The organism is Salmonella sp. SSDFZ54, from assembly GCF_004010735.1.
Taxonomy (GTDB): Bacteria; Pseudomonadota; Gammaproteobacteria; order Enterobacterales; family Enterobacteriaceae; genus Salmonella; species Salmonella enterica.
This window is the reverse complement of sequence record NZ_CP034819.1, coordinates 173,015-230,685: the sequence shown is the minus strand read 5'-3', so window position 1 is coordinate 230,685 and position 57,671 is coordinate 173,015. Positions and strand designations below refer to the sequence as shown.

General features: G+C 53.3%; 50 protein-coding genes (2 of these 50 running past the window's edge). 33 read left to right on the top strand and 17 right to left on the bottom strand.

The window, feature by feature from the left end; genetic code table 11:
• The 3 genes in view from arnA to arnB are tightly spaced (at most 2 nt apart) and all read right to left on the bottom strand, a layout consistent with a single transcriptional unit that may run on beyond the window.
• A protein-coding gene (arnA, locus tag EOS97_RS01085) for a bifunctional UDP-4-amino-4-deoxy-L-arabinose formyltransferase/UDP-glucuronic acid oxidase ArnA (protein ID WP_127836102.1) crosses the window boundary here: on the bottom strand, positions 1 to 705 show its beginning. 1,278 nt of this gene lie to the left of the window's left edge; 705 of the gene's 1,983 nt are visible here — the first part of the coding sequence; its start codon is at positions 703 to 705; its stop codon lies off the left edge, out of view.
• The gene (gene arnC, locus EOS97_RS01080; protein ID WP_000458893.1) at positions 702 to 1,685 is read right to left on the bottom strand and encodes an undecaprenyl-phosphate 4-deoxy-4-formamido-L-arabinose transferase; all 984 of its coding nucleotides are present in this window, start codon (positions 1,683 to 1,685) and stop codon (positions 702 to 704) included. Before arnC ends, arnA begins: the two co-directional genes overlap by 4 nt.
• Positions 1,686 to 1,687: 2 nt before the next feature.
• Entirely contained in the window at positions 1,688 to 2,827 is a 1,140-nt protein-coding gene (gene arnB, locus EOS97_RS01075) for a UDP-4-amino-4-deoxy-L-arabinose aminotransferase (RefSeq protein WP_001279284.1), read from the bottom strand.
• Between the two features lie 298 nt (positions 2,828 to 3,125).
• Here arnB and pmrG point away from each other — a divergent pair, with 298 nt between their 5' ends.
• Positions 3,126 to 3,731, top strand: a complete 606-nt coding sequence (pmrG, locus tag EOS97_RS01070; protein WP_000879258.1) for a lipopolysaccharide core heptose(II)-phosphate phosphatase PmrG — start codon at positions 3,126 to 3,128, stop codon at positions 3,729 to 3,731.
• Positions 3,732 to 3,775: 44 nt separating this feature from the next.
• Here pmrG and nudI read toward each other — a convergent pair whose 3' ends face one another.
• Entirely contained in the window at positions 3,776 to 4,201 is a 426-nt protein-coding gene (gene nudI / locus EOS97_RS01065) for a nucleoside triphosphatase NudI (RefSeq protein ID WP_001249902.1), read from the bottom strand.
• 278 nt (positions 4,202 to 4,479) lie between these two features.
• On the opposite strand from nudI, the gene EOS97_RS01060 reads away from it, so the two are divergent.
• The 7 genes from EOS97_RS01060 to EOS97_RS01030 all read left to right on the top strand — a co-directional run bounded on the left by EOS97_RS01060 (position 4,480) and on the right by EOS97_RS01030 (position 10,940).
• Positions 4,480 to 5,022: a YfaZ family protein gene (locus EOS97_RS01060; protein WP_001670658.1), complete on the top strand. Its 543-nt coding sequence runs from the start codon at positions 4,480 to 4,482 to the stop codon at positions 5,020 to 5,022.
• 114 nt (positions 5,023 to 5,136) lie between these two features.
• The gene (locus EOS97_RS01055; RefSeq protein ID WP_000935689.1) at positions 5,137 to 6,333 is read left to right on the top strand and encodes a nicotinamide mononucleotide deamidase-related protein YfaY; all 1,197 of its coding nucleotides are present in this window, start codon (positions 5,137 to 5,139) and stop codon (positions 6,331 to 6,333) included.
• Positions 6,334 to 6,582: 249 nt separating this feature from the next.
• The gene (locus EOS97_RS01050; RefSeq protein WP_000894173.1) at positions 6,583 to 7,365 is read left to right on the top strand and encodes an IclR family transcriptional regulator; all 783 of its coding nucleotides are present in this window, start codon (positions 6,583 to 6,585) and stop codon (positions 7,363 to 7,365) included.
• Positions 7,366 to 7,378: 13 nt separating this feature from the next.
• Positions 7,379 to 8,584 (top strand): L-rhamnonate dehydratase, encoded by a 1,206-nt coding sequence (gene rhmD / locus EOS97_RS01045; RefSeq protein WP_001530644.1) that lies wholly within the window; start codon positions 7,379 to 7,381, stop codon positions 8,582 to 8,584.
• Between the two features lie 55 nt (positions 8,585 to 8,639).
• Positions 8,640 to 9,929, top strand: coding sequence for an MFS transporter (locus tag EOS97_RS01040; protein WP_000028931.1), 1,290 nt, complete (start codon positions 8,640 to 8,642; stop codon positions 9,927 to 9,929).
• A gap of 25 nt (positions 9,930 to 9,954) precedes the next feature.
• Positions 9,955 to 10,758, top strand: coding sequence for a 2-keto-3-deoxy-L-rhamnonate aldolase (gene yfaU, locus EOS97_RS01035; RefSeq protein WP_000992941.1), 804 nt, complete (start codon positions 9,955 to 9,957; stop codon positions 10,756 to 10,758).
• Between the two features lie 5 nt (positions 10,759 to 10,763).
• Positions 10,764 to 10,940 (top strand): hypothetical protein, encoded by a 177-nt coding sequence (locus tag EOS97_RS01030; RefSeq protein ID WP_001112766.1) that lies wholly within the window; start codon positions 10,764 to 10,766, stop codon positions 10,938 to 10,940.
• Positions 10,941 to 11,060: 120 nt separating this feature from the next.
• Here the strand turns inward: EOS97_RS01030 and sseL are convergent, their stop codons facing one another.
• The 4 genes from sseL to glpA all read right to left on the bottom strand — a co-directional run bounded on the left by sseL (position 11,061) and on the right by glpA (position 16,573).
• The gene (gene sseL / locus EOS97_RS01025) at positions 11,061 to 12,083 is read right to left on the bottom strand and encodes an SPI-2 type III secretion system effector deubiquitinase SseL (protein WP_001017726.1); all 1,023 of its coding nucleotides are present in this window, start codon (positions 12,081 to 12,083) and stop codon (positions 11,061 to 11,063) included.
• A 425-nt stretch (positions 12,084 to 12,508) separates the two neighbouring features.
• Positions 12,509 to 13,699: an anaerobic glycerol-3-phosphate dehydrogenase subunit GlpC gene (glpC, locus tag EOS97_RS01015; RefSeq protein WP_001285729.1), complete on the bottom strand. Its 1,191-nt coding sequence runs from the start codon at positions 13,697 to 13,699 to the stop codon at positions 12,509 to 12,511.
• Positions 13,696 to 14,955 (bottom strand): glycerol-3-phosphate dehydrogenase subunit GlpB, encoded by a 1,260-nt coding sequence (glpB, locus tag EOS97_RS01010; protein ID WP_000667152.1) that lies wholly within the window; start codon positions 14,953 to 14,955, stop codon positions 13,696 to 13,698. The genes glpC and glpB overlap by 4 nt, the downstream gene beginning before the upstream one ends.
• Positions 14,945 to 16,573 (bottom strand): anaerobic glycerol-3-phosphate dehydrogenase subunit A, encoded by a 1,629-nt coding sequence (gene glpA / locus EOS97_RS01005; RefSeq protein WP_000857207.1) that lies wholly within the window; start codon positions 16,571 to 16,573, stop codon positions 14,945 to 14,947. Before glpA ends, glpB begins: the two co-directional genes overlap by 11 nt.
• Before the next feature lie 271 nt (positions 16,574 to 16,844).
• On the opposite strand from glpA, the gene glpT reads away from it, so the two are divergent.
• Together glpT and glpQ are read left to right on the top strand one after the other, a co-directional pair.
• Positions 16,845 to 18,203 carry a glycerol-3-phosphate transporter gene (gene glpT / locus EOS97_RS01000; RefSeq protein ID WP_000948739.1) on the top strand — a complete coding sequence of 453 codons (1,359 nt, stop codon included), beginning with the start codon at positions 16,845 to 16,847 and terminating at the stop codon, positions 18,201 to 18,203.
• Positions 18,204 to 18,207: 4 nt separating this feature from the next.
• On the top strand, positions 18,208 to 19,278 hold the full coding sequence (gene glpQ, locus EOS97_RS00995; RefSeq protein ID WP_000858952.1) for a glycerophosphodiester phosphodiesterase: 1,071 nt from the start codon (positions 18,208 to 18,210) through the stop codon (positions 19,276 to 19,278).
• A gap of 115 nt (positions 19,279 to 19,393) precedes the next feature.
• Here the strand turns inward: glpQ and EOS97_RS00990 are convergent, their stop codons facing one another.
• Positions 19,394 to 20,272, bottom strand: a complete 879-nt coding sequence (locus EOS97_RS00990; protein ID WP_000176727.1) for a LysR family transcriptional regulator — start codon at positions 20,270 to 20,272, stop codon at positions 19,394 to 19,396.
• A 161-nt stretch (positions 20,273 to 20,433) separates the two neighbouring features.
• Between EOS97_RS00990 and EOS97_RS00985 the strand changes: the two genes are divergently transcribed.
• Complete coding sequence (locus EOS97_RS00985; protein ID WP_000660236.1) at positions 20,434 to 21,624, top strand: MFS transporter; 1,191 nt, start codon at positions 20,434 to 20,436, stop codon at positions 21,622 to 21,624.
• Position 21,625: 1 nt separating this feature from the next.
• On the opposite strand, the gene yfaE is transcribed toward EOS97_RS00985, so the two are convergent.
• The 5 genes from yfaE to EOS97_RS00960 form a co-directional block, all read right to left on the bottom strand.
• On the bottom strand, positions 21,626 to 21,880 hold the full coding sequence (gene yfaE, locus EOS97_RS00980) for a ferredoxin-like diferric-tyrosyl radical cofactor maintenance protein YfaE (RefSeq protein WP_000533921.1): 255 nt from the start codon (positions 21,878 to 21,880) through the stop codon (positions 21,626 to 21,628).
• On the bottom strand, positions 21,880 to 23,010 hold the full coding sequence (gene nrdB, locus EOS97_RS00975; RefSeq protein ID WP_000332026.1) for a class Ia ribonucleoside-diphosphate reductase subunit beta: 1,131 nt from the start codon (positions 23,008 to 23,010) through the stop codon (positions 21,880 to 21,882). Before nrdB ends, yfaE begins: the two co-directional genes overlap by 1 nt.
• Before the next feature lie 112 nt (positions 23,011 to 23,122).
• Positions 23,123 to 25,408, bottom strand: coding sequence for a class 1a ribonucleoside-diphosphate reductase subunit alpha (nrdA, locus tag EOS97_RS00970; protein ID WP_001076494.1), 2,286 nt, complete (start codon positions 25,406 to 25,408; stop codon positions 23,123 to 23,125).
• Between the two features lie 355 nt (positions 25,409 to 25,763).
• Positions 25,764 to 26,492 carry a bifunctional 2-polyprenyl-6-hydroxyphenol methylase/3-demethylubiquinol 3-O-methyltransferase UbiG gene (gene ubiG, locus EOS97_RS00965; protein ID WP_001091009.1) on the bottom strand — a complete coding sequence of 243 codons (729 nt, stop codon included), beginning with the start codon at positions 26,490 to 26,492 and terminating at the stop codon, positions 25,764 to 25,766.
• An 82-nt stretch (positions 26,493 to 26,574) separates the two neighbouring features.
• Complete coding sequence (locus tag EOS97_RS00960; RefSeq protein WP_000944714.1) at positions 26,575 to 27,459, bottom strand: GntR family transcriptional regulator; 885 nt, start codon at positions 27,457 to 27,459, stop codon at positions 26,575 to 26,577.
• A gap of 49 nt (positions 27,460 to 27,508) precedes the next feature.
• On the opposite strand from EOS97_RS00960, the gene EOS97_RS00955 reads away from it, so the two are divergent.
• The 4 genes from EOS97_RS00955 (at position 27,509) to rcsC (ending at position 36,061) form a co-directional block, all read left to right on the top strand.
• Complete coding sequence (locus EOS97_RS00955) at positions 27,509 to 28,834, top strand: MFS transporter (RefSeq protein ID WP_000098078.1); 1,326 nt, start codon at positions 27,509 to 27,511, stop codon at positions 28,832 to 28,834.
• A 14-nt stretch (positions 28,835 to 28,848) separates the two neighbouring features.
• Positions 28,849 to 30,051 carry a mandelate racemase/muconate lactonizing enzyme family protein gene (locus EOS97_RS00950; protein WP_000705581.1) on the top strand — a complete coding sequence of 401 codons (1,203 nt, stop codon included), beginning with the start codon at positions 28,849 to 28,851 and terminating at the stop codon, positions 30,049 to 30,051.
• 409 nt (positions 30,052 to 30,460) lie between these two features.
• Complete coding sequence (gene gyrA, locus EOS97_RS00945; RefSeq protein WP_001281214.1) at positions 30,461 to 33,097, top strand: DNA topoisomerase (ATP-hydrolyzing) subunit A; 2,637 nt, start codon at positions 30,461 to 30,463, stop codon at positions 33,095 to 33,097.
• A gap of 117 nt (positions 33,098 to 33,214) precedes the next feature.
• Complete coding sequence (gene rcsC, locus EOS97_RS00940; RefSeq protein ID WP_127836101.1) at positions 33,215 to 36,061, top strand: two-component system sensor histidine kinase RcsC; 2,847 nt, start codon at positions 33,215 to 33,217, stop codon at positions 36,059 to 36,061.
• A 102-nt stretch (positions 36,062 to 36,163) separates the two neighbouring features.
• Here rcsC and rcsB read toward each other — a convergent pair whose 3' ends face one another.
• The gene (gene rcsB, locus EOS97_RS00935; protein ID WP_001061919.1) at positions 36,164 to 36,814 is read right to left on the bottom strand and encodes a response regulator transcription factor RcsB; all 651 of its coding nucleotides are present in this window, start codon (positions 36,812 to 36,814) and stop codon (positions 36,164 to 36,166) included.
• A gap of 16 nt (positions 36,815 to 36,830) precedes the next feature.
• Positions 36,831 to 39,500, bottom strand: a complete 2,670-nt coding sequence (gene rcsD / locus EOS97_RS00930; protein ID WP_023195162.1) for a phosphotransferase RcsD — start codon at positions 39,498 to 39,500, stop codon at positions 36,831 to 36,833.
• Positions 39,501 to 40,228: 728 nt separating this feature from the next.
• On the opposite strand from rcsD, the gene EOS97_RS00920 reads away from it, so the two are divergent.
• The 5 genes from EOS97_RS00920 (at position 40,229) to EOS97_RS00900 (ending at position 46,046) form a co-directional block, all read left to right on the top strand.
• A complete protein-coding gene (locus tag EOS97_RS00920; protein WP_000865526.1) occupies positions 40,229 to 41,365 on the top strand; it encodes a porin OmpC in 1,137 nt (378 codons plus the stop codon).
• A 114-nt stretch (positions 41,366 to 41,479) separates the two neighbouring features.
• On the top strand, positions 41,480 to 42,532 hold the full coding sequence (apbE, locus tag EOS97_RS00915; protein WP_000784310.1) for an FAD:protein FMN transferase ApbE: 1,053 nt from the start codon (positions 41,480 to 41,482) through the stop codon (positions 42,530 to 42,532).
• Between the two features lie 80 nt (positions 42,533 to 42,612).
• Positions 42,613 to 43,674: a bifunctional DNA-binding transcriptional regulator/O6-methylguanine-DNA methyltransferase Ada gene (gene ada, locus EOS97_RS00910; protein WP_000975959.1), complete on the top strand. Its 1,062-nt coding sequence runs from the start codon at positions 42,613 to 42,615 to the stop codon at positions 43,672 to 43,674.
• Between the two features lie 2 nt (positions 43,675 to 43,676).
• Complete coding sequence (gene alkB / locus EOS97_RS00905; RefSeq protein WP_000884983.1) at positions 43,677 to 44,327, top strand: DNA oxidative demethylase AlkB; 651 nt, start codon at positions 43,677 to 43,679, stop codon at positions 44,325 to 44,327.
• 75 nt (positions 44,328 to 44,402) lie between these two features.
• Positions 44,403 to 46,046 (top strand): multidrug ABC transporter permease/ATP-binding protein, encoded by a 1,644-nt coding sequence (locus EOS97_RS00900; protein ID WP_000421588.1) that lies wholly within the window; start codon positions 44,403 to 44,405, stop codon positions 46,044 to 46,046.
• Positions 46,047 to 46,237: 191 nt separating this feature from the next.
• Here the strand turns inward: EOS97_RS00900 and eco are convergent, their stop codons facing one another.
• Positions 46,238 to 46,732 (bottom strand): serine protease inhibitor ecotin, encoded by a 495-nt coding sequence (gene eco / locus EOS97_RS00895; protein WP_023165762.1) that lies wholly within the window; start codon positions 46,730 to 46,732, stop codon positions 46,238 to 46,240.
• 413 nt (positions 46,733 to 47,145) lie between these two features.
• On the opposite strand from eco, the gene napF reads away from it, so the two are divergent.
• The 13 genes from napF to EOS97_RS00830 all read left to right on the top strand — a co-directional run.
• The gene (gene napF / locus EOS97_RS00890; protein ID WP_000228069.1) at positions 47,146 to 47,637 is read left to right on the top strand and encodes a ferredoxin-type protein NapF; all 492 of its coding nucleotides are present in this window, start codon (positions 47,146 to 47,148) and stop codon (positions 47,635 to 47,637) included.
• A complete protein-coding gene (gene napD, locus EOS97_RS00885; protein ID WP_001260058.1) occupies positions 47,627 to 47,890 on the top strand; it encodes a chaperone NapD in 264 nt (87 codons plus the stop codon). Before napF ends, napD begins: the two co-directional genes overlap by 11 nt.
• On the top strand, positions 47,887 to 50,373 hold the full coding sequence (gene napA, locus EOS97_RS00880; RefSeq protein ID WP_000778097.1) for a nitrate reductase catalytic subunit NapA: 2,487 nt from the start codon (positions 47,887 to 47,889) through the stop codon (positions 50,371 to 50,373). Before napD ends, napA begins: the two co-directional genes overlap by 4 nt.
• Positions 50,374 to 50,379: 6 nt before the next feature.
• Complete coding sequence (gene napG / locus EOS97_RS00875) at positions 50,380 to 51,075, top strand: ferredoxin-type protein NapG (RefSeq protein ID WP_000091676.1); 696 nt, start codon at positions 50,380 to 50,382, stop codon at positions 51,073 to 51,075.
• Positions 51,062 to 51,931 (top strand): quinol dehydrogenase ferredoxin subunit NapH, encoded by an 870-nt coding sequence (napH, locus tag EOS97_RS00870; protein WP_000013529.1) that lies wholly within the window; start codon positions 51,062 to 51,064, stop codon positions 51,929 to 51,931. The genes napG and napH overlap by 14 nt, the downstream gene beginning before the upstream one ends.
• Positions 51,932 to 52,046: 115 nt before the next feature.
• A complete protein-coding gene (gene napB / locus EOS97_RS00865; RefSeq protein ID WP_000835182.1) occupies positions 52,047 to 52,496 on the top strand; it encodes a nitrate reductase cytochrome c-type subunit in 450 nt (149 codons plus the stop codon).
• Between the two features lie 9 nt (positions 52,497 to 52,505).
• Positions 52,506 to 53,108: a cytochrome c-type protein NapC gene (gene napC / locus EOS97_RS00860; protein WP_000431778.1), complete on the top strand. Its 603-nt coding sequence runs from the start codon at positions 52,506 to 52,508 to the stop codon at positions 53,106 to 53,108.
• A 20-nt stretch (positions 53,109 to 53,128) separates the two neighbouring features.
• The gene (gene ccmA / locus EOS97_RS00855) at positions 53,129 to 53,746 is read left to right on the top strand and encodes a cytochrome c biogenesis heme-transporting ATPase CcmA (RefSeq protein WP_023242830.1); all 618 of its coding nucleotides are present in this window, start codon (positions 53,129 to 53,131) and stop codon (positions 53,744 to 53,746) included.
• The gene (gene ccmB / locus EOS97_RS00850; RefSeq protein ID WP_000990028.1) at positions 53,743 to 54,402 is read left to right on the top strand and encodes a heme exporter protein CcmB; all 660 of its coding nucleotides are present in this window, start codon (positions 53,743 to 53,745) and stop codon (positions 54,400 to 54,402) included. The genes ccmA and ccmB overlap by 4 nt, the downstream gene beginning before the upstream one ends.
• 51 nt (positions 54,403 to 54,453) lie before the next feature.
• Positions 54,454 to 55,191, top strand: coding sequence for a heme ABC transporter permease (locus tag EOS97_RS00845; protein WP_000265999.1), 738 nt, complete (start codon positions 54,454 to 54,456; stop codon positions 55,189 to 55,191).
• Positions 55,188 to 55,400, top strand: a complete 213-nt coding sequence (gene ccmD, locus EOS97_RS00840) for a heme exporter protein CcmD (RefSeq protein ID WP_000074108.1) — start codon at positions 55,188 to 55,190, stop codon at positions 55,398 to 55,400. Before EOS97_RS00845 ends, ccmD begins: the two co-directional genes overlap by 4 nt.
• Positions 55,397 to 55,876, top strand: a complete 480-nt coding sequence (gene ccmE, locus EOS97_RS00835) for a cytochrome c maturation protein CcmE (RefSeq protein WP_001053613.1) — start codon at positions 55,397 to 55,399, stop codon at positions 55,874 to 55,876. The genes ccmD and ccmE overlap by 4 nt, the downstream gene beginning before the upstream one ends.
• Positions 55,873 to 57,671, top strand: partial view of a heme lyase CcmF/NrfE family subunit gene (locus EOS97_RS00830; protein ID WP_039521875.1) — the 5' portion only. It continues 133 nt past the right edge of the window; 1,799 of the gene's 1,932 nt are visible here — the first part of the coding sequence; it begins with the start codon at positions 55,873 to 55,875; its stop codon lies off the right edge, out of view. The genes ccmE and EOS97_RS00830 overlap by 4 nt, the downstream gene beginning before the upstream one ends.

The window sequence follows — 57,671 nt, the reverse complement described above, 5'->3', positions numbered from 1 at the left end:
GTTATAGCTGAACGCGCCGGGCCAGGGGGCGGCTACCGCCCGCACCAGGTTATGCACCGTGGAAACCGGTTTGTGCCAGTCGATAAGGCCATCTTCCGGCCTGCGGCGACCATAATACGTAGCGTCAGACTCACGCTGGGGAACAGAAGGTATATCGCCGCATTTCATGGTGGGCAGGATGCTATTAAGCAACTGGCGCGCGGCCTGGAATAGCTTATGATGCAGGGTAAGCGCAACATCGTCCTGCGCAATAGCAACGCGTTGACTGGCGACAATCTCTCCGGCGTCGGCACGTTTGACCATACGATGCAGCGTTACGCCCGTTTCGCTTTCGCCGTTAACCAGAACCCAGTTTAGCGGCGCACGGCCACGATAGGCAGGCAATAGAGAACCGTGCAGATTGAACGCGCCAGCCGGGGCGAGGTGCAGAATTTCTTCGCTTAACAGGTTGCGGTAATAGAACGAAAAAATAATATCCGGCGCAAGCTCAGCGATGCGGTCGACCCAGATAGGATGGTTTACGTTATCCGGCGCATAAACCGGAATCCCTAATTCTGCCGCCAGCCGGGAGACGGAGCCAAAAAAGGTGTTTTCCGCAGGATTGTCGGCATGAGTAAAAATCGCGGCAATCTCATACCCGGCATCCAGTACGGCCTGCACGCCCTGACATCCCATATCGTGATAGGCAAAAATAACGGCTTTCATTGGTGACTTTCCTCAGTAAACGGCGTGCTTTCCGGGTAGATAACTTGTTGAACAAAATAGCGGGGGCGGGCGCGGACATCGTTATAAATGCGACCGATGTATTCGCCCAGCAGCCCCATACCGATGAATTGCGCGCCGATGAAGGTAAACAGGACGGCAAAGAGCATAAATACGCCTTCCGCCGCCCACTGCGGTCCCAGCGCCAGGCGAAGTACAATAAGCAATACCGACAGGCTAAACCCGCCGATGGCGATAACGCTGCCCAGCAGACTCAACAGGCGCAGCGGCGTCGTCGTCAGGCAGGTCACCAGGTCATACATCAGGTTAATGAGACGCATAAAACTGTATTTAGAGTCGCCAAATTCACGTTCAGCGTGATGCACCGGGATCTCGGTAGCCCGACGAGCGAAAATGTTGGCCAGAATAGGGATAAAGGTGCTGCGTTCATGGCAGCGCAACATAGTATCGATAATAGGGCGGCGATAGGCGCGTAACATGCAGCCGTAATCGCCCATCGCTTTGCCCGTTGTGCGCTGGATCAGCAGATTAATGATTTTTGACGCCGATTTGCGAAACAGGCTGTCTTGTCGGTTCTGGCGCACGGTGCCTACCACATCGAACCCTTCATCGGCTTTCGCCACCAGACGTGGGATCTCTTCCGGCGGGTTTTGCAGATCGGCATCCAGCGTAATGATAAGATCGCCGCTTACATGGCTAAACCCCGCCATAATTGCTGCATGTTGACCGTAGTTACGGTTGAGTAAAATAGAGATGATATGGCTATCGGCCTCCTGGGACGCCTTAACCATCAGCTCCGCCGAGCTATCGCTGCTACCATCATCTATCAATAAAATCTCCCACGCTTTGCCCAGACTCTCGCAGGCGGTGGTGGTGCGTCTTATCAATTCCGGCAGGCTTTCCTGTTCGTTATAGACAGGAATAACCACCGAGACTTTTTTTATGGGGGCGGCGTCAAACATGCTTATTGTCCTGCTATCTGATGAAGGGCGGTAATGACTCGATCAAAGTCACTCTCGGTCATGTCCGGGAAGAGCGGCAGTGAGCAGATCCGCTCGCTGTTCCACTCGGTGTCAGGCAGCGTGAGCGTTGGGAAACGTTCGCGATAATATTTTTGCGTATGCGCGGCGCGGAAATGCAGTCCTGTGCCGATGCCTTTCGTTTTCAGCGATGCCATCAGAGCATCCCGGGTAATACCGCAGCGGGCTTCATCGACCCGGATAATGAATAAATGCCAGGCGTGAATATGTTCCCACGACGGAAGGCTCAGAGGCTGAAAAGGCAGGTCTGCCATTGCCTGGTGGTACTGCGCTGCGATGGCGGCGCGGCGAGCGTTAAGCGCATCCAGTTTCTGTAACTGAGCAAGCGCGATAGCGGCGTTGAGGTCGGGCAAATTATATTTGTAGCCCGGCGCCAGGACTTCCGCTTGTGGCGCGCGTCCCCCGCTCTGTCGATCCCAGGCATCAACGCCAAGCCCGTGAAACTTGAGACTGCGTAGTTTATCGGCGAATTGCGGGTTATCCGTGACGACGATACCGCCTTCAGCGCAGGTGATGTTCTTAATGGCGTGGAAGGAGAAAATCGCGGTGCCCCGGGCGCCAATGTGGCGACCTTTGTAGCTGGTTCCTGTCGCGTGCGCCGCGTCTTCAATCACCGGGATGCCATAACGCTCGCCAAGAGCGTAAATAGCGTCCAGATCGGCGGGCGCGCCAGCGTAGTGGACGGGGATAATTGCTTTGGTTTGTGGCGTAATCGCAGCTTCGATATGTTCAGGCGTGACCATCAGCGTATCGCGATCGACATCGACCATGACGGGGTTCGCGCCGAGTAAAACGATCATATTTAGCGTAGAAACCCACGTCATTGACGGTGTAATGACCTCGTCGCCTTCACCAATGCCCAGCGCCATCAACGCGATGTGCATACCGGCAGTGGCTGAACTGACGGCAACGGCATATTGATTGCCAGTTAGCCGACAAAACGCCGCTTCCAGTTCCTGATTTTTCGGGCCGGTTGTTATCCAACCTGAGTCCAGTACGGTCTTAACGGCAGCGAGCTCTTCCGCGCCCATCGCCGGACGGGAGAAAGGCAAAAAGTCCGACATCATTTTTCCTTCAGCCATTGAAAGCCGCTTTTCAAATATTTCGGCAATAGAAAAGGGCTTATTTTTTAACGCATTTAGCTGAACCCTACTGGATGAATATTAAATTAACATTAAGAAATTAAGGTGAAGTAAAAAGATAATTTTTAACGGAATTATGCTTTGCTTTCGCCGAAAGTTTAAGGCATTTTATGCATGCCCAAAAGCTGTTTTTATGTTTCTGGCCTGGTCTTCCGTTGCGGAATTTCATTTTAATCGTATTGCTATTAAGTTAGCTGCACTGTCTGCCTGAGAGGTTAATGTGCTGGCATTTACCCTACGCTTTATTAAAAACAAACGCTATCTCGCGACTCTGGCGGGGGCGTTGGTTATTATCGCCGGGTTGACCTCACAACATGCCTGGAGTGGTAACGGTCTACCGCAGATTAACGGTAAAGCGCTGGCGGCGCTGGCGAAGCAGCATCCGGTAGTCGTGTTATTCCGCCATGCCGAGCGGTGCGATCGTTCCGATAATACCTGCCTGTCAGACAGCACGGGGATTACGGTCAACGGTGCGCAAGACGCCAGAGCGCTGGGTAAAGCCTTCAGTGCCGATATACAAAATTACAATCTCTATTCCAGTAATACGGTGCGCACCATCCAGTCGGCAACCTGGTTTTCTGCGGGCAGGTCGCTTACGGTGGATAAAAAAATGATGGATTGCGGCAGCGGTATTTATGCTTCAATCAATACGTTACTGAAAAAGTCGCAGAATAAAAATATAGTCATTTTTACCCATAATCATTGTTTGACGTATATTGCAAAAAATAAGCGCGGCGTAAAGTTTGATCCGGACTATCTTAATGCGCTCGTTATGCATGCGGAAAATGGAAAACTCTTTTTAGATGGTGAATTTGTTCCCGGCTAGCCGCATGTTAAAAGCGTAAAGACAGCCTGAAGCGGCTGTCGTCATTATAATAACCCTTTCAATGCTAATGTGTGGCGTGTCGCTACATTCAAATCATACAGCGCCAGTTCTTCTGGCTTGACCCAGGCGTAGTCCTGAAATTCGTCGTTAATACATATATCGCGATTAGCGGAAACACAGTCGAAGATGAGATAAATCATATAAATCTCTTCTTGTCTGCCATCAGCGTAGGTTTTAACGCGGATATCGTCGCGGAAGGTCCACGGCGTAATATCGCTCAGAATCAGTTGTTCGCCGAGTTCCTCCCGAATCTCCCGACGCAGCGCCTCTTCAATGCGTTCGCCCGGCTCGACCCCGCCGCCCGACAGCGCCCACTGACCGGGAAAGACGCCGCGGTTGTCGGCCATTTTGCACAGCAGATAACAGCCATCATTTTGAATTAATGGGCAAACTATAGTTCGTTGACGCATAAGTCGCTTCCTTAAACCACCAGGTCGTCAGCTTAACAAATCATTCTGCGAAATTCTTTGTGAAAAATGGAAGCGATAACGCAGACTGCGTTTTTTGTTAATCCTGTTGATGCAGGCGTCACCATGTGATGGCGCAATGATGCGTCATGGCGAAAGTAGTATTTCGTTACAATATGTTTTTGGAATGGTTTCTTAGTGCATTGATTCCTCAGCGTCTGGCAGTACAATTCTGCCGTTTTGGGGAGTTTTTCTTTATGTGCTTGCTGGAAAGGGTAAAAATGAAAAAAAGCATATTATTAGGTTTTGCCGGAATGCTGTTCGTTTCTGCATCGGCGCAGGCCATCAGTATTAGCGGCCAGGCGGGCGAAGATTACACCAACATTGGCGTGGGTTTTGGTACGGAATCGACGGGACTGGCGCTAAGCGGCAACTGGATGCACAACGATGATGATGGCGATGCTGCGGGCGTGGGTCTGGGGCTGAACATTCCGGTGGGACCTCTGCTGGCGACGGTCGGCGGTAAAGGTATTTATACCAATCCGAAAGACAGCGATGAAGGCTATGCGGCGGCTGTCGGCGGTGGGCTACAATGGAAAATCGGCAACAGCTTCCGTCTGTTCGGCGAGTATTATTATTCACCAGATTCGCTGTCCAGCGGTATCGACAGCTATGAAGAAGCGAATGCAGGCGCGCGTTTCACCATTATGCGCCCGCTGAGCATTGAAGCCGGTTATCGTTACCTGAACCTGGCGGGTAAAGACGGCAACCGCGATAATGCGATTGCTGACGGCCCTTATGTTGGCGTAAACGCCAGCTTTTGATGCTAACGGCGCGGCAATCGTCGCGCCATATTCCTCCTGTTCCCGTCATTCTTCTTTCCACGTCATATTCGTCTTTGCGTTATAGTGTTTTCATCATAAGAGCAGGAGAACACAATGCTAAATGTGGAAATGCTATCCACCGGGGATGAGGTGTTGCACGGACAAATCGTTGACACCAATGCCGCCTGGCTGGCTGATTTTTTCTTTCATCAGGGCGTTCCGTTATCACGGCGAAATACGGTAGGCGATAATCTGGACAGTCTGGTCGCTATCTTGCGTGAACGCAGTCAACATGCTGATGTTTTGATTGTTAATGGCGGGTTAGGGCCGACCAGCGATGATTTAAGCGCGCTCGCCGCGGCAACGGCAAAAGGCGAAGGATTAGTACTGCACCAGGCGTGGCTGACCGAAATGGAACGTTACTTTCAGCAGCGTGGTCGCGTGATGGCGCCGAGCAACCGTAAACAGGCGGAACTGCCTGCCAGCGCGGAGTTTATTAATAATCCGGTCGGCACTGCCTGTGGATTTGCGCTCCAGCTCAACCGCTGCCTGATGTTTTTCACCCCCGGCGTACCGTCGGAATTTAAGGTTATGGTGGAGAAGGAAATCTTACCGCGGTTACGCGCGCGTTTTTCGCTGCCGGAGCCGCCGCTTTGCCTGCGGTTAACGACTTTTGGACGTTCAGAAAGTGACCTCGCGCAGCGTCTCGATTCACTGCCGTTGCCGCCCGGCGTGACGATGGGGTATCGCTCATCAATGCCGATCATTGAACTGAAGTTGACCGGCCCGGCGACGCAACGGGAGGCGATGCTGGCGTTATGGCCAGAGGTCAAACGGGTCGCCGGGCAGAGTCTGATTTTTGAAGGTACGGAAAACCTGCCGGCGCAAATAGCCCGCCGCCTGCAGGAAAGGCAGTTGAGTCTGACGTTGAGCGAGCAATACACCAGCGGCTTACTGGCGCTACAGCTTTCCCGCGCCGGGGCGCCTGTTCTTGCCAGCGAAGTCGTTCCTTCTCAGGAAGAGACGCTGGCGCAAACGGCACACTGGACGACAGAACGACGCAGCAATCATTATGCCGGTCTGGCGCTGGCCGTGTCGGGGCTGGAAAACGAACATCTTAATTTCGCGCTGGCGACGCCGGATGGCACGTATGCCTTACGCGTGCGTTTTAGCGCCAATCGGTATAGTCTGGCAATACGTCAGGAGGTCTGTGCGATGATGGCGCTAAATATGCTGCGCCGCTGGCTTAATGGCGAGGACATTATCAGCGAGCATGGCTGGATAGACGTGGTTGAATCATTGACATCATAATCCCTTTCTCTTATCTGCGATGAGAACGACATCGTGAGCCGGATAAGGCCGCTATGCCATTATCCGGCAATATTATCTGCTTTTTTGTCCAGCCAATTGTACTGAATACAAAGTAATACGTGCGTTAATTCACATTTATATGGTTAACCCTTCCACTCCGTTGGAAGGCGGATAAGCTTTGACGCGCTTCACAATTTTTTCCCTGCTGACCTTTCACACTGATTCCAGTGTCTCAGACTGGAGTCCAATATGTTGGAATCAAGTAAAGTCCCGGCTCTTACTCGCGCAATCGACATCCTCAATTTGATCGCGCGTATTGGCCCATGCAGCGCGGCAATCATTATTGAAACGTTGCGTATTCCAAAAAGCACCGCGTACCTGCTGTTGAATGAATTAAAACGTCAGCGATTTATTAGCCTCGATCATCAGGAGAACTACTGCCTGTGGACTAAGCTCGTTGAATTGTCGGGTCATGCGCTCAGCAAGATGGATCTGCGGGAGCTGGCGCGTCCTCGTCTAACACAACTGATGGATGAAACCGGGCTGCTGTGTCACTTGGGGATCATCGACCACGAAAATGCGTATTACATACTGAAAGTGGAATCCTCATCCACTATCAGCGTGCGCTCGCATGAGGGGAAAAGCCTCTCTCTTTATCGTTCCGGCATCGGCAAATGCCTGCTGGCATGGCAGCCGGCCGCCGTACGCAAAGCCATTATTGAAAAAATGGTATGGGAGCGAGCCACGCTGACCACCATCACCGAGCCGCAACAATTGAATGATGAGCTGGAACGCATTCGCCAGCGTGGATGGAGCTTTGATAACGGGGAGGATTATCCGGATGTCCGCTGCGTTGCCGCACCGGTATTTAATGCCAGAAACGAACTGACCGCGGCAATTTCAGTGGTCGGCACACGCCTGCAAATCAACGAAGAGAATCTTGATTATTTGGCCGGTAAAGCTATTGCCTGTGCCAAAGATATTTCACGCCTGTTGGGATGGAAAAGTCCCTTCGACTCACTCGCATCTTAAAATGGAGAATATTATGACTCTTCCTAAAATTAAACACGTTCGAGCCTGGTTTATTGGGGGCGCTACCGCAGAGAAAGGGGCTGGCGGCGGGGATTATCACGACCAGGGAGGAAATCACTGGATTGATGACCATATCGCCACTCCCATGAGCAAATATCGCGACTATGAGCAGTCTCGTCAGTCTTTTGGGATCAACGTGTTAGGGACGCTGATTGTCGAAGTAGAGGCGGAAAATGGGCAGACGGGGTTCGCCGTTTCGACAGCAGGGGAGATGGGCTGTTTTATCGTAGAAAAACATCTTAACCGGTTTATTGAAGGCAAATGCGTAAGCGATATCAAACTTATTCACGATCAGATGCTCGGCGCGACCATGTACTACTCCGGTTCCGGCGGTCTGGTGATGAACACGATTTCCTGTGTGGATCTGGCGCTGTGGGATCTGTTTGGCAAGGTGGTTGGGCTGCCGGTTTATAAATTGCTGGGCGGAGCGGTACGCGATGAAATTCAGTTTTACGCCACCGGCGCACGCCCGGATCTGGCTAAAGAAATGGGCTTTATCGGCGGTAAAATGCCGACTCACTGGGGACCGCACGATGGTGATGCGGGGATCCGTAAAGATGCCGCGATGGTGGCGGATATGCGTGAAAAGTGCGGGCCGGATTTCTGGCTGATGCTCGACTGCTGGATGAGTCAGGATGTGAACTATGCGACTAAACTGGCTCACGCCTGTGCGCCATTTAATCTCAAATGGATTGAAGAGTGTCTGCCGCCGCAGCAGTATGAAGGCTATCGCGAATTAAAACGCAACGCGCCTGCAGGGATGATGGTTACCAGCGGCGAACACCATGGTACGCTGCAATCCTTTCGCACTCTGGCAGAAACCGGCATTGATATTATGCAGCCGGATGTTGGTTGGTGCGGCGGATTAACCACGCTGGTTGAGATCGCCGCGCTTGCCAAATCGCGCGGGCAACTGGTGGTGCCGCACGGTTCGTCTGTCTATTCGCACCATGCAGTTATTACTTTCACTAATACCCCTTTCAGCGAGTTCCTGATGACCAGCCCGGACTGCTCCACCCTGCGTCCGCAATTTGACCCGATTCTCCTGGATGAGCCGGTGCCGGTGAATGGACGCATCCATAAATCAGTGCTGGATAAGCCGGGCTTCGGCGTCGAGCTTAACCGTGACTGTCACTTGAAACGCCCTTATAGCCACTAATAACTCGTGCGTTGCCTTTGTACGGCAACGCCCTCATCCTGTTGAGGATATTGCTATGAGCATCACTTTACTTGACGGCGTAGTGAAGAAAAACCGCGCACGTTTAATTCCTTTTATGTTGGCACTGTATGTACTGGCGTTTCTGGATCGTTCAAATATTGGTTTTGCCAAAGAGACCTATCAGATAGATACCGGGCTAAGTAATGAAGCCTACGCGCTAGGGGCCGGTATTTTCTTTGTGGTTTACGCTTTCCTTGGCGTACCGGCTAACCTGCTGATGCGCAAATTTGGCGCAAGAACCTGGATCGGCACGACTACCCTGCTGTGGGGCTTTCTCTCTGCTGCGATGGCCTGGGCGGATAGTGAAGCAAAATTCCTGATAATCCGCACGCTATTGGGCGCGGCGGAGGCTGGATTTTTCCCCGGCATGATCTATCTAACTTCACAATGGTTCCCGCAGCGTAACCGTGCCAGCATTATGGGGCTATTTTATATGGGCGCGCCGCTGGCGTTAACGTTGGGTTCGCCGCTCTCCGGCGCTCTGCTGGAGATGCATGGTTTTATGGGGCACCCGGGATGGTTCTGGATGTTCGTTATCGAAGGCCTACTGGCGATTGGCGCAGGGATATTCACCTTTTTCTGGCTTGATGACACTCCGCAGCAGGCGCGTTTTCTTAGCCTGGAAGAAAAGAACGCGCTTATCAGGCAACTGGCGAGCGAAGAAGAGAAAAAGGTCACGTCAAGGCTTGCGGATGCGCTGCGTAATGGACGCGTCTGGCAACTGGCTATTATTTATCTGACGATTCAGGTGGCGGTATACGGACTCATCTTTTTCCTGCCGACCCAGGTTGCCGCGCTATTGGGCACTAAAGTGGGCTTTACCGCTTCGGTGGTAACAGCGGTTCCCTGGGTGGCGGCTTTGCTTGGCACATGGCTTATTCCTCGCTACTCCGACCGTACCGGCGATCGCCGTAACGTTGCGGCAGTGACGTTACTGGCTGCGGGTATTGGCATTGGCCTGTCAGGTCTGGTTTCTCCGGTGCTCGCTATTCTGGCGCTCTGTGTTGCAGCAGTAGGGTTTATTGCCGTTCAGCCCGTATTCTGGACCATGCCGACGCAGCTACTTTCCGGTACGGCTCTGGCGGCAGGAATTGGTTTCGTTAATCTGTTTGGCGCTGTGGGCGGTTTTATTGCCCCAATTCTGCGCGTAAAAGCGGAAACGTTGTTTGCCAGCGATGCGGCGGGCCTGCTGACGCTGGCCGGAGTCGCCATCATTGGCTCATTAATTATCTTCACGCTGAGCGTTAATCGTCCGGTGGCGCAATCCGGCGCTGCGCATCATTAATCTTATCTACGTTGTAAGGATCGCTATGAACGCATTGTTATCAAATCCTTTTAAAGAAGGATTACGTAAAGGGGATACGCAAATTGGTTTGTGGCTCAGTTCAACCACCTCTTATATGGCGGAGATTGCGGCGACGTCGGGTTATGACTGGTTGTTAATAGATGGCGAGCACGCGCCTAATACGGTGCAGGACTTGTATCATCAGTTACAGGCCATCGCTCCATACGCCAGCCAGCCGGTGATTCGCCCGATCGAGGGAAGTAAAGCGCTCATTAAACAGGTACTGGACATCGGGGCGCAAACGCTACTGATCCCGATGGTTGACACCGCAGAACAGGCGCGCCAGGTCGTTTCCGCTACCCGATACCCGCCGTTGGGGCAACGAGGCGTTGGCGCGAGCGTGGCGCGTGCGGCGCGCTGGGGGAGAATCGACAACTATATGGCACAGGCCAATGAGTCGCTCTGCCTGTTGGTGCAGGTTGAAAGCAAAGTGGCGCTGGAAAACCTTGACGCGATTCTGGAGGTTGAAGGCATTGATGGCGTCTTTATCGGTCCGGCAGATCTCTCTGCTTCATTGGGTTACCCCGATAATGCCGGACACCCGGAAGTGCAGCGGATCATTGAAGCGTGTATTTATCGTATTCGCGCCGCCGGAAAAGCGGCGGGTTTTCTGGCGGTCGATCCGGCAATGGCGCAGAAATGTCTGGCGTGGGGCGCGAATTTTGTCGCGGTCGGGGTAGATACGATGCTCTACACCGAGGCGCTGGACAGCAGGTTGGCGATGTTTAAATCTGTTCAGTCAGTAAGCACGGCAAAACGTAGTTATTGAGAAAAATGCCGGATGGCACGTATGCCTTACGCGTACGTTTTAGCGCCAATCGGTATAGTCTGGCAATACGTCAGGAGGTCTGCGCGATGATGGCGCTAAATATGCTGCGCCGCTGGCTTAATGGCGAGGACATTACCAGCGAGCATGGCTGGATAGACGTGGTTGAATCATTGACGGCATAGAACTTTTAGTGGGAAGGCCTGGCCTTCCCATCCTCAAATTGGTTTATATGGCTTATAAATTCTTCGCAGAGCATCATTTCAGGATAAGAGCCTAATGGGATAGGCTCTAAGTACTCACCATTACTGGAGACTGTATTCATATATTTGTCGCCGGGTTTGGGTGTTAAATAGTGTTTGTTCCTCTACTGGAAGCGTTAAGAAATTTTCCGCAAATTCTCGTAGTGTGGTAACAGGATCGTTTTGTCCGGCATTCGATAAGAGTTGAATTGCATGGTAACAAAATAGACCACAGCCGTTGGGTACATTATTCTGTAAATTAATTTCGATAAAATTAACCTCATCGCTTTCTGATATACCTGCAATCTTTGCTGCTTCTATAATCTCTTGCTTAGTATTTTCATTTAAATCATGATAACTGTTAAATATGAGACATTTTATTTTTTCTGCAAGTTTATAAAATAAACAGAGAAGCCAGTGATCTCCTGTATTTATCAGAAAGATTTCATTTTCACATAATCCTGATTGAGCAATCTTTTCAAGTAGCTGAGTGCTTAATATATTTTCTTTGGTGGTAGGATGAATAAGCCCAATGGGATAGTTTACCGAGAGAAAAGGTGATTCTTGAACCAGACCTTGCGTTGCAGCTGCCAGCTCATCTGACGACATCATTCGCACACCACACCAAAGATTTTCAACTCCAACCTGTTCTTTATCTGTCTGAGCGAACTGGTTGCCCATAATTTTATGTGCTATTTCTATTTTTTTAGAAAGGTCGGTTGTCGCGGAACCGGCCATATAAAGTAATCTGGAAGGGGCATGTAGCTTTTTCCACTCAGTATTATTTTTTGTTATATCGTTATTGGCGATTTGATGTAATACAAGGCAAGCCTGATTGATTTTTTTATCTATATCTGGTGAGCCCGATCTTTTTCCGCTAAAGAGTTCAAAAAGAAATTTCTCAACTCTATGTCCCAGGTCATCGTTGCGTAACGCAAGATTGCATAACAGATCAATACAATTCTGATCACCGTTCTCTACTGAGCTAAGCAACAACGCAAGCGTCTCATCGCTCACCTCTCCTGCATATAGGCTGTGAAATTGCGATATGCTCAATCGGTAAAGTGAATTTACACATATATTCATTTTGCTCTGTTTCCTGATAGGTGAAAGTAGCGAATATGATGTAATTTATAATTATTTGTAAAAATATTATTATTAGTGGGGGATATATTAAATCAGGCATAGACCTGATTTTCTTATTATTCACATAACACTCAATTATTATTGGGGATATTTAGTTATCCCTCTCTTTAAAGGGGGCTGGTAACGCGTCGATACAAGAGATATTGCTCTATACACAGTAACGTCGTTATCTGTCATGCCACCATGGGTTAGCGGTCATGGTTAACCAAATAGGGCAGGTTATTGCAAAGAGACATCCGCGTTTATACCCAAAATAATCCGTAGCCAACACATAAGCAACTTGAAGTATGAAGGGTATATGTCTGATGGAAAATCGTCCCTGGTGAGTAGGGTAATAGCGCCGGAGGGACTCCGGCGCTTTTTACTTAGCCGAGCGCCTGGGCCAGTAGCGTAATGGGGTGTTCGCAGCGTTTGCTTGTAGACATCTCAATTTGCCACTTACAGGTTTCACAATCGGTGACGACAATGTCGGCGCCGCTCTCTTCAATCTGGCGGAACAGCGGCGCGCCGATGGACTGTGATGTCGGATAGTTTTCCTTTTTAAATCCATACGTACCGGCAATGCCGCAGCACTGTGAATCAAGTACCGTCAATTCAAGCCCCGGAATTTGCCGCAATAATTCAAGCGTGTAAAGCGTCCAGCCCATTTTTTCCATATGACACGGCGTATGGTAGACCACTTTCAGCGGCAAAGAATTAAGCGGCAGCGTTTTCCCGGCATCCAGTTTGCGCCATAGCCAGCGGGTGGCCAGCTCGATATGTTCGCGCAGCCCGGCGTTGTCCACGTCCAGCACTTCAGGATATTCATCGCGCAACGCAAACGTACAGGTGGATGACGTGGCGATGACCGGAATACCTTTGACGGCAATCGCCTCGCGTAGCGACTCTACATTGCTGATAGCCTGCTTGCGAGCTTTATCCGTAAAACCGTTAGCGATCAGCGGTACGCCGCAACACTTCTCTTTACTCAATAACTGTACTCCGGTACCCATTGCGTTCAGCACCTTAATCAGATCTTTTCCGAGCTGCGGATGGTTGTAATTCACAAAACAGCCATGGAAAAAGGCGACCTGATCTTTGTATTTAGCCTGCTGCGCCGCCACGCTACGATACCAGCGGCGGAAGGTGCCGAAAGAGTATTTTGGTAAGGTGCGGCGATGATCGATTTTGAGCGCGTAATCAAGCAACTGGCGCACTGGCTTTAATGCGGTGGCGGTATTGACCACCGGCGCGAACGGCGTTGAAACGCTGCCCATCAGATCGGTATGGCTGAGAATAAAGTTACGCAATGACGGGCGCGTCGTATCGTATTTCGCGCGGGCGCGCTGGATGATATCGCCAATCTTCACGTCCGACGGACAGGCGACCTCACACCGTTTGCAGTTAATGCAATATTTCAGCGCCTCATCATACAGGGCGCCGTCTTTCAGACGCAGGCGTTCGCCATCCGGTCCGGCCTGTTTAGGGCCAGGGTAGCCAGGATTAACGCGGCTGACCGGGCACGCGGTGGTGCACACCGTACATTTAATACAACTTTCAAAACGTGTGTCGCTCATTGCTGTTCTCCTGCACGCTCAGCGATATGGTGCGCGGCCTGGAGGGCGCTGACTGCGCAGACGCCGCCGCCGCATCCCTCAGCTATAGGATCGAATCCCGCCAGCACAGAACCTATTGCATACAGATTTTCTACCGTGTTGCCCGCAAGGGAGGGGCGGAAAGCGTCATCCGTCACGACGCCAAACTGCTGCCAGGGCTGTGGGTCGAAGAAATGTTGTTGATACCATTCGGCGCGGGTGGCCGTTTGCTGTACGTCGAGCCCTAAAATAGGTTCGCGGATCCCTTCACGCTCGGCAACCAGACCGCTACTAAAGAAGCTACCGCTGGCAAGTACGGCAAAACGCGGGCGCAGTGGGATATCGGCATGGTTGCGGGTCCATATTTCGCTCACGGTACCGCGACGGCAGGTGACTTTCTTCACTTCATCGCCCGGCATCCAGATGCCGCCCTGACGGACAAACTGGCGCTGGAGTTGATTGTGCAGACGAATACCGAGCACCGATGGCGGCAGCGTCGGCAGCAGCGTGAGCGCGCAGGGCAGACGTTCGTTAAGCCAGCGCCACAGCGTATCGTTCGCCAGCCCGAAACAGGCGGGCATGATGATCATGTCGCAGTTTGTCGCTATTGGCGACAGCGCGTCGTACAGCAGTGGCCATTTTTCTTCGTTATCAAGTAGACGCGCAATATTGACCGCGCGAAATTCCGTCGGGTTATCACGCAGTACGTCCAGTTCCGGAAGGTCGATTTCTGCGGTTTCCACGTTGAGGTCGCGTTGGCGCAGCGACGCTGCCGCAAGGTGCGCCTGGAAATCCAGTAATCCGCTAACGCCGACGACGCAAATTCGCTGTGCGGATAACGGCCAGACCGGTACTTCCGGCGAGCTAAGCCAGGTTGAACGCAATGTGCCAAGCGGCGTGACACGCTGGTGCGCCTGCTGTACGTCGCCGTATAACTGCGCGCCGCTGGCGTTAAGTAGCGTTTGCGCCTGTTGCGCCAGCGTAAGGACTTTTTGCGCGCCTAAACGCGAATAAGGATGTTCAGGCGCCTGGCGGCGCAGCGCATCAAGCCCGGCGGTAATGTCGGTTACCGGTTGGCCGTCGGGCAGGGCGCTGAGTAGATCCAGCGAGCCGGAGGAAAAATGCAGCGCGCTTTGTCCGCGGGTGACGATGGCGCAGCGTAATCCATGCTGCTGGAGTTGCAGTCCGCATAGCAAACCGGCGAGACCGCCGCCCATAATAACCGTATCAAATTTCATCCTGGTGCTCCTTCTCCAGACCGCATAATCCCTGATAAACCCAGCGCGTGAATTCGCTTTCGCGCAGCGCGTCTCCCCAGGCGACAGGTTGTACGCCTTTCCAGCGCTCATTCAGAAATTCAGAGAGTTGCGTAATAGATTGCGCCGCGGTCGTCACATTAAAACGCTGCAATAGCCCGGCCGCGCGGCAGGCGCATAGCTCGCCCTGGCAAGTGCCCATCCCTACGCGGGTGCGACGGCGCAGATCCAGCAGGCTATTCACGGTTAAGTTTTCGACGGCATACTGCACTTCCCCCGCCGTGACGGCCTCGCATTCACAGACCAGGCTACGGTGTTGGCGGCCTTCACTCAGCCACCCCGGCGTGCGATCGCCATGCCGATAAACCGCCGATCCGCGTAGCGGCGCGGGAAGCGAGATAATGCGTTTCAGCGTATGTTCCGTAGACTCTTTTGAGCCAGGCAACGGCGTATCCGCCGTGATGCAGGGGCGAGTATTGCCCAACTTGCGGCACACGGCATCGGTCGCCCATTCCGCCATCAGGCGGTAAGTCATTAGCTTCCCGCCGGTAATGGTAATAAAGCCTTCAAGCCCGTCGCGTTCGGCGTGGTCGAACAACACAATACCGCGGCTGACGTTACGACCGCTGGGATCGTCATCGCTGGCCACCAGCGGGCGGACGCCGGAATACGCGCGCAGAATACGCGTCTTCGCCATGACAGGGGCCAGTTTTTCCCCTTCACGCAGCAGGATATCGACTTCATCTGCGGTGACGCGGTTGCTGTCTATCTCATTGTAATCAATATGGGTAGAGGTGGTGCCGATCAATGAAATCGTATCGCCAGGTACCAGAATGTCGGCATCCGATGGTTTCCGGCAGCGGTTAATGACATGCTGGTTGATCCGATGGTCCATGATCAACAGCGAGCCTTTCGCCGGGAACATGCGAATACTCAGGTCGGCGTATTCGGCGATCCGTTGCCCCCAGATACCAGCCGCATTGACCACCACCGGCGCGTGAAGCGTCTGGGTTTCGCCAGTGAGATGGTTGCGCACATGGACGCCGCAGACCGTTGCGCCTTCACGAATGAGCCCGGTCACTTCATGCGCCGTTAACACGATTGCGCCATGTTCTCTGGCATCCAGCATATTGGCGGCGGTAAGGCGGAAAGGGTCCACGGTGCCATCCGGCACTTTTACCGCACCGATGAGCGCAGGGTTAACGGAAGGTTCGATGATGCGAGCCTGCTGCGGATCGATGGCTTCAGCGCGAATGCCTGCCGCTTCACAGGCGCGAATAAAGGTGGCCTGAAACGCAAGATCATCTTCCGGCAACGTAATAAACAGACCATCCGTCGGTTCGACGCAATGGCGGGCGATCCGTTTTAAAATCTGGTTTTCACTAATGCACTCGCGCGCGGATTCCGCGTCGGTAACCGCATAACGAGCGCCGCTGTGCAGCAGCCCGTGGTTACGCCCGGTTGCGCCAGTCGCTATATCATGCCGCTCCACCAGAATGACACGTAAACCGCGCAGCGCGCAGTCGCGGGCGATCCCTGCGCCTGTTGCTCCACCGCCAATGATAATCACGTCACTTGCTTGCGAGTCGCGAGTTTTCATTGTTTTTCCTCACAGTTCGTTTTTTATCATTTAGCCATACAAATCATATGGAATGTTTGATTTCGCGCATAATCGCTCACTATTCGAAAATGAACGTGATTTCGTGCGCCTTTCTGAACATTAGTCATAAAACTGTAACAATATGTGCTGTAATTCACATTAACGTGACGTATCTTTACTTAACATCCCGGCCACACTGGGAGCAGCGGGGTTGTTTGAACGAACTGCGGTGTTTACCTCTAAATAAAATACGGGCCACGGAGGCTACAATATGTTGAGTATTTTTAAACCAGCGCCGCATAAAGCGCGCTTGCCAGCGGCGGAGATTGATCCGACCTATCGCCGATTACGCTGGCAGATTTTCCTGGGGATATTCTTTGGCTATGCCGCGTATTATCTGGTGCGCAAGAACTTTGCCCTCGCGATGCCCTACCTGGTAGAACAAGGTTTTTCACGCGGCGATCTGGGCTTTGCGCTGTCCGGGATTTCCATCGCTTATGGTTTTTCGAAATTTATAATGGGTTCGGTGTCCGATCGCTCGAATCCGCGCGTTTTTCTGCCGGCAGGGTTGATTCTGGCCGCAGCAGTCATGTTGTTTATGGGCTTTGTACCGTGGGCGACATCCAGCATCGCCGTGATGTTTGTACTGTTGTTCCTTTGCGGCTGGTTCCAGGGGATGGGGTGGCCGCCGTGCGGACGTACGATGGTTCACTGGTGGTCGCAGAAAGAACGCGGCGGCATTGTGTCGGTCTGGAACTGTGCGCATAACGTCGGCGGCGGGATCCCGCCACTGCTGTTCCTGCTGGGGATGGCGTGGTTTAACGACTGGAAAGCGGCGCTCTATATGCCAGCCTTTGGCGCGATTGTGGTGGCGCTGTTCGCTTTCGCAATGATGCGCGATACGCCGCAATCCTGCGGTCTGCCACCTATCGAAGAGTATAAAAACGACTATCCGGACGACTACAACGAAAAAGCGGAAGAAGAGCTGACTGCGAAGCAGATCTTCATGCAGTACGTACTGCCAAACAAACTGTTGTGGTACATCGCTATCGCCAACGTGTTTGTTTATCTGCTGCGCTACGGCATCCTCGACTGGTCGCCGACCTACCTGAAAGAAGTGAAGCATTTCGCACTGGATAAATCCTCCTGGGCCTACTTCCTGTATGAATACGCGGGTATTCCGGGCACGCTGCTGTGTGGCTGGATGTCGGATAAAGTCTTCCGCGGCAACCGCGGTGCGACCGGCGTGTTCTTTATGACCCTGGTGACTATCGCGACCATCGTTTACTGGATGAACCCGGCAGGAAACCCGAACGTTGATATGGCTTGTATGATTATCATCGGCTTCCTGATCTACGGCCCGGTAATGTTGATCGGTCTGCACGCGCTGGAACTGGCGCCGAAAAAAGCGGCGGGTACGGCGGCGGGCTTTACCGGTCTGTTTGGTTACCTGGGCGGTTCTGTCGCTGCAAGCGCCATTGTGGGTTATACCGTTGACTTCTTCGGTTGGGATGGCGGCTTTATGGTGATGATTGGCGGCAGCATTCTGGCGGTAATCCTGCTGGTGGTCGTGATGATTGGTGAAAAACGCCATCATGATGAGCTGCAGTTAAAACGCAACGGAGGCTAATAACATGAAAACCACACTGAAAAACCTTAGCGTGGCGTTAATGTTGGCAGGAATGACCATCGGAAGCGGCGCCGTGGCGGCTGAAAAAGTCGTTATCGCCCACCGTGGCGCCAGCGGTTATCTGCCGGAGCATACGCTACCGGCGAAAGCGATGGCGTATGCGCAAGGGGCAGATTATCTGGAACAAGATTTAGTGATGACAAAGGACGACCATCTGGTCGTCCTCCATGACCACTACCTTGACCGGGTAACTGACGTCGCTGATCGTTTTCCGGACCGGGCGCGTAAAGATGGGCGCTATTACGCTATCGATTTTACGCTGGATGAAATTAAATCCCTGAAGTTTACCGAAGGGTTTGATATTGAAAACGGCAAAAAAGTACAAACTTATCCGGGCCGTTTCCCGATGGGAAAATCTGATTTCCGCATTCATACCTTTGAAGAGGAAATTGAATTCGTTCAGGGATTAAATCACTCTACCGGTAAAAATATCGGTATTTATCCGGAAATTAAAGCGCCGTGGTTCCATCATCAGGAAGGGAAAGATATTGCCGCGAAAACGCTGGAAGTGCTGAAGAAGTATGGTTACACCGGCAAGCAGGACAATGTCTATTTGCAGTGTTTTGATGTCGCTGAGCTGAAACGTATTAAGAATGAACTGGAACCCAAAATGGGGATGGATCTCAATCTGGTTCAACTTATTGCGTATACCGACTGGAATGAAACACAGCAGAAACAGCCGGACGGTCGTTGGGTAAATTACAACTACGACTGGATGTTTAAGCCGGGCGCTATGAAGCAGGTGGCGGAATATGCGGACGGTATTGGTCCGGATTACCATATGCTGGTCGCGGAAGGCTCAACGAAAGGGAATATCAAGCTGACTGGAATGGTGCAAGACGCGCATCAGAATAAGATGGTAGTGCATCCTTACACTGTGCGTGCCGATCAATTGCCGGACTATGCCACAGACGTCAATCAGTTGTACGACATCCTGTATAACAAGGCGGGCGTCGACGGGCTGTTCACTGACTTCCCGGATAAGGCGGTCATGTTCCTGCAAAAAAATGACTAAAGGTTTGCCATAGTCGAAGTGACGCGCCGGATGAGGGCATAAACGCCTCATCCGGCCTGGCGCAACGTTTGCCAGCATAAGTCTGGTAAACGCAATGCCATCAGGCGGGGTTGTTTTATAGCAACCCCTCATCGGTCAGTGTTTCCATACATTTTTGTAATAAAAATAACGGACTTCCTTCTACCGGCGGTTCTTTTGCTAACAGGGAAATTTGTCGATAAAAGGTGGGTTCCAGCGCCACTGAGCATAATTTTCCTGTCGTGGCTTTTAAGGTTAATTCTGGCAATAAGGCGATACCTAATCCCTGGCGAATAAAATTCAGCGCAGTATCGGGATGGTTAAATTCATATTTAAATATCGGCTCAATACCCTTTTCTTTAAACAACGCCATAATGCTTAATTCATAACGACCTTTACTGACAATAAGTGGTTCGTCCATCAGTTCTTCGACCGTGACTGTACTATTGGCCGCCAGGGGATGATTTTCAGGCACCACTACGGTGAATTTATCTCGGTAAATGGGGACGCAATACATACCGTTGACCGGAAAAGGAACGAAACCGGCATCAATACTTCCGTCCTGCAGCGAATCAATAATAGCCGTACTGTTCTCTTCATAGGGGATAATTTTTACATTTGAATGATGGCTTTCAAAATAGCGAATGACGCCGGGTAAAATGCAGGCGCAGGCGCTGGGAAAACAGCCAATCCGTAGCGTACGGGCCGGGTTCTTTTTTTCTTGTTCGGCAATCTCTTTTACCGCGTTGACGTCGCGCTGGATCGCGCGTAAGTGCCTGACGATGCGGCTACCGGCGGCGGTAAGCTCAATCTCTTTACGACGCTCACGAATCAATATGTCAACGCCGAGCTCCTCCTCAAGCGCGGAGATGGCCTGGCTGACGGCGGATTGCGTCATGTATAGCCGTTTGCTGGCTTCGGTAAATCCGCCGTACTCCAGTACGGCAAGCAGGGCGTGGATTTGGGTTAGCGTCATTAGTAAAACCTAATCAATATAATTAAAACGATTAATTTTTCTAATAGAGTGCACTTGTTTATACTGTGATTCTATCGAATACATCACATTTTGACGCACCTGATAGGTGTTCAGTTGAGCTGAGCGTTGCCTGCGTGCGCCATCTGAACGGGTCGTTAAGAATGAAAGAAAAATTATGGACGAAGGATTTTTGGGCAATCACCATAGTCAGTTTTATTATCTTTTTTGTTTTTTATGTACTGCTAACTTTATTACCCATTTATATCGCTGACCACCTGCATGCTTCTGCAGATAAGGCCGGGCTGTTAGTGACATGTTTCCTGGCCGCGGCAATTGTTATTCGGCCATTTGCCGGACAGTGGGTGGGAAAATATTCGAATAAAAAGATTCTGGTGCTCTCTTCTCTGGCTTTTTTGGTGATTACCGCGCTGTATCCGGTTTGCCATTCTATCGAGTCGCTGCTCTTTATCCGCGTACTTCATGGGATTACGTTTGGTGTTATTACCACGGTAAAAGGAACTATTTCAGCGCGGTTAATTCCGGCCTCCCGACGTGGAGAGGGCATCAGCTTTTTCTCTTTAGCGATGGGCCTTGCGATGGTCGTAGGACCGTGGATCGGTTTGAATATGGCCCGCTGGAACGCGTTCACTGCCGCATTCTGGCTTTGTTCCGCTGTAGCGGCGTTAGGGATTGTACTTTCCCTGATTGTGACGGTCCCTCCGGTAATTCGTCATGCCGATGGTTCGAAACCGAATCTGGGTTTTGCCGCGATGTTTGACCGCGCCGCCTTGCCTTTTGCGCTGGTCACCTTTTTTATGACTTTCTCCTATGCCGGCGTATCGGCTTTCCTGGCGCTGTATGCGCGTGAGCTGGATTTAATGGCGGCGGCCAGTAATTTCCTGCTGTGCTACGCGATTTTCCTGATGATATGCCGTACCTTCACCGGGAATATTTGTGATAAAAAAGGGCCGAAATATGTTGTTTTCCCATGCCTGTTGGCTTTTACCATCGGTCTGGTGGCGCTGGGCTACACCAATGGCAGCATCATGATGATTATTTCCGGCGGTCTCATCGGTATCGGCTACGGTTCGGTCACGCCGGTTTTCCAGACGCAAATTATCAGCTCGGTTGAACCGCATAAAATCGGCGTGGCGAATTCACTGTTCTTTAACGCGATGGATGCCGGAATGGCGATTGGCGCCTTTATCATGGGAATGATGGTTGAGTCGGTTGGCTATCGTATGATTTATGTCGCTGGCGCGGTGCTGGTGGTACTCGCTGGCGCACTGTATGCCGTGCAGATGAAAAAACGTGGCGTGATGCCTTTGGTTTCCACCAGCGAGTTGCACTGAGTTACATCTCGATTTCGATATCGCCTTTTGCCCTGCAGCAGCAGGGCAAAATCTCTCCCGGCTGGATAAACGCTAAAGGTTCCGTAATCCAGTCAACCTGACCGGCAACCAGTCGGGTACGACAGGAGCCGCAATAACCTTCGCGGCACTGATACTCCACCTCAACGTTATGCGATTCCAGCGCGGCCAGCAGAGAAGGGTGTTCATCCTGGCACAGCAGTTGTGTGCCAGTGATACGCAGCGTGACGCGTCCCATCAGAGCTGGAAATTACTCAGATCGTCGGTATCGACTTCCGAATCGATTTGTCCGACCAGATAAGAGCTAACTTCCACTTCCTGTGGCGCGACCTGAACGTTATCGGACACCAGCCAGGTATTGATCCACGGGATTGGGTTAGAGCGGGTCTGGAACGGCAGATCCAGCCCTACCGCCTGCATACGAATATTAGTAATATATTCAACGTATTGACACAGGATATCTTTATTCAGGCCGATCATCGAACCGTCGCGGAACAGATAGTCCGCCCACTCTTTTTCCTGCTGCGCCGCCTGCACGAACAGGTCATAACATTCCTGTTTACACTCTTCGGCGATTTCCGCCATCTCCGGGTCGTCCACGCCGCTACGCAACAGGTTCAGCATATGTTGCGTGCCGGTCAGATGCAGAGCTTCGTCACGGGCGATCAGACGGATAATTTTGGCGTTGCCTTCCATCAGTTCACGCTCGGCAAATGCGAAAGAGCAGGCGAAGCTGACGTAGAAGCGAATGGCTTCCAGCGCGTTCACGCTCATCAGGCACAGATACAGTTTTTTCTTCAGCTCACGCAGATTCACGACAACCGTTTTGCCATTAACGGTATGGGTGCCTTCACCGAGCAGGTGCCAGTAACTGGTCATCTCAATAAGTTCGTCGTAGTAGGCGGAGATCCCTTCGGCGCGCTTCTGAATTTGCTCATTGGTCACGATATCGTCAAAAACGACAGCCGGATCGTTGACGATGTTACGAATAATGTGGGTGTAGGATCGTGAGTGAATCGTCTCAGAAAACGCCCAGGTCTCTACCCACGTCTCCAGCTCCGGGATGGAAATGAGCGGCAGCAGGGCGACGTTCGGGCTACGTCCCTGAATGGAATCCAGCAGCGTCTGGTATTTGAGGTTGCTGATGAAGATATGTTTTTCGTGCTCCGGCAACGCCTGATAATCGATACGATCGCGGGAGACGTCGACCTCTTCCGGACGCCAGAAGAAAGAGAGCTGCTTTTCGATCAGTTTTTCGAAGATGTCATATTTCTGCTGGTCATAGCGTGCAACGTTGACCGGCTGGCCAAAGAACATGGGTTCCTTGAGCTGATCGTTTTTCGTCTGTGAAAAAGTGGTGTATGCCATTGAAGTGAATCCTTTATGGGATGAGCGCCGGATGGCGGCGCAAGCGCCTTATCCGGCCTACAAACCGTACAATCGTAGGCCGGGTAAGCATAGCGCTACCCGGCACTATTCATCAGATCTTACAAGCGCCGCTTTCGCAGCCATCGTCCTGAATAGAAGGCGCCAAATCGTCCTGCGCATCTTCCGCGCCGTCGCGGGTATTTTGATAGTACAGCGTTTTCACGCCAAACTTATACGCGGTGAGCAAATCTTTCAGCAGTTGCTGCATCGGCACTTTTCCTGACGGGAAACGTGACGGATCGTAGTTGGTATTGGCGGAAATCGACTGATCGATAAACTTCTGCATGATACCCACCAGTTGCAGATAACCGTCGTTGTTCGGCATCTCCCACAACAGTTCGTAAGCGTCTTTCAGATGCTCATAATCCGGCACGACCTGACGCAAAATACCGTCTTTCGAGGCCTTGATGCTGACGTAGCCGCGCGGCGGCTCAATGCCGTTGGTGGCGTTGGAGATCTGGGACGACGTTTCCGACGGCATTAGCGCCGATAGCGTGGAGTTACGCAGACCGTGGGTTTTGATCGACTCACGCAGCTGTTCCCAGTCGTAGTGCAGCGGTTCGTTGACGATCGCATCCAGATCTTTTTTGTAGGTGTCGATCGGCAAAATGCCTTTTGCATAGGTGGTTTCGTTGAACCATGGGCAGGCGCCTTGCTCTTTCGCCAGTTCGTTGGACGCTTTAAGCAGATAGTACTGAATGGCTTCGAAGGTTTTATGCGTCAGATTATTGGCGCTGCCGTCGGAATAACGTTTACCGTTTTTCGCCAGCCAGTAGGCGAAGTTAATCACGCCAATGCCCAGCGTACGACGGCCCATTGCGCCGCGTTTGGCAGCCGGAATCGGGTAATCCTGATAATCGAGCAGAGCATCCAAAGCGCGTACTGCCAGAATAGCCAGTTCTTCCAGCTCGTCCAGAGTTTTAATGGCGCCCAGGTTGAATGCAGACAGCGTACACAACGCAATTTCGCCGTTTTCATCGTTGACATCGTTCAGCGGTTTGGTCGGCAGGGCAATCTCCAGACACAGGTTAGACTGGCGTACCGGGGCGACAACCGGATCGAACGGACTGTGAGTATTGCAGTGGTCAACGTTCTGGATATAGATACGACCGGTAGAGGCGCGTTCCTGCATCATCAGCGAGAACAGTTCGACCGCTTTCACACGCTGTTTGCGGATGCTGTCGTCGTTTTCATATTTCACGTACAGGCGTTCGAATTCGTCCTGGTCGGCGAAGAACGCATCGTATAGCCCGGGTACATCGGACGGACTGAACAGCGTAATGTCGCCGCCCTTCAGCAGGCGGGTATACATCAGTTTGTTGATCTGTACGCCGTAATCCATGTGACGTACGCGGTTGCCTTCCACGCCGCGGTTGTTTTTCAGCACCAGCAGGCTTTCCACTTCCAGGTGCCACATCGGATAGAACAGTGTCGCCGCGCCGCCGCGCACGCCGCCCTGCGAGCAGGATTTCACCGCCGTCTGGAAGTGCTTGTAGAACGGAATACAGCCGGTGTGGAACGCTTCGCCGCCACGAATCGGGCTGCCCAGCGCACGAATGCGGCCAGCGTTGATACCGATACCGGCGCGCTGAGAAACGTATTTCACGATAGCGCTGGAGGTGGCGTTGATGGAATCCAGACTGTCGCCACACTCGATCAGTACGCAGGAGCTGAACTGACGGGTTGGGGTACGCACACCGGACATGATGGGCGTCGGCAGCGAGATTTTGAACGTAGAGACCGCATCGTAAAAACGTTTTACATAGTCAAGACGCGTTTCACGCGGGTAGTTCGAGAACAGGCAGGCCGCTACCAGAATGTAGAGGAACTGTGCGCTTTCATAGATTTCGCCGGTCACGCGGTTTTGCACCAGATATTTCCCTTCCAGCTGCTTAACGGCAGCGTAGGAGAAGGTCATATCGCGATCGTGAACGATAAACGAATCCATCTGCTTGAACTCTTCTTCCGTGTAGTCTTCCAGCAGATGATTGTCGTATTTGCCAAGCTCAACCATTTTTACCACATGGTGGTAAAGTGCGGGCGGCTCAAACTGGCCGAAGGCTTTCTTACGCAGGTGGAAAATCGCCAGACGCGCAGCCAGGTATTGATAATCCGGCGCATCGCGAGAGATCAGGTCTGCGGCGGCCTTAATGATAGTTTCATGGATATCGGAGGTCTTAATCCCATCATAAAACTGAATATGCGAGCGTAGCTCGACCTGAGAAACCGATACGTTATTCAGTCCTTCTGCCGCCCAATCAAGCACGCGATGAATTTTGTCGAGATTGATGCGCTCAGTACGGCCGTCACGCTTTGTCACCAGCAGACTCTGATTCATGTGGTTTTCTACCTGTTTACCTGTCCGTGAAAGAAAAATATCCCCCCGCTTATCCACAACGCTACGTTGTGACTAACTCTGTGGATAAATACTATATATAGGGGGTAATCGATAAGTGAAACGCTATATGGTGAGTATTCTAGTAGGGATTCTTTTGAGTACAAGAGTTGATTTTGGCGTTAAATTGCGGTTGCAAAAGCGTAAGAATCGCTAAATGCGCGTCTGATAAGGCCTGGAGAGGATGTCAACAATTCATAAAAAAAAATCAAAATTTGATCGAATGCTGATTTCTTCATCGAAGAGAAAGGTTGCGCCCGATGATCTAACGCAACCCTTATAGGAAAATTCTTTGATGTCAGGCTTTTTTAGCGCGGGTATGCAACATGTAGTTAACGTCTACTCCGGGACCGAGTTTGAAAGTATTGGTTATCGGGTTGTAGTGCAGCCCGGTGATATGTTGCTCTTTCAGGACGGTTTCATCTACCCAGCTTAACAGTTCAGCAGGCTTAATGAATTTCTTCACGTCGTGCGTGCCTTTTGGCACCATGCGCAGAATATACTCAGCGCCGACGACCGCCATCAGCCAGGATTTTCCATTGCGGTTCAACGTTGAGAAGAACACCTCGCCGCCGGGTTTAACCAGTTGGGCGCAGGCGTGGACGACCGATTGCGGATCGGGAACATGCTCCAGCATTTCCATACAGGTGACGACGTCGTATTGCTGGGCGTGTTTTGCCGCATGTTCCTCAACCGTCTCCTGCACGTACTCTACCTCGATGCCGCTTTCCAGCGCATGCAGTTTGGCGACCTGCAAAGGCTCAAAGCCCATATCCAACCCGGTAACGGTAGCGCCTTCGCGTGCCATACTTTCCGCCAGAATGCCTCCGCCGCAGCCGACGTCGAGTACCTTTTTACCAAACAGGCCGCCTGAGCGCTCAGTAATGTAGCCAAGGCGTAGAGGGTTGATGCGATGCAATGGCTTGAATTCGCCCTCCAGATCCCACCAGCGCGACGCGACGGCTTCGAATTTGGCGATTTCATTATGGTCAACGTTGTGAGCTACCGACGGTTTTTCAGTGTTCATGAGTACATGAGATTCCGCTATTGATCTATCGGGGCAGTATAGCAGGTGCAAAGTCGCTGCGTTATATCTACTGCCGTCTTTATTACGCTTTCAGCGCAAGAAGTTTTCTTGCGCGTTCTGTAAAACCGCTACCGATGTGGTGCGTGATAAAATTACAGACGCCCTCGACGTTGTTGTTTTTTAACATATCCAAAATAGTGGCATGTCCACGGTTAGAGCTGGTGATATATTCAGCGGTAAAATCCAGTCTGTAGCGAATTGCCAATAAACGTGCTGAGATCAACAGGTGTGCTTGTGAAATGTATTTATTATCGGCATATTTCACAAAAACATAATGAAAATCATGATCCAGTTTGAGATAAGCTTGCGTATCTCGCTCTGCATTAATTTTTGCTGACTTCGATAAAATATTGCTTAATTCGACTATGACATTGTTAGCATTTTTCTCCATCGCTTCACGAATTGCGCCCTGTTCAAGGATAACCCTCATTTTGATGAGATCATTGATATCCTCGTCGGTGACAGAAAAAACAAATGTCCCACTGCGGGGAATGATGTTGACCAAGTTTTCATTATAGCTCAGCCAAATAAAAGCTTCACGAATTGGTGTTTTACTTACCATCAGAATATTTGATAGTTCATTTTCACTGATCGCTTGCCCAAGATCGAAATCGCCATGGATAATCATCTCCCTTATTTTCTCTTTAATCACCTGGGTGATGGATTTGGGTATTTCAATTGATATGTGACTAAAGTCACGCTTTAATCTATTTTTCATTTTCTTCTCCTCCATGGTTAAACCCGGCTCCATTGTAATTAATTTATTCAAAATTAACGGATCTAATATATCAGATATAAGAAAATTTACATACTTTATTGTTGTTATTGTATATTTCATTAAGTTTGCTTGCTGATATATCAGATATGACACATTAGCTTTTGAATTGTATTGTTTTTTACGTAACATCGATTCCGGTCAATACCCTTATTCATTGAATCATAAAAGGTGATGCAAAATGAGTAGTCCACAAGAAAATTTATACGATGCAATTCGTATTGTAAAAAGGAAAATCATTCCTTTGGCCTTTATTCTTTACTTTTTTAACTATATGGATCGTGTCAATATTGGGTTTGCTGCATTACGCATGAATGAATCTCTCGGTATTACGCCTGAGGATTTCGCTAATATTTCTTCTATATTCTTCATATCATATTTAATCTTTCAAATTCCGAGTAGCATTGGCTTGCAAAAGCTTGGTGCAAGAAAATGGATTAGTTCCATTATTATCGGCTGGGGAGCGGTAACAGGGCTGATTTTTTTTGCTAAAGATACTCAACATATTTTGCTGGCTCGCATTTTTTTGGGGGTATTTGAAGCTGGCTTTTTCCCGGGCATGGTTTATTATCTTGCATGCTGGTTCCCGGCTCGTGAACGCGGAAAAGTCAATAGTTTCTTCATGTTATCTATTGCTGTTGCATCGGTATTGGCTGCACCGATGTCTGGTTGGATCATCGAGCATTTGAATACCCCGGATTATGAAGGCTGGCGCTGGCTTTTTGCTATTGAAGGTATCCCTACCGTATTCCTTGGCATCCTGACATTTTATTTACTGCCTGACAGTCCAGAAAAGGCTAAATGGCTTACGCCACAGCAGATATCGGCCTTAGTTAATAAATTACGTACTGACAATGAAACCGCAGCTGCATTAAATAAAAATACCAACTCATCCTTTCTTTCCGTAATCAAAAATCCAGTTTTGCTTCAGCTTTCTTTCGCCTACATGTTGATTCAGGCGGCTGCTCTGGCGGCAAACTACTGGTTGCCGGGGTTGGTGAAGGGATTTTCAGCTGATTTTACGGATACTGACGTTGGTTTAATCATGAGTATTCCGTTTATTTTCGCTATGTTCAGCATGCCCTGGTGGGGCTGGCATTCCGATAAAAAGAATGAACGAAAATGGCATGCTGCATTACCCATGTTTCTGGCAGGCTGTGGTTTTCTGATGATTGCTCTTGTCCCCTCAATGTCGTTGAGAATGCTGGGGCTAACGTTCTATGGTGTTGGGATCCTCAGCTATTACGGACCTTACTGGGCGCTGCCTTCTGCATTATTGTCGCCGTCAGGGTTGGCTATCAGCATTGCGTTTATTAACTCATGTTCAAGTCTTGGCGGATTCCTGATTAATAAATCACTGGGATTCGTTTCTACTCATTATGGTGCGACAGGAATATTTATTGTAGAGGCAATACTTTGCTTCGCTGCGGTAGCCGTTCTGGCGTTAATGAAAATTGATGTGAAAAAAGAAAAAAGCCAACAAACAAATGTTGTATCACGAACCTGATAAATGGAGAAATTATGAAAATTACGTCTATTGAAGTTTTTGACTGTGAATTAAAAAAAAGAGATCAAACGATGTCCTCCTATAATCCAGTACTTATTCGGGTGAATACCGACTCAGGATTAAGTGGTATTGGCGAAGTAGGACTGGCCTATGGCGCAGGCGCTAAAGCTGGCGTAGGGATCATCAGAGATCTGGCGCCATTGATTGTGGGTGAAGATCCACTAAATATCGAAAAAATTTGGGAGTTCTTTTTCAGAAAGACTTTTTGGGGGATGGGGGGCGGGAACGTTTTTTATGCCGGAATGAGCGCTATTGATATTGCTCTTTGGGATATCAAAGGTAAATATTTAGGTGTACCTGTTTATCAGCTCCTTGGCGGGAAAACTAATGAAAAATTAAGAACCTATGCTAGTCAGTTACAATTTGGTTGGGGGGATAAACGCCAGATATTAGTGACACCTGATGAATATGCTGAGGCGGCGCGTGCGGCTCTTGACGATGGATATGATGCGATTAAAGTGGATCCACTCGAAATCGATCGTAATGGCGATGACTGTGTTTTTCAGAATAAAAATCGTAACTATTCAGGATTGTTACTGGCCGATCAATTAAAAATGGGGGAAGCGCGAATTGCCGCTATGCGTGAAGCAATGGGGGATGATGCTGATATTATCGTGGAAATCCATTCTCTTCTCGGTACAAACTCAGCTATTCAATTTGCGAAGGCGATAGAAAAGTATCGTATCTTTCTTTATGAAGAACCGATTCATCCATTAAATTCTGATAATATGCAGAAAGTTTCCCGTTCAACAACGATTCCAATCGCCACTGGCGAGCGTTCCTACACAAGATGGGGATACAGGGAATTACTGGAGAAGCAGTCTATTGCCGTAGCGCAACCTGATTTGTGTCTCTGCGGCGGAATTACCGAAGGAAAGAAAATCTGTGACTATGCTAATATTTATGACACCACTGTACAGGTGCATGTTTGCGGCGGTCCTGTTTCCACGGTAGCCGCGCTGCATATGGAAACAGCAATTCCCAACTTTATTATTCATGAGCATCATACCAATGCGATGAAAGCATCTATTCGGGAACTTTGTACCCACGATTATCAACCGGAAAATGGCTATTATGTCGCGCCGGAACAGCCCGGATTGGGTCAGGAATTAAACGATGAGGTAGTGAAAGAATACCTGGCCTATGTGATTAAATAGCATCTGGTGATACTGATTATGGTTTATGCCTCCCGGCATATCCCCTAAATAATTCGAGTTGCAGGATAAAATGGTTAACCGTCTTGAACAGCGCTTGCGCTAACCCCGACGGGGCGAGGCCCAGGGATGGGCCGAGTAACTTGCCGCCAACGCACATGAAACTTGAAGTATGACGGGTATACACGGGAGGTATTGATTTTCCAGCCTCTTCCTGGCCAGGCCCCGATCTCCCCTGTGTCGCCTCTGAAGCCGATCGCCAATAAACGCCGAGACCACGCTTATAAATGAAGAGAGCATGCGGCACCCGAATAAAGCATTGTCTGGCTGCATTCCGTTTACCAGTACGTGGGCGAATGTGTTATAATTTGCGACCTTTGAATCCGGGATACAGTAGAGGGATAGCGGTTAGATGAGCGACCTTGCGAGAGAAATTACACCGGTCAACATTGAGGAAGAGCTGAAGAGCTCCTATCTGGATTATGCGATGTCGGTCATTGTTGGCCGTGCGCTGCCGGATGTCCGAGATGGCCTGAAGCCGGTACACCGTCGCGTACTTTACGCCATGAACGTATTGGGCAATGACTGGAACAAAGCCTATAAAAAATCTGCCCGTGTCGTTGGTGACGTAATCGGTAAATACCATCCCCACGGCGATTTCGCAGTGTATGGCACCATCGTTCGTATGGCGCAGCCATTCTCGCTGCGTTACATGCTGGTGGATGGTCAGGGTAACTTCGGTTCTATTGACGGCGACTCCGCGGCGGCAATGCGTTATACGGAGATCCGTCTGGCGAAAATCGCCCACGAACTGATGGCCGATCTCGAAAAAGAGACGGTGGACTTCGTGGATAACTATGACGGTACGGAAAAAATTCCGGACGTCATGCCGACCAAAATTCCGAATCTGCTGGTGAACGGTTCTTCCGGTATCGCAGTTGGTATGGCGACGAATATCCCGCCGCACAACCTGACGGAAGTGATTAACGGCTGCCTGGCGTATATCGACAACGAAGACATCAGCATTGAAGGGCTGATGGAACATATTCCGGGTCCGGACTTCCCGACCGCCGCGATCATCAACGGTCGTCGTGGTATCGAAGAAGCCTACCGTACCGGTCGTGGCAAAGTGTACATCCGCGCCCGCGCGGAAGTTGAAGCTGACGCGAAAACGGGCCGTGAAACCATCATCGTCCATGAAATTCCCTATCAGGTGAACAAAGCGCGCCTGATCGAGAAAATCGCTGAGCTGGTGAAAGATAAACGCGTGGAAGGCATCAGCGCGCTGCGTGACGAATCCGACAAAGACGGTATGCGCATCGTGATTGAAGTGAAACGCGATGCGGTGGGCGAGGTGGTGCTTAATAATCTCTACTCCCAGACCCAGCTACAGGTTTCCTTCGGTATTAACATGGTGGCGCTGCATCACGGCCAGCCGAAGATCATGAACCTGAAAGACATCATTTCAGCGTTCGTGCGCCACCGCCGTGAAGTGGTGACGCGTCGTACTATTTTTGAACTGCGTAAAGCCCGTGACCGCGCGCATATCCTTGAAGCTCTGGCGATTGCGCTAGCTAACATCGACCCGATTATCGAACTGATTCGCCGCGCGCCAACGCCGGCGGAAGCAAAAGCGGCGCTGATTTCGCGTCCGTGGGACCTAGGCAACGTTGCTGCGATGCTGGAGCGCGCCGGTGATGACGCCGCGCGTCCGGAATGGCTGGAGCCAGAATTTGGCGTGCGTGACGGTCAGTACTACCTGACTGAACAGCAGGCGCAGGCGATTCTGGATCTGCGTTTGCAGAAACTGACCGGCCTGGAGCATGAAAAACTGCTCGACGAATACAAAGAGTTGCTGGAGCAGATTGCTGAACTGCTGCACATTCTGGGCAGCGCCGATCGCCTGATGGAAGTGATCCGCGAAGAGATGGAGTTAATTCGCGATCAGTTCGGCGATGAGCGTCGTACCGAAATCACCGCCAACAGCGCCGATATTAATATCGAAGATCTGATTAGCCAGGAAGATGTTGTCGTGACGCTGTCTCACCAGGGTTACGTCAAATATCAACCGCTGACAGATTACGAAGCGCAACGTCGTGGTGGGAAAGGTAAATCTGCCGCGCGTATTAAAGAAGAAGACTTTATCGACCGTCTGCTGGTGGCCAACACCCATGACACCATCCTCTGCTTCTCCAGCCGGGGCCGTCTGTACTGGATGAAGGTCTATCAGTTGCCGGAAGCCAGCCGTGGCGCGCGCGGTCGTCCGATCGTTAACCTGCTGCCGCTGGAAGCCAACGAACGTATCACCGCGATTCTGCCGGTTCGTGAATACGAAGAAGGCGTCAACGTCTTTATGGCGACCGCCAGCGGTACCGTGAAGAAAACGGCGCTGACCGAATTCAGCCGTCCGCGTTCCGCCGGTATTATCGCGGTGAACCTCAACGATGGCGACGAGCTGATTGGCGTTGACCTGACTTCTGGTTCTGACGAAGTCATGCTGTTCTCGGCCGCGGGTAAAGTGGTGCGCTTCAAAGAAGACGCCGTCCGTGCGATGGGGCGTACCGCGACCGGTGTGCGCGGTATTAAGCTGGCGGGAGACGATAAAGTCGTCTCTCTGATCATCCCACGCGGCGAAGGCGCTATTCTGACCGTAACGCAAAACGGCTACGGGAAGCGTACCGCAGCGGACGAGTACCCGACCAAGTCTCGTGCGACGCAGGGCGTTATCTCTATCAAAGTGACCGAGCGCAACGGTTCCGTTGTCGGTGCGGTACAGGTAGACGATTGCGACCAGATCATGATGATCACGGATGCCGGTACTCTGGTGCGTACCCGTGTGTCCGAGATCAGCGTAGTGGGACGTAATACCCAGGGCGTTATCCTTATCCGCACGGCGGAAGATGAAAACGTGGTGGGTCTGCAACGCGTTGCTGAACCGGTAGATGACGAAGAACTCGACGCTATCGACGGCAGCGTGGCCGAAGGGGATGAGGATATCGCCCCGGAAGCGGAAAGCGATGACGACGTTGCGGATGACGCTGACGAGTAATGTTATTGCTGTGCGAGGGCCGGATATCCGGCCCTTTTTCTTTGCCGTTGCGGGCTACGTCATTTACCGCTACCTTAGTCACACTCTATTTACATCCTGAGGCGGAGCTTCGCCCCTTTGAAATACCTTGCTTCCTTTCGAACTACGCTGAAAGTCTCGCGCTACTTATTCAGAGCGTTAGCGTTACTCATTTGGCTCTTAATCGCCTTTGTTTCGGTGTTTTACATCGTCAATGCCCTGCACCAGCGGGAGTCTGAAATTCGTCAGGAGTTCAACCTTAGCTCCGATCAGGCGCAGCGTTTTATCCAGCGCACGTCGGACGTGATGAAAGAGCTCAAATATATCGCCGAGAACCGTTTAACGGCGGAAAACGGCGTCATGTCGTCGCGTGCGCGTGATGACAAAATGGTGGTGCCGGACTTTGAACCGCTATTTGCCGACTCAGACTGTGCGGCGATGGGCTCCGCCTGGCGTGGATCGCTGGAGTCGCTGGCCTGGTTTATGCGTTACTGGCGCGACAACTTTTCAGCGGCGTATGATCTTAACCGCGTTTTCCTGATTGGCAGCGATAACCTCTGTATGGCGAATTTCGGCCTGCGTGAAATGCCCGTGGAGCGCGATGATGCGTTAAAAGCGTTACATGAGCGGATTATGAAATACCGCAACGCGCCGCAGGAAGAAAGTGGGAATAACCTTTTCTGGATAAGCCAGGGCGCGCGTCAGGGCGTGGGCTACTTTTATGCGCTGACGCCGGTGTATCTGGCCAACCGTCTGCAGGCGCTGCTGGGCGTCGAGCAGTCCATCCGTATGGAAAATTTTTTCACGCCCGGCAGTTTGCCGATGGGCGTCACTATTATTGATGAGAACGGCCATTCGCTGATTTCGTTGACCGGTCCTGACGGCAATATTAAAGCGGAGCCGCGCTGGATGCAGGAGCGCTCCTGGTTTGGTTATACGCCAGGTTTTCGCGAACTGGTACTCAAAAAAAGCCTGCCGCCATCCTCGCTCAGTATTGTCTATTCTGTGCCTGTAGATTTAGTCCTGGAGCGTATTCGTATTCTTATCCTGAATGCTATCCTGCTGAACGTGCTGGTGGGCGCAGGGCTGTTTACGCTTGCGCGGATGTATGAGCGGCGAATTTTCATTCCGGCGGAGAGCGATGCCCAGCGTCTGGAAGAACATGAACAGTTCAACCGTAAAATCGTTGCCTCCGCGCCGGTGGGGATCTGTATTCTGCGTACTATTGATGGTGTCAATATTCTGAGTAACGAACTGGCGCACACCTACCTGAACATGCTCACGCATGAAGACAGACAGCGCCTGACGCAAATCATTTGCGGCCAGCAGGTCAACTTTGTTGATGTATTGACCAGCAATAATACCAATTTGCAAATTAGCTTCGTCCATTCCCGCTATCGCAATGAAAACGTCGCGATTTGCGTGTTGGTAGATGTGAGTACGCGCGTCAAAATGGAAGAGTCGCTGCAGGAGATGGCGCAGGCGGCGGAACAGGCGAGCCAGTCTAAATCCATGTTCCTTGCGACGGTCAGCCATGAATTGCGCACACCGCTGTACGGTATCATTGGCAATCTCGATCTGCTGCAAACCAAAGAGCTGCCAAAAGGCGTGGATCGTCTGGTCACGGCGATGAATAACTCCTCCAGTCTGTTGCTGAAAATTATCAGCGACATTCTCGACTTCTCGAAAATTGAGTCGGAACAGCTAAAGATTGAGCCGCGCGAATTTTCACCGCGAGAGGTGATGAACCATATCACCGCCAATTATCTGCCGCTGGTGGTGCGTAAGCAGCTCGGCCTGTATTGTTTTATTGAGCCTGACGTGCCGGTATCGCTGAACGGCGACCCGATGCGTTTACAGCAGGTCATTTCAAACCTGTTGAGCAACGCCATTAAGTTTACCGATATTGGCTGCATCGTGCTGCATGTGCGCTGTGATGGGGATTATCTCAGCATTCGCGTGCGGGATACCGGCGTCGGTATTCCGGCAAAAGAGGTGGTTCCCCTGTTCGATCCCTTCTTCCAGGTGGGAACCGGCGTACAGCGTAACTTTCAGGGGACCGGTCTGGGGCTGGCGATTTGCGAAAAATTGATCAGCATGATGGACGGCGATATTTCCGTCGATTCGGAGCCGGGCATGGGAAGCCAGTTTACGCTGCGTATCCCGCTTTATGGCGCGCAATACCCAGTGAAAAAGAGTGTGGAAGGACTCGCCGGAACCTGCTGTTGGCTGGCGGTGCGCAATACTTCTTTGTGCCAGTTTATTGAGACCAGTCTGGCGCGTAGCGGCGTTCATACGCAGCGTTATGAAGGGCAAGAACCCGCCGCGGACGATATTTTGATTGTCGATGACGCGCTGGAGCATACCTGGCAGGGGAGGGCGGCGGTCGTCTTTTGCCGCCGTCATATCGGGATTCCGTTGGAAAGAGCGCCGGGCGAGTGGGTGCATAGTGTGGCGTCGGTGCATGAGTTGCCCGCACTGTTGGCGCGTATTTATAGTATTGAGCTGGATAGTGAAGCGCTTTCCAGCGCATTGCCGACGACGGATAAAACCGCAGATTCAAATGACGACATGATGATTCTGGTCGTTGACGATCATCCGATCAATCGCCGTCTGCTGGCCGATCAATTGGGATCGCTGGGATATCAGTGTAAGACAGCCAATGATGGTGTGGACGCTCTGAATGTTCTGAGTAAAAATGCTATCGATATTGTTCTGAGCGATGTGAACATGCCGAACATGGACGGCTATCGCCTGACGCAGCGTATCCGTCAGCTTGGGCTGACGCTGCCTGTCGTCGGCGTGACGGCGAACGCGCTGGCGGAAGAGAAACAACGTTGCCTGGAGTCCGGTATGGACAGCTGTTTGTCGAAGCCTGTGACGCTGGATGTGTTGAAACAGACGCTGGCGGTGTATGCCGAGCGGGTACGTAAAACGCGGGCATAAAAAATGCCGGATGGCGGCGTCGCCTGTCCGGCCTGTAAAAGATGAGTCGACTGGTAGGCCTGATAAGCGTAGCGCCATCAGGCTGGGTAACATAAAAGCGATTTATTCTTTGTCTGTCGGACTCAGGGTGACGGAAGAGAGATAGTTGAGCAGCGCGATATCATTTTCTACGCCCAGTTTCATCATCGCCGATTTCTTCTGGCTGCTGATGGTCTTAATGCTGCGGTTGAGCTTCTTGGCGATTTCGGTGACCAGGAAACCCTCGGCGAACAGGCGTAATACTTCGCTCTCTTTTGGCGACAGGCGCTTATCGCCGTAACCGCCTGCGCTGATTTTTTCCAGCAGACGAGAAACGCTTTCTGGGGTGAATTTTTTGCCTTTTTGCAGCGCGGCCAGCGCCTTAGGCAGATCGGTTGGCGCACCCTGTTTGAGTACGATCCCTTCAATATCAAGATCCAACACGGCGCTCAGGATCGCCGGATTGTTGTTCATGGTCAGAACGATAATAGACAGGCTCGGAAAATGACGCTTGATGTACTTGATCAAGGTGATCCCATCGCCGTATTTATCTCCCGGCATGGAGAGGTCAGTGATCAACACATGCGCATCTAATTTCGGCAGGTTGTTGATCAATGCTGTGGAATCTTCAAATTCGCCGACAACATTCACCCACTCGATTTGTTCAAGTGATTTGCGAATACCGAACAGTACAATCGGGTGGTCATCGGCAATAATTACGTTCATATTGTTCATGTATTGGGCTACCTTGCTACAGCAAGCTTTTGACGTAGGCGTCAATGTCGCTGATATATTTTTCTATACCTGGAGCATCTTTCTCACGAATCAGATGTTCCAGCGTTTCACATAACTGCTTGCCGGGTACCAGATTAAGCATGGCAAACACCCCTTTCAGGCGGTGGGCCGTTTGGGCCAGCGCAGCGAAATCGCTGGTTGCCGCCTCAGTATACAACCTCTTAACATCATCCGGTACTGTGTCTACAAATAGCGCATAATAGCCGCTGGCATGAAGCTCGGCATTTTCATCTCCGCCGAGCGGGGAGGCGGGAATCTCTTCCTGCGCCAGCTGCTCTTCGATAAGTTGTAGTACAGCTTCCTGCATAGCATTGCTCATATTAAAGTTGACGCGCAACTGACCCGGGCCAATTTTCCGCACGCCTGACTCATCATCGCTTAAAAGCAAGCCCGAGGCAGTAAGATTAGACGGATTATCCGTTAAAAAGAGATCATATTCTTGACTTATCTGCCTTTCATCCGGCGTGATGCAGGTGGCGCCCCAGTTTTCTAACTGACGCAGCACAATCGCGCGAACCTCGTTGGACGTCACATCGACCATCACGCTCACGTCGTCCAGCAGGCGCTCTTCGACCTGAGTATGCTGATCGTGAGGAAGCATTTTGACATGAACGGTATAGCGCGTGCCCAGCGTTTCTCGCGCTTTAATGTTGAGATGACCGCCCAGTTTGCGCGCCAGTTGATTGCACAGCCAGAAGGTGAGCGGATTCGCTTTGCCGTAACGATCGCCCTGCGTTTCATTCATATACGGGAAATGCAGATTATCAATCTCGTTTAACGTTACACCTTCGCCCGTATCCAGAATACGGAAAGTCAGACGCTCCGCGATAGATTCATCCTGCTCGACTTCAAGCGTAATTTTACCTATAGCGGTCGTTGTGACGGCATACTGAATCAACAGCAGCAAAATTCGGCGCAGGGCGTCGCGATCGCCCCAGCGTTCATCGTTGCCGCTAAGATGGTTATTAATCAGCAGTTGCAGCCCTTTACGCTTAATGGCGGGCAGCACTTCCGGCACGACTTCGTCAATAAGATCCTGCAGGGAGAACAGCGTTGCTTCGCTCTTCCATGCGTCATTTTCCAGCATATTCGCCAGTTGGATTTCATCGATCATACGTACCAATACATCCGCCTGATCCGCCAGTTTCAGGCTTTCCGGCGTGGTGACTGCCGCGGCGTTAACCGCCAGTTGGCGTACGGGCTCTTTAAGCGTGTTGCTGATATTTTGCATAAAGGCGGCGCGGCCCTGCTGATTCTTCTCATACAAACGCTGCGCCTGTTTAAGCTTCTTATTCACCAGCACTTCCCGGTCCTGATCGCGAATAATAAAGATCTGCGTGCGGGGGGCGATCTGGCTGCGAAACAGACGGATCTCATACAGTTCGTTATTAATTGTCGCCTGAATCACGCCCTGATGCTGTTCCGCCATGCTGGTAATATTTTGTAGGTTAAGATGCGGCAACAGATGATCGGCGATTTTATTGCTGATCACGGTGCGGTTTCCTTCCTGATCGTAGACCAGCAGACCCAGCGGCAGCAGAGAAACGATCTCTTCATTAATGGCGCGTAAGACGCGAAGCTCGTTATTCGCCGCGTTGCCGGATGTCGATTCCGTCGACCGTCCCGGCTGATGACGGAACGTGGCGTAGCCAAATAACGCCAACGCCAGCAGCCCGATGTTCAGCAGTAAAGGCAGCAAAATATTTTGCAGCGTATCAAGCAAAAGCGTACCGAACGGTACCTGCCAGATCAGGCGCATTCCGGTAGAGTTAAGCGCTGAGGAGATCTCAATTTTTGAACCGTTAAAGCTAATCGTGACGCTATCAGGCGCTTCCTTTTCACTGCTTCGCCCCGTCGCCTGGGTTGCGTCAGGCTCTATCCGAAAACTGTCCAGCGGCATTCCCGGCGGGATTAAATCATTAATGGGCAGATCAAACGCCACCACGGTTGCCAGATGTCCTGGCTGATTGAAGGTCGTGCGCAGCGTAAAATAGTGACCGTTTTGCCAGGCCAGTTTTCGCAATGAGGAGAAACTTTCGCGCTCATCCAGTGCATTCGCCTGCTGCAACATCTCTGCCCGGCGGGAATCGACGATATTGCCAATAGTGGACTCTTTAAAGCCGGAAGAGAGATCTTTCAACGGTAGGGTAGAGATAAGAATCAGGCTGTTATCCTGTCCGTTGAGGTAATACATGGACCACGGCACGTTTTCCGCGCCCCACAGCGTATCCAGATAAGTTGACATACGCTGCGTCATTTCCAGCGTGGCGCTGTCATGGGAACCGAAAATCAGCGCTTCAGTTTTACGTCGCGGCTTTTCAAGATAATACACATCCTGCTTCAGACGCGTTTCCTGAAGTCCTTCACCTGTCGATGGCGTAGTGGTCGCGGCGATGTTGTCATAAATTTGCCAGGTAACATACCGCCAGGTATCCACGCGTTTATGAATAGCGTGGGTGATATCGACAATTTGATAGCTTTTGTCTTTCAACCAGGCGTTGACGGCGCTCTGTACCATAACGCCCATCGTTACCAGCAGCACAATGATCAGCAATAAGAAGAAACGGGTAATGCTTCCCGGTAGAAGGGAGAATCGGGTAGAGACCGTTGTGTCAGACTGACTCATTTATGTTTACGACCTGTAAAAGCAACGCTGAAGGTGAAGGGCAGTATAAAGGGTAATGAATGAATTTCCAGACACTTACGTCATGCCGGGCAACTTAACACGCGCTCCGTCGGCGGGACGGGAAAAGCGTACAACCTTCGCAGAACGGTACAAATATAAAGACTACTTATAAATGTTTAGCACTAAATATCAAGAAATTATTTGCTAATGTCTTACGAACGGTCGAGCAGGGGAGTGTAGTGAATAACCGTGATAGTTTTAGGCAGGTAGCATAAATCAGCCGGGTGTGTCTGAAAAAGGCTAAAAAAAACCGAATGCGAAGCATCCGGTTGAAATAGGGGTAAACAGACATTCAGAAGTGAATGACGGTAATAAATAAAGTTAATGATGATAGCGGGCACTATTTTAGTTGCGAATGAAGATTCTGTTTTATCATTCAGTGCTATGAATTTCATCAATTTAACCCATTGATTTTAAAAGTCTCGTGAATATATTTTGTCTATTTGTGCTTATTTTTACTTGATTTTTGCTTTAAAAAAGTTCCGTAAAATTCATATTTTGAAACATCTATGTAGATAACTGTAACATCTTAAAAGTTTTAGTATCATATTCGTGTTGGATTATTCTGTATTTTTGCGGAGAATGGACTTGCCGACTGGTTAATGAGGGTTAACCAGTAAGCAGTGGCATAAAAAAGCAATAAAGGCATATAACAGAGGGTTAATAACATGAAAGTTAAAGTACTGTCCCTCCTGGTACCAGCTCTGCTGGTGGCGGGCGCAGCGAATGCGGCTGAAATTTATAATAAAGACGGCAACAAATTAGACCTGTTTGGTAAAGTTGATGGCCTGCACTACTTCTCTGACGACAAAGGCAGCGACGGCGACCAGACCTACATGCGTATCGGCTTCAAAGGCGAAACGCAGGTTAACGATCAGCTGACCGGTTATGGCCAGTGGGAATATCAGATTCAGGGCAACCAGACTGAAGGCAGCAACGACTCCTGGACGCGTGTGGCGTTTGCGGGTCTGAAATTCGCTGACGCAGGTTCCTTCGATTATGGTCGTAACTACGGCGTAACCTATGATGTGACCTCCTGGACCGACGTTCTGCCGGAGTTCGGCGGCGACACCTACGGCGCTGACAACTTTATGCAGCAGCGTGGTAACGGCTATGCCACCTACCGTAACACCGACTTCTTCGGCCTGGTGGATGGTCTGGATTTCGCGTTGCAGTATCAGGGCAAAAACGGCAGCGTGAGCGGTGAAAACACCAACGGTCGCAGCCTGCTGAACCAGAACGGTGACGGTTACGGCGGATCGCTGACTTATGCAATCGGCGAAGGCTTCTCTGTCGGTGGCGCTATCACCACGTCTAAACGTACTGCCGATCAGAACAACACCGCTAACGCTCGCCTGTATGGTAACGGCGATCGCGCCACGGTTTACACCGGCGGCCTGAAATACGATGCGAACAACATCTATCTGGCAGCGCAGTATTCTCAGACCTATAACGCAACCCGTTTTGGTACCTCTAACGGTAGCAACCCGTCCACCTCTTACGGTTTTGCCAACAAAGCGCAGAACTTTGAAGTGGTTGCTCAGTACCAGTTCGACTTTGGTCTGCGTCCGTCTGTGGCTTACCTGCAGTCTAAAGGTAAGGACATCAGCAACGGCTACGGCGCCAGCTATGGCGACCAGGACATCGTAAAATACGTTGATGTCGGCGCGACTTACTACTTCAACAAAAACATGTCCACCTATGTTGATTACAAAATCAACCTGCTGGATAAAAACGACTTTACCCGCGATGCGGGCATCAACACCGACGACATCGTAGCGCTGGGTCTGGTTTACCAGTTCTAATCAGCAAAAGATGTTGCTAAAGGGCCTGCGGGCCCTTTTTTCATGCCTTATTCCGGCGTACAAATACGACGTTTTGATATACGCTTGCGTCCATTCGAATGAGGATAAACAGCGATGAAAATGACTTTTTGCCGGGCCGTGTGTCTGGCGGCGGCTTTTTTACTTATGGGCTGCGATGAGGCTCCCGAAACGACAACAGCGTCACCTGCCGCTCAGGTGCTGGAAGGTAAAACGATGGGGACCCTCTGGCGGGTGAGCGTGGTTGGTATCGATGCGAAACGCGCCGCAGAGTTACAGACTAAAATCCAGACTCAGCTTGATGCTGATGATTGGTTGCTTTCTACCTATAAAAATAACTCCGCGTTGATGCGTTTTAACCATTCACGCAGCCTTGCGCCCTGGCCGGTCAGCGAAGCCATGGCGGATATCGTGACCTCGGCGCTGCGTATTGGCGCGAAGACGGATGGCGCGATGGATATCACCGTGGGCCCGCTGGTCAATCTGTGGGGGTTTGGGCCGGATCGGCAGCCGCTGCATATCCCAACACCAGCACAAATCGATGCGGCAAAAGCGAAAACAGGCCTGCAACATTTGCAGGTTATCGACAGGGCTGGACATCAGTTTTTGCAAAAAGATCTGCCGGATCTTTATGTTGATCTCTCCACGGTCGGGGAGGGCTATGCGGCGGATCATCTGGCGCGACTGATGGAGCAGGAGGGCATTGCGCGTTATCTGGTCTCGGTGGGGGGCGCATTAAGCAGTCGCGGGATGAATGCGCAAGGGCTGCCGTGGCGCGTCGCGATTCAGAAGCCGACCGACCGGGAAAACGCGGTGCAGGCGATTGTGGATATCAACGGGCATGGCATCAGCACCTCCGGCAGCTACCGCAACTATTATGAGCTGGATGGCAAGCGTATCTCGCACGTTATCGATCCGCAAACGGGGCGCCCCATTGAACACAACCTGGTATCGGTTACGGTCATTGCGCCAACGGCGCTGGAAGCGGACGGCTGGGACACCGGCCTGATGGTGCTTGGTACGCAAAAGGCGCAAGAGGTCGTGCGGCGGGAAGGGCTGGCGGTCTTTATGATCATGAAAGAAGGTGAAGGCTTTAAAACCTGGATGTCGCCGCAGTTCAAAACGTTCCTGGTGAGCAATAAGAATTAAAACGCAAGATTACGGGTTTTTGTGGGCGGATTTACGGACACACTGCATGTAAGCAAGCACTATGCTTAATGAAGGAGTCTATGATGAAAAAAGCGTTACTTACCGATGATGAATGCTGGCTGCGGGTGCAGGCGCGCGATGCCAGCGCGGATGGGCGTTTCGTTTTTGCGGTGCGAACCACCGGCGTTTTTTGCCGCCCTTCTTGTCACTCGAAGCGGGCGTTACGTAAAAATGTTCGCTTTTTTGCCAACGCGCAGCAGGCGCTGGACGCCGGTTTTCGCCCCTGCAAGCGCTGTCAGCCGGATAATGCGCGCGCGCAGCAACGGCGGTTGGATAAGATTGCCTGCGCCTGCCGTTTGCTTGAGCAGGAGACGCCGGTAACGCTGGCGTCTCTGGCGCAGGCGGTGGCGATGAGCCCGTTTCATCTGCACCGTTTGTTTAAAGCGAGCACCGGTATGACGCCGAAAGGGTGGCAGCAGGCGTGGCGCGCCCGGCGGCTGCGTGAGGCGTTGGCGAAAGGAGAGCAGATCACGGCGGCTATTTACCGCGCCGGCTTCCCGGATAGCAGTAGCTACTATCGTCATGCCGACCAGACGCTGGGCATGACGGCAAAACAGTTTCGCAAAGGCGGCGATAATGTCTCCGTTCGCTATGCGCTGACGGACTGGGTTTACGGACGGTGCCTGGTGGCGGAGAGCGAGCGGGGGATTTGCGCGATTCTCCCCGGTGATAGCGACGACGCGCTACTGGCTGAATTACACACCCTTTTCCCGGCGGCCCGCCACGAACCTGCTGACGCGCCTTTTCAGCAACGGGTGCGGCAGGTTGTCGCGGCTATCAACACACGCGATGTGCTGCTCTCGTTGCCGCTGGATATTCAGGGAACCGCGTTTCAACAGCTGGTCTGGCAGGCGTTATGCGCAATTCCCTGCGGCGAAACCGTAAGCTATCAACAGCTTGCCGCGACTATCGGCAAACCCACGGCGGTACGCGCGGTCGCCAGCGCGTGCGGCGCGAATAAACTGGCGATGGTGATCCCGTGTCATCGGGTCGTGCGTCGCGATGGCGCGCTCTCCGGTTATCGTTGGGGCGTGCGTCGAAAAGCGCAGCTATTAAAGCGAGAAGCGCAAAAAGAGGAGTAGCAATGCTGGATCTATTTGCTGATGAAGCGCCCTGGCAAGAGCCCCTGGCGCCTGGCGCGGTGGTGTTGCGCCGCTTTGCGTTTCGCGCGGCGCAGTCGCTATTAGACGATATCGGTTTTGTCGCCAGTCAGTCTCCGTTTCGTCAGATGGTGACGCTGGGCGGCTACACCATGTCGGTGGCGATGACCAACTGCGGCGCGTTAGGGTGGACCACCGATCGTCACGGTTATTGTTATGCCGTGCGCGATCCGTTGACCGATAAACCCTGGCCTGCGCTGCCGTTATCGTTTGCCAGCGTATGTCGTCAGGCGGCAATCGCGGCAGGGTATGCGAGCTTCCAACCGGACGCCTGCCTGATCAATCGCTACGCGCCCGGCGCAAAACTGTCGCTGCATCAGGATAAAGACGAGCCGGATCTGCGCGCGCCTATTGTCTCAGTTTCGTTGGGGGTGCCGGCGGTTTTTCAGTTTGGCGGCCTGCGTCGCAGCGATCCGCTCCAGCGGATCTTACTGGAGCATGGCGATATCGTGGTCTGGGGCGGCGAGTCCCGGCTGTTTTATCATGGTATCCAGCCGCTTAAAGCGGGCTTTCATCCCATGACCGGTGAATTTCGTTACAATCTCACCTTCCGTCAGGCGGCTGAAAAAGAATAAAAATAAGAATTATTATTGCTGTGCAGGTGGAGTTAGTTAAACTGCGGGCTGTTATTATCGGTCCGGGTTGTATGCATGGAACTTCTTATTCTTGTCTGGCGGCAGTACCGCTGGCCATTTATTAGCGTGATGGCGCTGAGCCTCGCCAGCGCGGCGCTGGGGATTGGCCTGATCGCGTTTATCAATCAGCGCCTGATTGAAACGGTGGACACCACCGTCATGGTGCTGCCGGAATTTCTCGGTCTGCTCCTGTTGCTAATGGTCGTCACATTAGGTTCCCAACTGGCGCTCACCACTCTGGGACACCATTTCGTTTACCGCCTGCGCAGCGAATTTATCAAGCGCATTCTGGATACGCACGTTGAACGCATTGAGCAACTGGGCAGCGCCTCTTTACTGGCCGGTCTGACCAGCGATATTCGCAATATTACTATCGCCTTTGTGCGTCTGCCTGAGCTGGTGCAGGGCATTATCCTCACCGTCGGCTCGGCGGCGTATCTGGCGATGCTATCGACAAAAATGCTGCTGGTTACGGCTATCTGGATGGCGGTCACTATCTGGGGCGGATTTGTGCTGGTGGCGCGGGTTTACCAGCATATGGCGACCCTGCGCGAGACCGAAGATAAGCTGTACAACGACTATCAGACGGTGCTGGAAGGACGCAAAGAGCTGACGCTAAACCGCGAGCGTGCGGAGCAGATTTTTCAGCAATGCTATACCCCGGACGCCAAAGAGTACCGTCATCACATTATCCGTGCCGATACTTTTCATCTGAGCGCCGTCAACTGGTCGAATATCATGATGCTGGGAGCGATAGGCCTGGTCTTCTGGATGGCGAATAGTCTCGGCTGGGCGGATACTAACGTCGCGGCGACCTATTCACTGACGTTGCTGTTCCTGCGCACGCCGCTGCTGTCTGCGGTGGGGGCGTTGCCAACGCTACTGACCGCCCAGGTGGCGTTTAATAAACTGAATAAATTCGCGCTCGCCCCGTATAAGCCTGATTTTCCGCTGCCGAAAGCCTTTCCTGACTGGAAGACGCTGGAGCTGCGCAACGTGGTTTTCCACTATCAGGATAACGCGTTTTCCGTGGGGCCCATCAACCTGACGATTCACCGCGGCGAACTGCTGTTTTTAATTGGCGGCAACGGTAGCGGGAAATCGACGCTGGCCATGTTATTGACCGGTTTATACCAGCCGCAATCGGGAACGATTTTACTTGATGGTCAACCTATTGCCGCCGGACAGCCGGAAGATTATCGCAAACTGTTTTCTGCGGTGTTCACCGATGTGTGGTTATTCGACCGCCTGCTGGGGCCGCAGGGGAAACCCGCCAATCCCGCTCTGGTCGAAAAGTGGCTTGAGCACCTGAAAATGACGCACAAGCTGGAGCTAAACGACGGGCGCATTTTGAATCTTAAACTGTCGAAAGGGCAAAAAAAGCGCATTGCGCTGCTGCTGGCGCTGGCGGAAGAGCGCGATATTATTTTGCTGGATGAGTGGGCCGCCGATCAGGACCCGCATTTCCGCCGGGAGTTTTATCAGGTACTGTTGCCGTTAATGCAGGAAATGGGCAAAACCATTTTCGCCATCAGCCATGATGATCACTATTTTATTCACGCCGATCGTCTGCTTGAAATGCGTAACGGACAGCTAACCGAACTCACCGGCGACGAACGTGACGCCGCCTCGCGTGATGCGGTTGCGCGTACTGCGTAATGGACTATGGCGCCGGATGAACCACCTGATGGCAGCCCTACGTCCGCACGCGGGTAGGCCTGATAAGATGCTACGCGTCGCCACCAGGCATCGGGCGAGCGGGTGTCCAGACGTGTTTTAAAAAGAACCCCGGAGCGCTGCGTGAGCCGGCGTGTTCAGATGCCCGGTAAGTGTGACCGGGCAGCGTAACATTATCGCGTGACGGCGTTCTGTACGTTAGCGTCCGCTTTCCAGATGCGGTATTTCACGTCCACATTCGCCGGGGTATACACCACGATCGGCAGCTTGCTGTTGTAGCGCAGCATCCCGTCTTCACCCAGCCAGGCGGTGACGAATTTTTGCTCTTTCTTACCTTCAGGGCAGGCCATCATGGTTGATACCGGAGAGGTGACGTTATCAAAGACATAATAGTCGTAGCCCCAGCCTTCCAGCGTTTTTGTTTCCAGCGTGCCGCCGAGGCGATGCTGGTTACAATCCACATTTAGCGTTTGACCAATCAACAGTTCCACTTTGAGGGTAGATTCATCCTGCTGAGGGGTAAGGGTTATCACTTGCCGCTTCATTCCTTTTTCCGCCTGCGGATAGGGGGCGATTTTCTCCAGCGGCTGGGCGGTATCGCTATTGTTAGCCCAGGCAGAGGCGCTGGCGAGGGCGGCGAAGACGACGGCAGGGACAAACATCTTCATTTGATTGTTCACAGTATTTCCTTTCTGCTGTTTTCGGTATGCACGGACAACAGATTAACACATTCATATTATCTATTAATCTGTATTTACTCATGTTTTCAAGATTATTAATAAAATAGCGTCTTTTTATATAGTGGAATATTCCGATATTGATAATGTAAATGGAATTATCAGCTATTAGTGGTTTTCGTTATATAGATAGCTATATAACTCATTGAAATGTGAGAAAAAGCACGTTTACGGGTCTTTACCCGGCACTCTTTTGATCCGGCAACAGCATTTACCTCTATCGGGGTATGCATCTCTTACACATCCTGAAATATCTTATTTACAAAAACAACTACTCATAAATTGTACGGTTTTTATTGGTATTCACTCCCTATGGAAGCGTGTCGTTATGGAAGGGCGATATCATGGTTGATTTATCCCGTCGAAGCATGTTGACCGGCAGTTGGCGCAACGCCAGCAATGGGATTCTTCCGCCGTGGGCCAGAGAAACAACCTATTTTCTCGCACATTGTCTGCGTTGCGACGCCTGCATCCAGGCGTGTGAGGCCGACATCCTGCAGCGAGGGGCGGGGGGATATCCGAGCGTAGATTTCAAACGGGGCGAGTGCAGCTTTTGTTATGCCTGTGCGCAGGCCTGTACTGAATCGCTTTTTCTTCCGCGCCACACCAGGGCCTGGGATCTGATTTTTACGCTCACGGAAAACTGCCTCGCCAGGCAATCGGTTGAATGCCATCGCTGCCAGGACAGTTGTGAACCTATGGCCATTACCTTTCGTCCCACGCTATCCGGCATTTACCAGCCGCAGCTTGACTCGCAGGCCTGTAACGGATGCGGGGCGTGTGTGGCTATCTGTCCCGTGTCAGCCATCAAAGCGGAGAACCACCATGCGCACTAACTGGCAGGTCTGTAGCCTGGTCGTGCAGGCCAAAAGTCAGAACATCGCCGCCATTGGCACACAGTTGAACACGTTGCCGGGTTGCGAAGTCGCGTTAAGCGATGTTGAAAGCGGGCAACTGATCGTGGTGGCGGAAGCAGATCAGAGTGAAACGCTGATGCAAACAATTGAGTCAGTACGCAATGTCGAGGGCGTACTGGCGGTGTCGCTGGTTTATCACCAGCAGGATGAGCAAGGTGAGGAAACACCATGAAACTCAGTCGTCGTAGCTTTATGAAAGCTAACGCCGTTGCGGCCGCTGCGGCGGCTGCCGGTCTGAGCGTGCCGGGCGTCGCCCGCGCCGTTGTCGGGCAGCAGGAAGCCATCAAATGGGATAAAGCGCCGTGCCGTTTTTGCGGAACGGGTTGCGGTGTGTTGGTGGGAACGCAGCAGGGCCGTGTGGTCGCCTGCCAGGGCGACCCCGACGCGCCGGTCAACCGTGGTCTGAACTGCATTAAAGGCTACTTCCTGCCCAAAATCATGTACGGCAAAGATCGTCTGACGCAGCCGATGCTGCGCATGAAAGACGGCAGCTATCACAAAGACGGCGAGTTTACGCCGGTGAGCTGGGAACAGGCCTTCGATGTGATGGAGGAGAAGTTTAAAACCTCCCTGAAAGAGAAAGGACCAGAAGCGATCGGCATGTTTGGATCGGGTCAATGGACCATCTGGGAAGGCTATGCCGCCGCGAAACTGTTCAAGGCTGGTTTCCGCTCTAACAACATCGACCCGAACGCGCGTCACTGCATGGCCTCGGCGGTGGTGGGCTTTATGCGCACCTTTGGCATGGATGAACCGATGGGCTGCTACGACGATATCGAGCAGGCCGATGCGTTTGTGCTGTGGGGTTCCAACATGGCGGAGATGCACCCGATTTTATGGTCGCGCATCACTAACCGCCGTTTGTCCGACCCGAACGTGAAGGTTGCCGTCCTCTCCACCTTCCAGCACCGCAGCTTTGAACTGGCGGACAACGGTATTGTCTTTACCCCGCAAAGCGATCTGGTGATCCTTAACTATATCGCGAATTACATTATTCAGAACAACGCGGTAAATCAGGATTTCTTCACAAAGCATGTGAACCTGCGTAAAGGGGCGACGGATATCGGCTACGGCTTACGCCCGACGCACCCGCTGGAAAAAGCGGCGAAGAATCCGGGCTCCGATGCTTCCGAGCCGATGAGCTTCGACGAGTATAAAGCCTTCGTGGCGGAATATACGCTGGACAAGACCGCTGAAATGACCGGCGTGCCGAAAGATCAGCTGGAACAGTTGGCGCAGCTCTACGCCGATCCGAATAAGCGCGTGATCTCTTACTGGACGATGGGTTTTAACCAGCATACTCGCGGCGTGTGGGCGAATAACCTGGTTTACAACCTCCATCTGCTGACCGGAAAAATCTCCCAGCCTGGCTGCGGTCCTTTCTCGCTGACCGGCCAGCCTTCCGCCTGCGGTACGGCGCGTGAAGTGGGAACCTTCTCACACCGTCTGCCCGCAGACATGGTCGTGACGAACGAAAAACACCGTGATATCTGCGAAAAACACTGGCAGATCCCCGCTGGCACTATTCCGGCAAAAGTGGGTTTACACGCGGTGGCGCAGGATCGCGCGTTGAAAGACGGCAAGCTGAACGTCTACTGGGTAATGTGTAATAACAATATGCAGGCCGGGCCGAACATCAATGAAGATCGGATGCCGGGCTGGCGCGATCCGCGTAACTTTATCATTGTCTCCGATCCTTACCCGACGGTGAGCGCGCTGTCTGCGGATCTGATCCTGCCGACCGCCATGTGGGTTGAGAAAGAAGGCGCTTACGGCAACGCCGAACGCCGCACGCAGTTCTGGCGTCAGCAAATTAAAGCGCCGGGCGAAGCTAAATCCGACCTCTGGCAACTGGTGCAGTTCTCCCGTCGTTTTAAAACCGAGGAGGTCTGGCCGGAGGCGTTGCTGGCCCAGAAGCCGGAGCTGCGCGGTAAAACGCTGTATGACGTTCTGTTCGCCACGCCTGCGGTCAGCAAATTCCCGCTGAGCGAGCTGAAAGAGGATCAGTTAAACGATGAGTCTCGTGAGCTGGGCTTCTATCTGCAAAAAGGGTTGTTTGAAGAATACGCCTGGTTTGGACGTGGCCACGGGCACGATCTGGCGCCGTTCGACGATTACCACAACGCGCGCGGTCTGCGCTGGCCGGTCGTCGAAGGTAAAGAGACGCAATGGCGTTACAGCGAAGGCAACGACCCGTATGTAAAAGCGGGGGAAGGGTACAAATTCTACGGTAAACCGGATGGCAAAGCGGTGATCTTCGCGCTGCCATTTGAACCCGCGGCGGAGTCGCCGGACAACGAGTACGATCTGTGGCTTTCCACCGGTCGCGTGCTGGAACACTGGCATACCGGCAGTATGACGCGCCGCGTGCCTGAATTGCATCGCGCCTTCCCGGAAGCGGTGGTCTTTATTCACCCGCTGGATGCGAAAGCGCGCGATCTGCGTCGTGGGGATAAGGTTAAAGTGTCGTCCCGCCGCGGCGAAGTGATTTCGATTGTCGAAACGCGTGGACGTAACCGTCCGCCGCAGGGACTGGTGTATATGCCGTTCTTCGATGCCGCTCAGCTAGTGAACAACCTGACGCTGGATGCGACGGACCCGCTCTCTAAAGAGACGGACTTCAAGAAGTGCGCCGTTAAGCTGGCGAAGGTGTAACGCGTTATGTCCCGTACAGCGAAACCCCAAAATGGCCGCCGCCGCTTTCTGCGTGATGTTGTGCGCACTGCGGGCGGGCTGGCGGCGGTTGGCGTGGCGCTGGGCTTGCAACAGCAAACCGCGCGCGCAACGGGCGTGCGGCTGCGTCCGCCTGGCGCGCTGAATGAAAATGCCTTCGCCAGCGCCTGTGTGCGCTGCGGGCAGTGCGTTCAGGCGTGTCCATACGACACGCTAAAACTGGCGACGCTGGCCTCCGGGCTATCGGCAGGCACGCCCTATTTCGTCGCTCGCGACATCCCCTGCGAAATGTGTGAAGACATTCCGTGCGCCAAAGTCTGCCCCAGCGGGGCGCTGAATAAAGATATCGCCTCCATTGATGACTCGCGCATGGGGCTGGCGGTGCTGCTGGATCAGGAAAACTGCCTCAACTTTCAGGGGCTGCGCTGCGACGTTTGTTACCGCGAATGCCCGAAAATCGATGAGGCCATCACGCTGGAGCTGGATCGCAACATGCGCACCGGCAAACATGCGCGCTTTCTGCCCACCGTACACAGCGACGCCTGTACCGGCTGCGGCAAATGCGAAAAAGTCTGCGTACTGGAGCAACCAGCGATAAAAGTGTTGCCGTTGTCATTGGCGAAAGGGGAGTTAGGACACCATTACCGCTTCGGCTGGCTGGAGGGGAAAGATGGCAAATCGTAAACGCGACGCCGGGCGAGAAGCGCGGGCGAAAAAAGGCTGGTGGCGTAGCCACCGCTGGCTGGTGTTACGCCGTATCAGCCAGTTTATGGTGCTGGGGATGTTTCTCAGCGGCCCGTGGCTGGGCTTTTGGGTTTTGCATGGCAACTACAGCAGTAGTTTGCTGTTCGATACCCTCCCGTTGACCGATCCGCTGATTACCCTGGAAAGTCTCGCCAGTGGACATCTTCCCGCTACCGTGGCGCTGACGGGAGCAGTGATTATCGCTGTGCTGTATGCGCTGGCGGGAAAGCGATTATTTTGCAGTTGGGTTTGCCCGCTAAACCCCGTTACCGATTTGGCTAACTGGATGCGCAGGAAATTTGACCTGAACCAGTCTGCGACGATTCCACGCCATATACGGTACGTCCTTCTGGTGGTGGTGTTAATCGGTTCGGCGTTGACCGGCACGCTGCTGTGGGAATGGATTAATCCCGTGTCGCTGTTAGGTCGTAGTCTGATTATGGGATTTAGTAGCGGCGCGTTGCTGATTATTGCTTTGTTTTTATTTGATTTATTAGTCGTTGAGCACGGTTGGTGCGGTCATATTTGCCCGATGGGCGCGCTGTATGGCGTGCTGGGCAGTAAAGGCGTCGTGACCGTGACGGCCAAAAAACGTGAGAAATGTAATCGCTGTATGGATTGTTTTCATGTTTGCCCGGAACCGCATGTGCTACGTGCGCCGGTGCTGGATGAGCAAAGCCCGGCGCAGGTCACTCACCGCGACTGCATGACCTGCGGTCGCTGCGTGGATGTCTGTTCTGAGGATGTTTTTACAATAACGATACGCAACATCATTCGGGATGCATCGCGGCGGTAAGCGAGGAAATCTCCAGGAGCATAGATAACGATGTGACTGGGATTTTCGAGCGCAGCCAACAAAGAGGCAGCTCGAAGGATGAAGTGTAAATGCGATGGAGTTCGGGAGCGAAACAATGAAAAGCCATGACCTGATGAAAGCGCTGTGTCAATGGATGGCCACGCTTGCCCTGGTGGTAAGTGGTGCGGTTTGGGCGGCAAACGGAGTGGATCTGAGCCAGTCGCCGGAAGTATCCGGGACGCAGGAAGGGGCGATTCGTATGCCGAAAGAGCAGGAACGTATGCCGCTAAATTACGTCAACCAGCCGCCGATGATCCCGCACAGCGTCGAGGGCTACCAGGTGACGACCAATACCAACCGCTGTCTGCAATGCCACGGCGTGGAAAGTTATCGTACGACGGGCGCGCCGCGTATCAGTCCGACGCACTTTATGGACAGCGACGGTAAAGTGTCGGGCAACGTCGCGCCGCGTCGTTATTTCTGCCTGCAGTGCCACGTACCGCAGTCTGATACCGCGCCGATTATCGACAATACCTTTACCCCCTCGCAAGGTTACGGGAAATAAGAGGTCATTATGGAAAATTCTAACCGTAAACCCGGCTGGATAAAGCGCGTCTGGCGATGGTGGCGCAGCCCCAGCCGCCTGGCGTTGGGGACGCTGCTGTTAATCGGTTTTATCGGCGGCATCATCTTCTGGGGCGGCTTCAATACCGGAATGGAAAAGGCTAACACCGAAGAGTTTTGTATTAGCTGCCATGAAATGCGCAACACGGTGTATGAGGAGTATATGGAAACCGTCCACTACAACAACCGTAGCGGCGTTCGTGCCACCTGTCCTGACTGCCATGTGCCGCATGAGTGGGGGCCGAAGATGATCCGTAAGATCAAAGCCAGTAAAGAGCTGTACGCGAAGGTATTTGGGCTGATAGATACACCGCAGAAATTTGAAGCTCATCGCCTGACAATGGCACAAAATGAGTGGCGGCGCATGAAAGACAACAACTCGCAGGAATGCCGTAACTGCCACAATTTCGACTTTATGGATCTGACCGCGCAAAAAGGCGTCGCGGCGAAAATGCACGATCAGGCGGTAAAAGACGGACAGACCTGTATCGATTGCCACAAAGGGATCGCGCATAAACTGCCGGATATGCGTGATGTTAAACCAGGTTTCTGACAGGACGTTGATGAGTGGGAATGCTTGAAGCCAGAGATCTGTACTGCGAGCGGGACGAGAGGACGCTGTTTCGCGGGCTGTCGTTCACCGTGGAGGCCGGGGAGTGGGTGCAGGTTACCGGCGGCAACGGCGCCGGAAAAACCACCCTGCTGCGCCTGCTGACCGGGCTGGCGCGCCCGGACGGCGGGGAGGTGTACTGGCAGGGCGAGCCCCTGCGCCGCGTGCGCGACAGCTTCCATCGCAGCCTGCTGTGGATAGGACACCAGCCGGGGATAAAAACCCGCCTGACGGCGCGGGAGAACCTGCACTTCTTCCACCCCGGCGACGGCGCGCGTCTCCCGGAGGCGCTGGCGCAGGCCGGGCTGGCGGGATTTGAGGACGTGCCGGTCGCCCGGCTCTCGGCCGGGCAGCAGCGCCGGGTGGCGCTGGCCCGCCTGTGGCTGACCCGCGCCGCGCTGTGGGTGCTCGACGAGCCGTTCACCGCCATTGACGTTAACGGCGTGGCGCGCCTCACCCGGCGGATGGCGGCGCACACGGCGCAGGGCGGGATGGTCATTCTCACCACCCACCAGCCGCTGCCGGGGGCCGCGGACACCGTCCGCCGCCTGGCGCTGACCGGCGGGGAGGCCGGGCTGTGATGTGGCGTGTCTTCTGTCTCGAACTGCGCGTGGCGTTCCGCCACGGCGCGGACATCGCCGGCCCGCTGTGGTTCTTCCTGATGGTCATCACCCTGTTTCCGTTAAGCGTCGGGCCGCAGCCGCAGCTGCTGGCGCGTATCGCGCCGGGCATCATCCAGGTGGCGGCGCTGCTGGCCTCGCTGCTGGCGCTGGAGCGGCTGTTTCGCGACGACCTGCAGGACGGCAGCCTGGAGCAGCTGATGCTGCTGCCGGTGCCGCTGCCGGCGGTGGTACTGGCGAAGGTGCTGGCCCACTGGGCGGTGACCGGCCTGCCGCTGATTATGCTCTCCCCGCTGGTGGCGCTGCTGCTGGGGATGGACGTGTACGGCTGGAAAATCATGGCGCTGACGCTGCTGCTCGGCACGCCGGCGCTGGGGTTTCTCGCCGCGCCGGGCGTTGCGCTGACGGCCGGGCTGCGGCGCGGCGGCGTCCTGCTGGGCATTCTGGTGCTGCCGCTGAGTGTCCCGGTGCTGATTTTCGCCGCCGCGGCGATGGACGCGGCATCGATGCATTTACCCGCTGACGGCTATCTGGCGGTGCTGGGGGCGCTGCTGGCGGGCAGCGCGACGTTAAGCCCGTTCGCCACCGCGGCGGCGCTGCGCCTCAGCGTGCAGTAGCGCCCCGGCGCGACGGACATTTTACTGGTTTCAGGAGGTCAGGTGACGACTATGTGGAAAACCCTTCATCAGCTGGCGGCGCCGCCCCGGCTGTATCAGATTTGCGGCAGGCTCGTGCCGTGGCTGGCGGCGGCCGGCATCATCGCGCTGGCCACCGGCTGGGTCCGGGGCTTTGGTTTCGCCCCGGCGGACTACCAGCAGGGGGAGGGCTACCGCATTATGTACCTGCATGTCCCGGCGGCCATCTGGTCAATGGGTATCTATGCGGCGATGGCGGTGGCGGCGTTTACCGGGCTGGTCTGGCAGATGAAAATGGCCACCCTTGCCGTCGCGGCGATGGCGCCGGTGGGGGCGGTGTACACCTTCATCGCGCTGGTCACCGGCGCGGCATGGGGCAAACCGATGTGGGGCACCTGGTGGGTGTGGGACGCGCGCCTGACCTCGGAGCTGGTGCTGCTGTTTCTCTACGCCGGGGTCATCGCCCTGTGGCACGCCTTTGACGACCGTAAAATGGCCGGGCGCGCGGCGGGCATTCTGGTGCTGGTCGGCGTGGTGAACCTGCCGGTTATCCACTATTCCGTCGAGTGGTGGAACACCCTGCACCAGGGCTCGACGCGGATGCAGCAGAGTATCGACCCGGCGATGCGCTCGCCGCTGCGCTGGGCCATCGCCGGCTACCTGCTGCTCTTTATGACGCTGGCGCTGATGCGGATGCGCAACCTGATTTTACTGATGGAAAAACGCCGCCCGTGGGTGAGCGAACTGATACTGAAAAGGGGGCACCGGTGAGTCCGGCATTTTCATCGTGGAGCGATTTTTTCGCCATGGGCGGGTACGCCTTTTTTGTCTGGCTGGCGGTGGCGATGACCGTGGCGCCGCTGGCGCTGCTGGCGCTGCACACGGTGCTGCAGCGCCGGGCCATTCTGCGCGGCGTGGCGCAGCAGCAGGCGCGCGAGGCGCGGATGCGTGCCGCACAGGCGCAACAGGAGGCGGCGTGAACCTGCGACGTAAAAACCGGCTATGGGTGGTCTGCGCGGTGCTGGCGGGCCTGGGGCTGACCACCGCCCTGGTCCTGTACGCGCTGCGCGCGAATATCGACCTGTTCTATACCCCCGGCGAAATCCTCTACGGCAAGCGCGAGACGCAGCATCTGCCGGCGGCGGGCCAGCGCCTGCGCGTCGGCGGGATGGTGATGCCCGGCAGCGTCAGGCGCGACCCGGACTCGCTGAAGGTGAACTTCAGCCTCTACGACGCCGAAGGGTCGGTGACGGTGAGCTATGAGGGGATACTGCCGGACCTGTTCCGCGAGGGGCAGGGGGTGGTGGTGCAGGGCACCCTGGAGAAGGGCAACCACGTCCTGGCGCACGAGGTGCTGGCCAAGCATGACGAGAACTACACCCCGCCGGAAGTGGAAAAGGCGATGCAGGAAAACCACCGCCGCCCGCAACGCGCTGATAAGGACACCTCATCATGATGCCTGAATACGGCCACGCGCTGCTGTGCCTGGCGCTCGGCGTGGCGCTGCTGCTGTCCGTTTACCCGCTGTGGGGCGTGGCGCGCGGCGACGCGCGGATGATGGCGTCGGCCGGGGTGTTCGCCTGGCTGCTGTTCATCTGCGTGGCGGGCGCGTTTTTCGTGCTGGTGCACGCCTTTGTGGTTAACGACTTCACCGTGGCCTATGTCGCCGGCAACTCGAACACGCAGCTGCCGGTGTGGTACCGGGTGGCCGCCACCTGGGGGGCGCACGAGGGCTCGCTGCTGCTGTGGGTGCTGCTGATGAGCGGCTGGACCCTGGCGGTGGCGGTGTTCAGCCGGCCGGTGCCGGCGGATATCGTCGCCCGGGTGCTGGCGGTGATGGGGATGGTCTGCGCCGGTTTTCTGGCGTTCATCCTGTTCACTTCCGGCCCGTTCGCCCGCACGCTGCCGGCCTTTCCGGTGGAGGGGCGCGACCTGAACCCGCTGCTGCAGGACCCGGGGCTGATTTTCCACCCGCCGCTGCTGTACATGGGCTATGTCGGCTTCTCGGTGGCCTTCGCCTTCGCCATCGCCGCGCTGCTGAGCGGGCGTCTGGACAGCGCGTTCACCCGTTTTGCCCGCCCGTGGACGCTGGCGGCGTGGGTGTTCCTGACGCTGGGCATCGTGCTCGGCTCGGCGTGGGCCTACTACGAGCTGGGCTGGGGCGGCTGGTGGTTCTGGGACCCGGTGGAGAACGCCTCCTTTATGCCGTGGCTGGCGGGCACCGCCCTGCTGCACTCGCTGGCGGTCACGGAACAGCGCGCCGGCTTCAAGGCGTGGACGCTGCTGCTGTCCATCTGCGCCTTCTCGCTGTGCCTGCTGGGCACCTTCCTGGTGCGCTCCGGGGTGCTGGTGTCGGTGCACGCCTTCGCCTCCGACCCGGCGCGCGGAATGTTTATCCTCGCCTTTATGGTGCTGGTCACCGGCGGCTCGCTGCTGCTGTTCGCGGTGCGCGGGCACAGGGTGCGTTCGCGGGTGAACAACACGCTGTGGTCGCGCGAGTCGCTGCTGCTCGGCAACAACGTCCTGCTGATGGCCGCCATGCTGGTGGTGCTGCTGGGCACCCTGCTGCCGCTGGTGCACAAACAGCTGGGGCTGGGCAGCATTTCGGTGGGGGAGCCGTTCTTTAACACCATGTTCACCTGGCTGATGGTCCCCTTTGCCCTGCTGCTGGGAGTGGGGCCGCTGGTGCGCTGGGGCCGGGACCGGCCGCGTAACATCAGGAAACTGCTGCTCACCGCCCTGGTCTCCACCCTGGTGCTGTCGGTACTTTTGCCATGGCTGCTGGAAGATAAAATCATCGCCATGACGGCGGTGGGGATGGCGATGGCCTGCTGGATTGCGGTGCTGGCGGTGGCCGAAGCCGTACAGCGCGTGTCCCGCGGCACGAAAACCTCTCTCAGCTACTGGGGAATGGTGGCGGCGCACCTCGGGCTGGCGGTGACGATTACCGGCATCGCCTTCAGCCAGAATTACAGCGTGGAGCGTGACGTGCGGATGCGGGCGGGCGACAGCGTGACCATTCACGACTACCGCTTCACCTTCCGGGAGGTGAGGGACATCACCGGCCCCAACTACCGCGGCGGGGTGGCCCTCATCGGGGTGACGCGCCACGGCGAGCCGGAGGCGGTGCTGCACGCGGAGAAACGGCTCTACAACACCAGCCGGATGGTGATGACCGAGGCGGCGATTGACGGCGGGCTGACCCGCGACCTGTACGCCGCGCTCGGGGAGGAGCTGGACAACGGCGCGTG

What these genes read in the sequence shown, in the direction of transcription:
- EOS97_RS00845 (WP_000265999.1), top strand. Translation starts at nt 54,454, where the DNA reads ATGTGGAAAACCCTTCATCAGCTGGCGGCGCCGCCCCGGCTGTATCAG.
- arnC (WP_000458893.1), bottom strand. Translation starts at nt 1,685, where the DNA reads ATGTTTGACGCCGCCCCCATAAAAAAAGTCTCGGTGGTTATTCCTGTC.
- napB (WP_000835182.1), top strand. Translation starts at nt 52,047, where the DNA reads ATGAAAAGCCATGACCTGATGAAAGCGCTGTGTCAATGGATGGCCACG.
- EOS97_RS00955 (WP_000098078.1), top strand. Translation starts at nt 27,509, where the DNA reads ATGAGTAGTCCACAAGAAAATTTATACGATGCAATTCGTATTGTAAAA.
- napG (WP_000091676.1), top strand. Translation starts at nt 50,380, where the DNA reads ATGTCCCGTACAGCGAAACCCCAAAATGGCCGCCGCCGCTTTCTGCGT.
- rhmD (WP_001530644.1), top strand. Translation starts at nt 7,379, where the DNA reads ATGACTCTTCCTAAAATTAAACACGTTCGAGCCTGGTTTATTGGGGGC.
- EOS97_RS00900 (WP_000421588.1), top strand. Translation starts at nt 44,403, where the DNA reads ATGGAACTTCTTATTCTTGTCTGGCGGCAGTACCGCTGGCCATTTATT.
- glpT (WP_000948739.1), top strand. Translation starts at nt 16,845, where the DNA reads ATGTTGAGTATTTTTAAACCAGCGCCGCATAAAGCGCGCTTGCCAGCG.
- nrdB (WP_000332026.1), bottom strand. Translation starts at nt 23,010, where the DNA reads ATGGCATACACCACTTTTTCACAGACGAAAAACGATCAGCTCAAGGAA.
- EOS97_RS01040 (WP_000028931.1), top strand. Translation starts at nt 8,640, where the DNA reads ATGAGCATCACTTTACTTGACGGCGTAGTGAAGAAAAACCGCGCACGT.
- glpQ (WP_000858952.1), top strand. Translation starts at nt 18,208, where the DNA reads ATGAAAACCACACTGAAAAACCTTAGCGTGGCGTTAATGTTGGCAGGA.
- EOS97_RS01050 (WP_000894173.1), top strand. Translation starts at nt 6,583, where the DNA reads ATGTTGGAATCAAGTAAAGTCCCGGCTCTTACTCGCGCAATCGACATC.
- EOS97_RS01030 (WP_001112766.1), top strand. Translation starts at nt 10,764, where the DNA reads ATGCCGGATGGCACGTATGCCTTACGCGTACGTTTTAGCGCCAATCGG.
- ubiG (WP_001091009.1), bottom strand. Translation starts at nt 26,492, where the DNA reads ATGAACACTGAAAAACCGTCGGTAGCTCACAACGTTGACCATAATGAA.
- nudI (WP_001249902.1), bottom strand. Translation starts at nt 4,201, where the DNA reads ATGCGTCAACGAACTATAGTTTGCCCATTAATTCAAAATGATGGCTGT.
- EOS97_RS00960 (WP_000944714.1), bottom strand. Translation starts at nt 27,459, where the DNA reads ATGTTACGTAAAAAACAATACAATTCAAAAGCTAATGTGTCATATCTG.
- yfaU (WP_000992941.1), top strand. Translation starts at nt 9,955, where the DNA reads ATGAACGCATTGTTATCAAATCCTTTTAAAGAAGGATTACGTAAAGGG.
- napA (WP_000778097.1), top strand. Translation starts at nt 47,887, where the DNA reads ATGAAACTCAGTCGTCGTAGCTTTATGAAAGCTAACGCCGTTGCGGCC.
- arnB (WP_001279284.1), bottom strand. Translation starts at nt 2,827, where the DNA reads ATGTCGGACTTTTTGCCTTTCTCCCGTCCGGCGATGGGCGCGGAAGAG.
- nrdA (WP_001076494.1), bottom strand. Translation starts at nt 25,408, where the DNA reads ATGAATCAGAGTCTGCTGGTGACAAAGCGTGACGGCCGTACTGAGCGC.
- EOS97_RS00920 (WP_000865526.1), top strand. Translation starts at nt 40,229, where the DNA reads ATGAAAGTTAAAGTACTGTCCCTCCTGGTACCAGCTCTGCTGGTGGCG.
- EOS97_RS00985 (WP_000660236.1), top strand. Translation starts at nt 20,434, where the DNA reads ATGAAAGAAAAATTATGGACGAAGGATTTTTGGGCAATCACCATAGTC.
- eco (WP_023165762.1), bottom strand. Translation starts at nt 46,732, where the DNA reads ATGAAGATGTTTGTCCCTGCCGTCGTCTTCGCCGCCCTCGCCAGCGCC.
- napH (WP_000013529.1), top strand. Translation starts at nt 51,062, where the DNA reads ATGGCAAATCGTAAACGCGACGCCGGGCGAGAAGCGCGGGCGAAAAAA.
- napC (WP_000431778.1), top strand. Translation starts at nt 52,506, where the DNA reads ATGGAAAATTCTAACCGTAAACCCGGCTGGATAAAGCGCGTCTGGCGA.
- ada (WP_000975959.1), top strand. Translation starts at nt 42,613, where the DNA reads ATGATGAAAAAAGCGTTACTTACCGATGATGAATGCTGGCTGCGGGTG.
- rcsD (WP_023195162.1), bottom strand. Translation starts at nt 39,500, where the DNA reads ATGAGTCAGTCTGACACAACGGTCTCTACCCGATTCTCCCTTCTACCG.
- EOS97_RS00990 (WP_000176727.1), bottom strand. Translation starts at nt 20,272, where the DNA reads ATGACGCTAACCCAAATCCACGCCCTGCTTGCCGTACTGGAGTACGGC.
- glpA (WP_000857207.1), bottom strand. Translation starts at nt 16,573, where the DNA reads ATGAAAACTCGCGACTCGCAAGCAAGTGACGTGATTATCATTGGCGGT.
- EOS97_RS01060 (WP_001670658.1), top strand. Translation starts at nt 4,480, where the DNA reads ATGAAAAAAAGCATATTATTAGGTTTTGCCGGAATGCTGTTCGTTTCT.
- napD (WP_001260058.1), top strand. Translation starts at nt 47,627, where the DNA reads ATGCGCACTAACTGGCAGGTCTGTAGCCTGGTCGTGCAGGCCAAAAGT.
- sseL (WP_001017726.1), bottom strand. Translation starts at nt 12,083, where the DNA reads ATGAATATATGTGTAAATTCACTTTACCGATTGAGCATATCGCAATTT.
- napF (WP_000228069.1), top strand. Translation starts at nt 47,146, where the DNA reads ATGGTTGATTTATCCCGTCGAAGCATGTTGACCGGCAGTTGGCGCAAC.
- yfaE (WP_000533921.1), bottom strand. Translation starts at nt 21,880, where the DNA reads ATGGGACGCGTCACGCTGCGTATCACTGGCACACAACTGCTGTGCCAG.
- rcsB (WP_001061919.1), bottom strand. Translation starts at nt 36,814, where the DNA reads ATGAACAATATGAACGTAATTATTGCCGATGACCACCCGATTGTACTG.
- EOS97_RS00950 (WP_000705581.1), top strand. Translation starts at nt 28,849, where the DNA reads ATGAAAATTACGTCTATTGAAGTTTTTGACTGTGAATTAAAAAAAAGA.
- ccmA (WP_023242830.1), top strand. Translation starts at nt 53,129, where the DNA reads ATGCTTGAAGCCAGAGATCTGTACTGCGAGCGGGACGAGAGGACGCTG.
- apbE (WP_000784310.1), top strand. Translation starts at nt 41,480, where the DNA reads ATGAAAATGACTTTTTGCCGGGCCGTGTGTCTGGCGGCGGCTTTTTTA.
- gyrA (WP_001281214.1), top strand. Translation starts at nt 30,461, where the DNA reads ATGAGCGACCTTGCGAGAGAAATTACACCGGTCAACATTGAGGAAGAG.
- glpC (WP_001285729.1), bottom strand. Translation starts at nt 13,699, where the DNA reads ATGAGCGACACACGTTTTGAAAGTTGTATTAAATGTACGGTGTGCACC.
- alkB (WP_000884983.1), top strand. Translation starts at nt 43,677, where the DNA reads ATGCTGGATCTATTTGCTGATGAAGCGCCCTGGCAAGAGCCCCTGGCG.
- glpB (WP_000667152.1), bottom strand. Translation starts at nt 14,955, where the DNA reads ATGAAATTTGATACGGTTATTATGGGCGGCGGTCTCGCCGGTTTGCTA.
- EOS97_RS01055 (WP_000935689.1), top strand. Translation starts at nt 5,137, where the DNA reads ATGCTAAATGTGGAAATGCTATCCACCGGGGATGAGGTGTTGCACGGA.